The 51,282-nt window shown below is 67.9% G+C and carries 44 protein-coding genes and 4 tRNA genes (1 of these 48 cut by a window edge); 22 read left to right on the top strand and 26 right to left on the bottom strand.

Annotated elements, in window-relative coordinates; all coding sequences use genetic code 11:
- Positions 1-8 carry the final stretch of a hypothetical protein gene (locus AB0M45_RS25925; protein WP_364334352.1) on the top strand. Its footprint begins 712 nt before the window's first position, so the window shows 8 of its 720 coding nt (coding positions 713-720); its start codon lies off the left edge, out of view; the stop codon is at positions 6-8.
- A 393-nt stretch (positions 9-401) separates the two neighbouring features.
- Here AB0M45_RS25925 and AB0M45_RS25930 read toward each other — a convergent pair whose 3' ends face one another.
- From AB0M45_RS25930 to AB0M45_RS25945, 4 genes are all read right to left on the bottom strand, one after another.
- Entirely contained in the window at positions 402-914 is a 513-nt protein-coding gene (locus AB0M45_RS25930; RefSeq protein ID WP_364334355.1) for a hypothetical protein, read from the bottom strand.
- A 706-nt stretch (positions 915-1,620) separates the two neighbouring features.
- The gene (locus AB0M45_RS25935) at positions 1,621-1,764 is read right to left on the bottom strand and encodes a hypothetical protein (protein WP_364334358.1); all 144 of its coding nucleotides are present in this window, start codon (positions 1,762-1,764) and stop codon (positions 1,621-1,623) included.
- A 114-nt stretch (positions 1,765-1,878) separates the two neighbouring features.
- A complete protein-coding gene (locus tag AB0M45_RS25940) occupies positions 1,879-2,268 on the bottom strand; it encodes a hypothetical protein (protein ID WP_364334361.1) in 390 nt (129 codons plus the stop codon).
- A 6-nt stretch (positions 2,269-2,274) separates the two neighbouring features.
- Positions 2,275-2,359: transfer RNA gene (locus AB0M45_RS25945), tRNA-Leu, on the bottom strand.
- 385 nt (positions 2,360-2,744) lie between these two features.
- Between AB0M45_RS25945 and AB0M45_RS25950 the strand changes: the two genes are divergently transcribed.
- Positions 2,745-12,062, top strand: coding sequence for a fatty acid synthase subunit beta domain-containing protein (locus AB0M45_RS25950; protein ID WP_364334364.1), 9,318 nt, complete (start codon positions 2,745-2,747; stop codon positions 12,060-12,062).
- A 76-nt stretch (positions 12,063-12,138) separates the two neighbouring features.
- Entirely contained in the window at positions 12,139-12,576 is a 438-nt protein-coding gene (locus tag AB0M45_RS25955) for a holo-ACP synthase (RefSeq protein WP_043721202.1), read from the top strand.
- Between the two features lie 37 nt (positions 12,577-12,613).
- Here AB0M45_RS25955 and AB0M45_RS25960 read toward each other — a convergent pair whose 3' ends face one another.
- The gene (locus AB0M45_RS25960; RefSeq protein ID WP_364334487.1) at positions 12,614-13,234 is read right to left on the bottom strand and encodes a TetR/AcrR family transcriptional regulator; all 621 of its coding nucleotides are present in this window, start codon (positions 13,232-13,234) and stop codon (positions 12,614-12,616) included.
- Positions 13,235-13,531: 297 nt separating this feature from the next.
- Here AB0M45_RS25960 and AB0M45_RS25965 point away from each other — a divergent pair, with 297 nt between their 5' ends.
- The gene (locus AB0M45_RS25965) at positions 13,532-14,764 is read left to right on the top strand and encodes a hypothetical protein (protein WP_364334368.1); all 1,233 of its coding nucleotides are present in this window, start codon (positions 13,532-13,534) and stop codon (positions 14,762-14,764) included.
- Between the two features lie 321 nt (positions 14,765-15,085).
- Here the strand turns inward: AB0M45_RS25965 and bcp are convergent, their stop codons facing one another.
- Entirely contained in the window at positions 15,086-15,559 is a 474-nt protein-coding gene (bcp, locus tag AB0M45_RS25970; RefSeq protein ID WP_364334371.1) for a thioredoxin-dependent thiol peroxidase, read from the bottom strand.
- A 166-nt stretch (positions 15,560-15,725) separates the two neighbouring features.
- Between bcp and AB0M45_RS25975 the strand changes: the two genes are divergently transcribed.
- The gene (locus AB0M45_RS25975; RefSeq protein WP_364334374.1) at positions 15,726-15,947 is read left to right on the top strand and encodes a DUF3618 domain-containing protein; all 222 of its coding nucleotides are present in this window, start codon (positions 15,726-15,728) and stop codon (positions 15,945-15,947) included.
- A gap of 87 nt (positions 15,948-16,034) precedes the next feature.
- On the opposite strand, the gene AB0M45_RS25980 is transcribed toward AB0M45_RS25975, so the two are convergent.
- Together AB0M45_RS25980 and AB0M45_RS25985 are read right to left on the bottom strand one after the other, a co-directional pair.
- On the bottom strand, positions 16,035-16,331 hold the full coding sequence (locus AB0M45_RS25980) for an excalibur calcium-binding domain-containing protein (RefSeq protein ID WP_364334377.1): 297 nt from the start codon (positions 16,329-16,331) through the stop codon (positions 16,035-16,037).
- A gap of 133 nt (positions 16,332-16,464) precedes the next feature.
- A complete protein-coding gene (locus AB0M45_RS25985; RefSeq protein WP_364334380.1) occupies positions 16,465-17,442 on the bottom strand; it encodes a pirin family protein in 978 nt (325 codons plus the stop codon).
- Between the two features lie 70 nt (positions 17,443-17,512).
- Here AB0M45_RS25985 and AB0M45_RS25990 point away from each other — a divergent pair, with 70 nt between their 5' ends.
- Positions 17,513-17,965 carry a MarR family winged helix-turn-helix transcriptional regulator gene (locus AB0M45_RS25990; RefSeq protein ID WP_364334383.1) on the top strand — a complete coding sequence of 151 codons (453 nt, stop codon included), beginning with the start codon at positions 17,513-17,515 and terminating at the stop codon, positions 17,963-17,965.
- Between the two features lie 20 nt (positions 17,966-17,985).
- Here the strand turns inward: AB0M45_RS25990 and AB0M45_RS25995 are convergent, their stop codons facing one another.
- From AB0M45_RS25995 to AB0M45_RS26010, 4 genes are all read right to left on the bottom strand, one after another.
- Positions 17,986-18,513, bottom strand: a complete 528-nt coding sequence (locus tag AB0M45_RS25995) for a DUF1992 domain-containing protein (protein ID WP_364334386.1) — start codon at positions 18,511-18,513, stop codon at positions 17,986-17,988.
- A 94-nt stretch (positions 18,514-18,607) separates the two neighbouring features.
- A complete protein-coding gene (locus tag AB0M45_RS26000; RefSeq protein ID WP_364334389.1) occupies positions 18,608-18,922 on the bottom strand; it encodes a hypothetical protein in 315 nt (104 codons plus the stop codon).
- Positions 18,923-19,103: 181 nt separating this feature from the next.
- Positions 19,104-19,730 carry a transglycosylase SLT domain-containing protein gene (locus AB0M45_RS26005; protein ID WP_364334392.1) on the bottom strand — a complete coding sequence of 209 codons (627 nt, stop codon included), beginning with the start codon at positions 19,728-19,730 and terminating at the stop codon, positions 19,104-19,106.
- Between the two features lie 717 nt (positions 19,731-20,447).
- A tRNA-Lys gene (locus AB0M45_RS26010) sits at positions 20,448-20,520 on the bottom strand.
- A 304-nt stretch (positions 20,521-20,824) separates the two neighbouring features.
- On the opposite strand from AB0M45_RS26010, the gene AB0M45_RS26015 reads away from it, so the two are divergent.
- Positions 20,825-22,057 (top strand): Ig-like domain-containing protein, encoded by a 1,233-nt coding sequence (locus tag AB0M45_RS26015; protein ID WP_364334395.1) that lies wholly within the window; start codon positions 20,825-20,827, stop codon positions 22,055-22,057.
- Between the two features lie 340 nt (positions 22,058-22,397).
- Here the strand turns inward: AB0M45_RS26015 and AB0M45_RS26020 are convergent, their stop codons facing one another.
- Positions 22,398-23,006, bottom strand: coding sequence for a TetR/AcrR family transcriptional regulator (locus AB0M45_RS26020; protein ID WP_364334398.1), 609 nt, complete (start codon positions 23,004-23,006; stop codon positions 22,398-22,400).
- A 64-nt stretch (positions 23,007-23,070) separates the two neighbouring features.
- Here AB0M45_RS26020 and AB0M45_RS26025 point away from each other — a divergent pair, with 64 nt between their 5' ends.
- Positions 23,071-23,478 carry a PaaI family thioesterase gene (locus AB0M45_RS26025; RefSeq protein WP_364334401.1) on the top strand — a complete coding sequence of 136 codons (408 nt, stop codon included), beginning with the start codon at positions 23,071-23,073 and terminating at the stop codon, positions 23,476-23,478.
- Positions 23,479-23,838: 360 nt separating this feature from the next.
- Entirely contained in the window at positions 23,839-24,090 is a 252-nt protein-coding gene (locus AB0M45_RS26030; RefSeq protein WP_364334404.1) for a hypothetical protein, read from the top strand.
- Positions 24,091-24,182: 92 nt separating this feature from the next.
- Here AB0M45_RS26030 and AB0M45_RS26035 read toward each other — a convergent pair.
- Positions 24,183-24,255 (bottom strand) — tRNA-His (locus AB0M45_RS26035).
- 55 nt (positions 24,256-24,310) lie between these two features.
- A complete protein-coding gene (orn, locus tag AB0M45_RS26040; protein ID WP_364334407.1) occupies positions 24,311-24,967 on the bottom strand; it encodes an oligoribonuclease in 657 nt (218 codons plus the stop codon).
- A 252-nt stretch (positions 24,968-25,219) separates the two neighbouring features.
- Here orn and AB0M45_RS26045 point away from each other — a divergent pair, with 252 nt between their 5' ends.
- Positions 25,220-26,908: a helicase HerA-like domain-containing protein gene (locus tag AB0M45_RS26045; protein ID WP_364334410.1), complete on the top strand. Its 1,689-nt coding sequence runs from the start codon at positions 25,220-25,222 to the stop codon at positions 26,906-26,908.
- An 87-nt stretch (positions 26,909-26,995) separates the two neighbouring features.
- Here the strand turns inward: AB0M45_RS26045 and cmrA are convergent, their stop codons facing one another.
- The 3 genes from cmrA to AB0M45_RS26060 form a co-directional block, all read right to left on the bottom strand.
- Entirely contained in the window at positions 26,996-27,799 is an 804-nt protein-coding gene (gene cmrA / locus AB0M45_RS26050) for a mycolate reductase (protein WP_364334413.1), read from the bottom strand.
- Positions 27,800-28,204: 405 nt separating this feature from the next.
- Positions 28,205-30,235: an NADPH-dependent 2,4-dienoyl-CoA reductase gene (locus tag AB0M45_RS26055; protein ID WP_364334417.1), complete on the bottom strand. Its 2,031-nt coding sequence runs from the start codon at positions 30,233-30,235 to the stop codon at positions 28,205-28,207.
- 21 nt (positions 30,236-30,256) lie between these two features.
- On the bottom strand, positions 30,257-30,814 hold the full coding sequence (locus AB0M45_RS26060; protein WP_364334420.1) for a PadR family transcriptional regulator: 558 nt from the start codon (positions 30,812-30,814) through the stop codon (positions 30,257-30,259).
- Between the two features lie 99 nt (positions 30,815-30,913).
- Between AB0M45_RS26060 and AB0M45_RS26065 the strand changes: the two genes are divergently transcribed.
- Complete coding sequence (locus tag AB0M45_RS26065; protein ID WP_364334423.1) at positions 30,914-32,281, top strand: MFS transporter; 1,368 nt, start codon at positions 30,914-30,916, stop codon at positions 32,279-32,281.
- A 22-nt stretch (positions 32,282-32,303) separates the two neighbouring features.
- Here the strand turns inward: AB0M45_RS26065 and AB0M45_RS26070 are convergent, their stop codons facing one another.
- Positions 32,304-32,924: a TetR family transcriptional regulator gene (locus AB0M45_RS26070; protein ID WP_364334426.1), complete on the bottom strand. Its 621-nt coding sequence runs from the start codon at positions 32,922-32,924 to the stop codon at positions 32,304-32,306.
- A 170-nt stretch (positions 32,925-33,094) separates the two neighbouring features.
- Between AB0M45_RS26070 and AB0M45_RS26075 the strand changes: the two genes are divergently transcribed.
- From AB0M45_RS26075 to AB0M45_RS26085, 3 genes are read left to right on the top strand one after another with little or no spacing between them, the layout of a single operon-like run.
- Positions 33,095-34,210, top strand: a complete 1,116-nt coding sequence (locus AB0M45_RS26075; protein ID WP_364334429.1) for an FAD-binding oxidoreductase — start codon at positions 33,095-33,097, stop codon at positions 34,208-34,210.
- Between the two features lie 18 nt (positions 34,211-34,228).
- On the top strand, positions 34,229-35,377 hold the full coding sequence (locus AB0M45_RS26080) for an acyl-CoA desaturase (protein WP_364334432.1): 1,149 nt from the start codon (positions 34,229-34,231) through the stop codon (positions 35,375-35,377).
- A complete protein-coding gene (locus tag AB0M45_RS26085; RefSeq protein WP_364334435.1) occupies positions 35,377-35,685 on the top strand; it encodes a hypothetical protein in 309 nt (102 codons plus the stop codon). Before AB0M45_RS26080 ends, AB0M45_RS26085 begins: the two co-directional genes overlap by 1 nt.
- Here AB0M45_RS26085 and AB0M45_RS26090 read toward each other — a convergent pair whose 3' ends face one another.
- A complete protein-coding gene (locus AB0M45_RS26090; RefSeq protein WP_364334438.1) occupies positions 35,686-36,219 on the bottom strand; it encodes a DUF4254 domain-containing protein in 534 nt (177 codons plus the stop codon).
- Between the two features lie 391 nt (positions 36,220-36,610).
- Between AB0M45_RS26090 and AB0M45_RS26095 the strand changes: the two genes are divergently transcribed.
- The gene (locus AB0M45_RS26095; protein WP_040775583.1) at positions 36,611-36,931 is read left to right on the top strand and encodes a hypothetical protein; all 321 of its coding nucleotides are present in this window, start codon (positions 36,611-36,613) and stop codon (positions 36,929-36,931) included.
- Here AB0M45_RS26095 and AB0M45_RS26100 read toward each other — a convergent pair.
- A complete protein-coding gene (locus AB0M45_RS26100; protein ID WP_364334490.1) occupies positions 36,901-37,233 on the bottom strand; it encodes an excalibur calcium-binding domain-containing protein in 333 nt (110 codons plus the stop codon). The genes AB0M45_RS26095 and AB0M45_RS26100 overlap by 31 nt on opposite strands.
- Positions 37,234-37,556: 323 nt before the next feature.
- Between AB0M45_RS26100 and AB0M45_RS26105 the strand changes: the two genes are divergently transcribed.
- Positions 37,557-38,234: a DUF4389 domain-containing protein gene (locus AB0M45_RS26105; RefSeq protein ID WP_364334442.1), complete on the top strand. Its 678-nt coding sequence runs from the start codon at positions 37,557-37,559 to the stop codon at positions 38,232-38,234.
- A gap of 37 nt (positions 38,235-38,271) precedes the next feature.
- On the opposite strand, the gene AB0M45_RS26110 is transcribed toward AB0M45_RS26105, so the two are convergent.
- The 5 genes from AB0M45_RS26110 to AB0M45_RS26130 form a co-directional block, all read right to left on the bottom strand.
- Complete coding sequence (locus AB0M45_RS26110; RefSeq protein ID WP_364334445.1) at positions 38,272-39,261, bottom strand: ATP-binding cassette domain-containing protein; 990 nt, start codon at positions 39,259-39,261, stop codon at positions 38,272-38,274.
- A 2-nt stretch (positions 39,262-39,263) separates the two neighbouring features.
- Positions 39,264-40,091 carry an ABC-2 family transporter protein gene (locus AB0M45_RS26115; RefSeq protein ID WP_364334448.1) on the bottom strand — a complete coding sequence of 276 codons (828 nt, stop codon included), beginning with the start codon at positions 40,089-40,091 and terminating at the stop codon, positions 39,264-39,266.
- Positions 40,084-40,941: an ABC-2 family transporter protein gene (locus AB0M45_RS26120; protein ID WP_364334451.1), complete on the bottom strand. Its 858-nt coding sequence runs from the start codon at positions 40,939-40,941 to the stop codon at positions 40,084-40,086. The genes AB0M45_RS26115 and AB0M45_RS26120 overlap by 8 nt, the downstream gene beginning before the upstream one ends.
- Positions 40,942-41,191: 250 nt before the next feature.
- Positions 41,192-42,010, bottom strand: coding sequence for a class II glutamine amidotransferase (locus AB0M45_RS26125; RefSeq protein WP_364334454.1), 819 nt, complete (start codon positions 42,008-42,010; stop codon positions 41,192-41,194).
- A 316-nt stretch (positions 42,011-42,326) separates the two neighbouring features.
- Positions 42,327-42,400: transfer RNA gene (locus AB0M45_RS26130), tRNA-Arg, on the bottom strand.
- A 201-nt stretch (positions 42,401-42,601) separates the two neighbouring features.
- Between AB0M45_RS26130 and AB0M45_RS26135 the strand changes: the two genes are divergently transcribed.
- The 6 genes from AB0M45_RS26135 to AB0M45_RS26160 all read left to right on the top strand — a co-directional run.
- Positions 42,602-44,635, top strand: coding sequence for a cytochrome c oxidase assembly protein (locus AB0M45_RS26135; protein ID WP_364334457.1), 2,034 nt, complete (start codon positions 42,602-42,604; stop codon positions 44,633-44,635).
- On the top strand, positions 44,632-45,600 hold the full coding sequence (locus AB0M45_RS26140; protein ID WP_364334460.1) for a serine/threonine dehydratase: 969 nt from the start codon (positions 44,632-44,634) through the stop codon (positions 45,598-45,600). Before AB0M45_RS26135 ends, AB0M45_RS26140 begins: the two co-directional genes overlap by 4 nt.
- Positions 45,601-45,761: 161 nt before the next feature.
- Positions 45,762-46,259: a single-stranded DNA-binding protein gene (locus AB0M45_RS26145; RefSeq protein ID WP_364334463.1), complete on the top strand. Its 498-nt coding sequence runs from the start codon at positions 45,762-45,764 to the stop codon at positions 46,257-46,259.
- Between the two features lie 80 nt (positions 46,260-46,339).
- Positions 46,340-48,016 carry an energy-dependent translational throttle protein EttA gene (ettA, locus tag AB0M45_RS26150; RefSeq protein ID WP_364334466.1) on the top strand — a complete coding sequence of 559 codons (1,677 nt, stop codon included), beginning with the start codon at positions 46,340-46,342 and terminating at the stop codon, positions 48,014-48,016.
- A gap of 371 nt (positions 48,017-48,387) precedes the next feature.
- The gene (locus AB0M45_RS26155; protein WP_364334469.1) at positions 48,388-48,510 is read left to right on the top strand and encodes a hypothetical protein; all 123 of its coding nucleotides are present in this window, start codon (positions 48,388-48,390) and stop codon (positions 48,508-48,510) included.
- A gap of 189 nt (positions 48,511-48,699) precedes the next feature.
- A partial coding sequence (locus tag AB0M45_RS26160) for an NAD-glutamate dehydrogenase domain-containing protein (protein ID WP_364334472.1) occupies positions 48,700-51,282 on the top strand: 2,583 nt, incomplete at its 3' end.

The raw sequence follows: 51,282 nt of genomic DNA on the forward strand, positions 1-51,282 counted from the left end.
CCAGGTAAGACGGTCTCGATCGGCGGGTTCCGAACACGTACGCAACGGTTGTGGAGCGCCAGGACACATCATGGTTCCTGGCGCTTCACCCGGCGGATGCAGCCGGTTGTGGGAACGATGGCCGATCAGTAGCTCCCGATCCTCGGTGAACGTCGCTCACTCGTCGCCACGGCCGTGGAGCGCAAAGGGCTGTTCGGTCAGCTCGACGCCATCCGCACCATGGCGACCGAACTGGCAAGCCGCAAGCCGCCGCGGTCAGTCATGGCCGGTATGTCCCTCGAGGGGGTTTCGACGGTTCGCAGCCCGGTGAGCTATCCGCGATGTCTGCGACATCTATGGCGTTGCGGAAACCGGCAGGGGGAGTAGTCGTCTTCCGGCGACCCCGGGGCAGGAATACCAGTTCATTCGAAGGCAGGTGCGAGTCCGATGCGCTGGCGCAGATCGACCAGGTAGCGATTCCGCAGAAGTGCGGGGTGCCGGTCGTAGAGGAGATCGAAGGCCGAATCGACGATCTGATCCACCATCACGCCGAACTGTTCGCGCGACAGCGACACTTGGCCCGGGTGGCGGTTCGATGAGATCGTCACGTCGGCACCGGCGGTCTGCACGCAATAGACGAGGGGTTCCACCGTCATACAGGTTTCGACCCGGTCTTCGCTTTTCAGCGCCGCGGGCAGGTATTGCCATGCCAGGGCGAAGTCCATAACGGGGGCCCACACGGTCGAGAAGTCGTGACCGCCGATGGTCAGGTCGACATCCGCCCGGAACCGGTAGGCGAGGAAGTCGCTTTCGGGTATGTCTTCCCAGCCGATCGATGCCCCGTCTTCGGAGAGCGGTGCCGGAACCCGGCCCGACGCCCAGGACAGATCACTTCGATCCGGCTCGTACCGAATGCCGAAAGGCTGCTGTGCCATGGCCGACCACCCTCCACCCGACTGATCGATCCCAGCGTCCGGCAGCTCCGCAGGACTCTGAGGTCTCGGTGCACATCCTTGCACCAGGAAGGCCCGGGAGCCGGCTAGCACTTTCTGTAGGGGGTGGTTGTCCACAGGCGGCGGATTCCGGTGATACTGACCGCCGCGGCGGCGATGAGTACCGACCAGAAGAAGCCGTGCGCACGCGGACCGTGTGCACCGGTGTGGCCTGTGGCCTGATTATGAGGTGACTGCTCCTCGGTGATCGCGGTCGATTCGGTAACGGTCGTGTTGGCGGTGGGCACAGAGCAATTCCCTTCTGCGGGTTACGGGGTAGGCGACCACCGAGTTGGTGCACTGGTTCCAGGGTGGGCAGCCAGTGGATGGGGTTCACCGGTCAGCACCGCGACCGCGGCGGCCACTTCAGTGATGTCGGCTTTCACGTAGCTGGCGGTGACACCATTTGGCTTTGCCGTCATGGCCGGCGTAGGCGCGGGCTACCGCGTAGGAGAACGTGCGCTCGACCCAGGTCAGCGTGGTGTGCCGCACCCAGTGTGTGCTGATGCCCTGCGTGGCGACCCACGGCAGTTCCTGGCCGAGCCGCTTCCAGAGAGGTGGTCCAGGCGGCGGGAGGTGATCGGTCGGCCATTGCGGTAGCGCAGCAACTGCCCTTCGGGCGGGCTGCCGCGTTCGGCGGCGTGAAGGCTTACAGTTCGGCCACGCTCGGCTCGTCGAGCCGGCGATCGGGCCACCGGACCAACAGGCGAGCGAAGTGAGTGTTGTAGGTACGCAGCGTGCCCGGAGTGAGGGTAGCGCGCACCTGCGGGATCACCTCGGCGAACGTCGGCACCTGGATCGGCCGCGGCGAGATCTGCGGGGGAGATGCCCATCTGCGCCAGCACCACCCGCGCAGCAGCCAGAGCCTCGGCCCCGTTCTCGCCTGCCCTGCTGTCTCCAGCAGCGCTCACCGGTATTGCCCCTGCAACCCGGCCAACCGCTCGGCGAAGAACTGCGCCAGCGCGGTAGGTGGACAGATCAGCAGCGAGTCCACGCCGCGACGGCCCAACAACAGCACCCGGTCGCCGATCGAGAGGAACACCGGCCGCCGCAACCGGAACGGCACCCGGAAATATCCCGACGGAGAGACCCGCACCGCACCGGCGGTGTCCGGGCGAGCCACCAGCACTCCTGGCTCCCGGTACTCCACTGCGAGGCGAGTTGTCGCCGTCCAGCCCAGCAGGTCCAGCAACGGCTTGTCGGTGACTCGGCCGCCCTCGGCGACTCTCGACACTCCCACCCAGACGGTGTTCAAGTAGTACTCGAACACCTTTTCGGTCGGAGGGGGTGCATTCACCACCTTTGGTGCGCGAGAGGGGACTTGAACCCCTACGTCCGTGGACACCAGAACCTAAATCTGGCGCGTCTGCCAATTTCGCCACTCGCGCTTGATGGTACGACCGTCCAAACTCTACCGGGCATTTCGGCCATAGCGAAGCATTGGGTGGGCGTGGCGTACTCGCCAGTAACCTTACCTGGGATTATAACGATTTGGAAACTGTCAACATGAGGGGCGCTCATGTTTCCTACGTGTTGGTAACCCATGTACCAGGGGGTTCAAACATGAGGCGGGGTCATGTTTCTGGCCATTCTGGTACGAACGTACCCAAATACTCCTAAGTAATGGCCACGCCGGGGAACAAACGTGAGGATTTCCTCATGATTTTGTGCCATCCTCGCCCGTATCAGGCCGATCGCCCGCGATCACCCGTGTACCGAGAGGGACCGGCGTGTCGCCGAGGCATGTCGCATGGAAAAGGAAGTCGAAGCGCCTTGACGATCAACGAGAGCACCAAGACCGGGGCCGGACGGAGCACGAAGGCGGTCGAGGCCGCCGGGAAGGCCGCGCCGGGCGGGGCGCGGTCGCCGCTGTTGGATCGTCTGCTCGGTGGCGTGCCGTATGCGCTCGCCTTCGGTGGGCAGGGTGCGCAGTGGCTGAACGAACTGGAGGAGATCGGGCGCGACAGCGCGCTGGAGCCGGAGCTGACCGCACTGGTCAACGAGGCGGCCACGCTGCTCGAGCCGGTTGCCGCGCAGTTGCTGGTGGTGCGGCCGGTGGGCTTCGACCCGATCGGCTGGATGCTGGAGAACGAGCTCGCCGACACCGAGGAGGGCGAAACCTCCGCGGCCCCGTCCGAGCAGGTGCTGCGCTCGGCCGCGGTGTCCATGCCGGGTGTGCTGCTGACCCAGGTGGCGGCTGTGCGGGCACTGCGGCTGCAGGGCCTGGACGCGGCCGAGCACGCGCCGGCCGCGATCGTCGGGCACTCGCAGGGGCTGCTGGCGGCGGCCGCGGTCGAGGCGGGCGGCACGCGTGACGCGGAGCTGCTGGCGATCGCCCAGATGATCGGCGCCGCAGCGGGTTTGGTCGCACGGCGGCGCGGGTTGATGCCGGTGGGCGATCGGTCGCCGATGGTCGCGGTGTCGAACGTCGATCCCGAGCGGCTGCGCGGTGTGGTGGCCCAGGTGTGCGAAGGGCTCGACCCGGCCGCTGCCGTGGTGGTCTCGATCCGCAACGGACGCCGTCGCGCGGTGCTGTCCGGCCCGCCCGCGCAACTGGAGCGAGTGCGCCAGCGGTGTGCGCAGATCCACGACGAGCATGCGCGCGAGCGAGACGCAAAGGTGCGCGGTGGCTCGGTGTTTGCCCCGGTCTTCGAGGACGTGGCCGTCGACGTCGCGTTCCACCATCCCGCCCTGGCCGACACCGTCGACCTGGTGAGCAGCTGGGCCACCCAGTGCGGCCTGGACGCCGAGCTGGCGGGCGGGCTGGCAAGACAGATCCTGGTGGACCCGATCGATTGGGTCGACATCGTCGAAGGAGTTATTTCGGCTGGGGCGCAATGGATTCTGGACCTGGGTCCGGGCGATCTGCTGTCCCGTATCACCTCCGGCACGCTGAAGGGCGCCGACGTCGGCATGGTCGCCGCCGCCACTCGCGCCGGGCAGCGCAGCCTGCTCACCCCGGGTGCGGCGCCGGAACCGGCGCAACCGTGGTCGGCCTTCGCGCCGCGACCGGTGCGGCTGCCCAACGGGCGCATCGTCGTCGAGACCGCGTTCACCAAGCTGACCGGCCGCTCGCCGATCCTTCTCGCGGGCATGACACCCACCACCGTCGACGCGAAGATCGTCGCCGCCGCGGCCAACGCCGGCCACTGGGCGGAACTGGCCGGCGGCGGTCAGGTGACCGAGCAGATCTTCGCCGACCGGGTGGCCGAGCTGAAGAAACTGCTGCACCCGGGTCGCGCGGTGCAGTTCAACTCGCTGTTCCTGGACCCTTACCTGTGGAAGCTGCAGCTGGGCGGCAAGCGACTGGTGCAGCACTCCCGCGCGGCGGGCGCTCCGTTCGACGGCGTCATCGTGACCGCGGGCATTCCGGAGCTGGAGGAAGCCGTCGCGCTCATCCAGGAGCTCACCGAGGTCGGCATCGCGCACGTCGCGTTCAAGCCGGGCACCGTCGCGCAGATCCGCGCGGTGCTGCGCATCGCCGACGAGGTGCCGGACTACCCGGTGATCATGCACATCGAGGGCGGCAAGGCCGGCGGCCATCACTCCTGGGAGGACTTGGACGACCTGCTGCTGGCCACCTATGCCGAACTGCGCAACCGCGCCAACGTCGTGGTGTGCGTCGGCGGCGGCATCGGGACCCCCGAACGCGCGACCGAGTACCTCACCGGTGAATGGGCAGTGCAGCACGGCTACCCCGTCATGCCGCTGGACGGCGTGCTGGTCGGCACCGCCGCCATGGCGACGCTGGAGGCCACCACCGCGCCGGAAGTCAAGCAACTGCTGGTGGACACCCCCGGCACGCCGGATTGGGTCGGCGCGGGCACCGCGTCCGGTGGAATGGCCTCGGGCCGTAGCCAATTGGGCGCCGACATCCACGAGATCGACAACGCCGCCTCGCGCACCGGCCGCCTGCTCGACGAGGTCGCCGGTGACGCCGACGCGGTCGCCGCGCGCAGGGACGAGATCATCGCGGCGCTGAACGCGACAGCCAAGCCGTATTTCGGCGACTTGGCGGCCATGACCTACCAGGAGTGGCTGGAGCGCTACGTCGAGCTCGCGGTCGGCCTGGACCACCGCAAGGATTTCGACTGCGGCAGCGACCTCGGCGATGCCATCGCCGAAGCCACCCGCTCGGTCTGGCTGGACATCACCTGGCGCGACCGGTTCGCGGAGATGATGCGCCGCACCGAATCCCGCCTGCACCCGGCCGACCGCGGCGAGATCCCCACGCTGTACGGAAGCGACGAGGATTTCGAAGACCCGGTTGCCGCGCTGTGCATGCTGAAAGACCGGTACCCCGCCGCGGCCCAGACCCTGCTGCACCCGGCTGACGTGCCGTTCTTCGTGTCCTTGTGCAAGACCCCGGGCAAACCGGTCAACTTTGTCCCCATCGTCGACGCCGACGTGCGCCGCTGGTGGCGTTCGGATTCGCTGTGGCAGGCGCATGACCCGCGCTACTCGGCCGATCAGGTGTGTGTCATCCCGGGCACCGTCTCGGTCGCGGGCATCACCCGGGTCGACGAGCCGGTCGGCGAGCTGCTCGACCGCTTCGAGCAGGACACCGCGTACTCGCTGGTGCGTGCGGGTGTGGCGCCCACCCCGGTGGACGCGCGCCGCACCGCGGGCATCACCACCGGCCCGATCGACGCCGTCCTGGCCGCGCCGGACGTCCAGTGGGCCGGGCGCACCACCATCAGCCCGGTGCACCGGCTCGGCGAGCTGTCCGAATGGGTCGTCGACGGGAAGGGCGCGGTGCATCCGACCAGCGGCGCGACGCTCGTCGAGACCACCGGACCCGAGCCGGAGCACTCGTACCTGGAACTGAGCGTTCCGTTGCTGGCGGACAACGCGGTGCGCATCCGGATCACGGTGCCCACCACCGTCTACAACGGCGGCGCACCGGTCGTCACCGAGGCCGACGCGGACGAGGCCATGTCCGCGCTGCTGGCCGTCGCGGCCGGGCAGGCGCTGCCGGAGGTCAAGGGCAAGGTCGCGCACGTGAACCTGGCCTGGACGCCGGATCTCATCGCCGACCACGCCGGAGTGACCGGCTCCGGCCTGCCCGCCACCCTGAGCACGCTCGGCCGAACCGTGCCCGACGTGCTGGTCGGCGCCTGCTGGCCCGCCGTGTTCGCGGTACTGGGCGCCGCACGCACGGCGAAGGACGAGAGCGTCATCGAGGGCATGCTCGACCTGGTCCACCTGGACCACCAGATCCATCTCGCCGGCGAGATGCCTGCGGAGACCAGCGTGCTGGCGGTACGGGCGGAGGCCGGGGAGACACTCGACACCGACCTCGGCCGCGTCGTCGAGGTCACCGTGCGGATCACCGCCATGCTGGACAAGCCCGAGACCGGGATGTCCATGCCGGTGCTGGCCACGCTCACCGAACGATTCGCGATCCGCGGACGCAACGGCATCGGCGAACTCGCCGATCCGCCGCGCGCGGCGGGCACGCTGTCCGACGCGGCCACCGACACCCCGCGCAGGCGTCGTCGCGACGTCACCATCGTGGCGCCGCGCACCATGCACGCCTTCGCCTCCGTTTCCGGCGACCACAACCCGATCCACACCAGCGACGCCGCCGCGAAGCTGGCCGGGCTCGGCAGCCCGATCGTGCACGGCATGTGGCTGTCGGCCGCCGCGCAGCACGCCGTGTCGGCGATTGATCCGGCCGCTGCGGTCCCCCCGCGGACGCTGACCGCGTGGACCACCCGATTCCTCGGTATGGTCCGCCCCGGCGCGGAGATCGATGTGCGCGTGGAGCGCGTCGCGGTCGACGCGGGCAGCGAGATCGTCGAGGTCTCCTGCCGGACCGGCGGCGAGCTGGTGATGACCGCGACCGGTCGCACCGCCGCGCCGAAGACCGTCTACGCCTTCCCGGGCCAGGGCATCCAGCGCAAGGGGATGGGGCTGGACGCCCGCGCCCGGTCCAAGGCCGCAAAAGAGATCTGGGAGCGCGCCGACAAGCACACCCGTGCCGCGCTCGGCTTCTCGATCCTGGCCGTGGTCCGGGACAACCCGACCTACCTGAAAGCGCGCGGCGTCGAGCACCGGCACCCCGACGGCGTGCTGCACCTGACCCAGTTCACTCAGGTCGCCATGGCGACCCTCGGTGTCGCCCAGGTGGCGGAGCTGCGCGAAGCCGGTGCGTTCGTGGAGGGCGCGATCTTCGCGGGCCACTCGGTCGGCGAGTACAACGCACTCGCGGCCGTCGCGGGCGTGCTGCCGCTGGAGGCGGTGCTCGAGGTCGTGTTCCAGCGCGGCTCGGCGATGCACGAGCTGGTGCCGCGGGACGCGCAGGGCCGCAGCGACTACCGGATGGCCGCGATCCGGCCCTCCCAGATCGGGCTGGCCGACGAGGACGTGGTCGACTTCGTCAACGGCGTCGGCGAGCGGGTCGGCGAGTTCCTCGAAGTGGTCAACCTGAACCTGCGCGGCTCGCAGTACGCCATCGCGGGCACGGTGGCCGGGCTGGACGCGCTGGAGAAGGAGATCGACCGGCGCCGTGCGGAATTCGGCGGCAAGCGGGCGTTCATCCTGGTACCCGGCATCGATGTGCCGTTCCACTCCACCGTGCTGCGCAAGGGCGTTCCGGAGTTCCGGCAGAAGCTCGAGCAGCTGCTGCCCGCGGATCTGCACCCGGAGATCCTGCTCGGCCGCTACATCCCGAACCTGGTGCCGAAGCCGTTCTCGCTGGAGCGTGCGTTCATCCAAGAGATCGCCGATCTGGTGCCGTCGGAGCCGCTGGCCGCGGTGCTGGCCGACTTCGACAGCTGGGCAGCCCGCCCGGCCGACCTGTGCCGCGTCGTGCTGGTCGAGCTGCTGGCCTGGCAGTTCGCCAGCCCGGTGCGCTGGATCGAGACCCAGGACCTGCTGTTCACCGAGGCCGCGCAGGGCGGCCTCGGCGTGGAGCGGTTCGTGGAGATCGGCCTCGGCGCGACACCGACGGTGGCCAACCTGGCGAGTCAGACGTTGAAGCTGCCCGCGTTCGGCAGTGCCAAGGTCGAGGTGCTCAACATCGAGCGCGAAGCCGCGATCGTGTACGCCACCGATACCGAACCCGCGCCGGTCGACGAGCCGGTCGACGAGCCCACGGCCGCCGCGGCCCCGGCACCCGCCGTCGCCGCGGCTCCGGTCGCCGCGCCCGCCCCGAGTTCGGCGGGCCCGCGTCCGGACGACATCGCGTTCACCGCCGCCGACGCCACCCGCGTGCTGATCGCGCTGTGGACGAAGCTGCGGCTGGACCAGATCGGTCCGGTGGACACCATCGAGGGCCTGTGCGACGGCGTGTCCTCCCGGCGTAACCAGCTGCTCGTCGACCTCGGTTCCGAGCTCTCGCTCGGCGCGATCGACGGCGCGGCCGACGCCGACATGGGCGCGCTCTCCGCGACCGTGGAGCGGCTGGCCCGCACCTACCGCCCCTTCGGGTCCGTCCTTATCGATGCGATCGGTGACCATCTGCGCAAGGTGCTCGGCCCGTCCGGCAAGCGTCCGGCCGCCATCGCCGAGCGGGTGAAGAAGGTCTGGGAACTCGGCGAGGGCTGGGCCAGCCACGTGACCGCCGAAGTGTCGCTCGGCACCAGAGAGGGCACCAGCGTGCGTGGCGGCGATCTCGGCGGGCTGGTCTCCGGACCGCTGAGCGACGCCGCTTCGGTCGACGCGGCCATCGACGCCGCCGTGCAGGCCGTCGCGGCCCGCCGCGGTGTCGCGGTGTCGCTGCCCGCCGCCGGCGGAGGTGGCGGCGGGACCGTCGACGCGGCCGCGCTCGGCGAGTTCACCGAGCAGATCACCGGCCGCGACGGCGTGCTGGCCACGGCCGCCCGCGTGGTGCTCGAGCAGCTCGGACTGTCCGAGCGCGTCTCCGCGCCGGAGGCTGCGGACGACTCGCTCGTCGACCTGGTCTCGGCCGAGTTGGGTTCGGACTGGCCGCGTTTGGTCGCGCCGGTGTTCGACGCGCGCAAGGCGGTGCTGCTGGACGACCGGTGGGCCACGGCGCGGGAGGATCTGGCCAGGCTCTGGCTTGCCGACGACGCCGGAAGCGCGAACGGGCCGGTCACCGGTTTCCTCGGGGCGGGCGAAGCCGTTGCCATGCAGGCGGACTGGTGGCGCAGCCGCGCGATGCACGAGGCTCGTTCGGTGCTCGCCGGGCTGTACGAGCGCATCGCCGAAGCGGCGCGCAGCGTCGAAGAACCCGGGCCCTGGTCCTCGGACATCGCCGTGATCACCGGCGCGAGCAAGGGATCCATCGCCGCGGCCGTGACGGGCAGGCTGCTCGGCGGTGGCGCCACGGTGGTGGTCACCACGTCCACGCTGAACGACGAGCGTCTCGGCTTCTACCGGAAGCTGTACCGGGACAACGCCCGGCACGGTGCGGCGCTGTGGGTCGTGCCCGCGAATATGGCGTCCTACCAGGACATCGACGCGCTGATCGACTGGGTCGGCACCGAGCAGGTGGACAACGCCGGCGGCGCGAAGGTCAAGGTCAAAGACGCAATGACGCCGACCCTGCTGCTGCCGTTCGCGGCGCCGCGGGTGGCCGGTGACCTCGCCGACGCTGGTGCACGCGCGGAACTGGAGATGCGGGTGCTGCTGTGGTCGGTCGAGCGGCTGATCGGCGGGCTGTCCAAGCTGGGCGCCGACCACGACGTGGACGCGAAACTGCATGTGGTGCTGCCCGGTTCGCCCAACCGCGGCATGTTCGGCGGTGACGGCGCCTACGGTGAGTCGAAGGCGGCACTGGACGCGGTGGTCGCCAAGTGGCGCGCCGAGAAGTCTTGGTCGGCCCGGGTCACGCTGGTGCACGCGCTGATCGGCTGGGTGCGTGGCACCGGCCTGATGGGTCACAACGACCCGATGGTCGCCGCGGTCGAGAAGGCGGGCGTGCAGACCTGGTCCACCACCGAGATGGCCGACGAGCTGCTCAAGTGGTGCACCTCTCGGGCGAGGCAGGTGACCGCGGCCGGTCCGCAGCAGATCGACCTGACCGGCGGATTGGCCAGGGCCAAGCTGGACCTGCCCGCGCTGGCCAAGCAGGCCGCCGAGCTTGCGGAGCCCGAGGCCGCCGCCGACGCGGAGAAGACCATCGCGGCACTGCCCGCGCCGCCGACCATGTCCTCGGCGCTGCCGGTGCCCGAGTGGGGTGAGGTGACCGCGGACCCGGCCGACATGGTGGTCATCGTGGGCGCGGGCGAACTCGGCCCCTACGGCTCGGCGCGCACCCGCTTCGAGATGGAGGTCTCCGACGAACTGTCCGCGGCGGGCGTGCTGGAACTGGCCTGGACCACCGGCATGGTCACCTGGGAGAACGACCCCAAGCCCGGCTGGTACGATACCGCCTCCGGCGACTACGTGCCGGAGCACGAGCTGACCGAGCGCTACCACGACGCGGTGGTAGCCCGCTGCGGTGTGCGCCGCTACGAAGACGACGGCGCGATGACCGACGGCTCGGCTCCGCTGATGACCTCGGTCTTCCTCGACCAGGACCTGTCGTTCACGGTGGGCGGCGAGGCCGAGGCCCGCGCCTTCCACGCCGCCGACCCGGAGCACACGGTGATCACACCGGTCCCCGATTCCGGCGACTGGACGGTGACGCGCAAGGCGGGCACGGAGATCCGCGTGCCGCGCCGGGCCAAGCTGTCGCGCACCGTCGGTGGCCAGATCCCGACCGGCTGGGACCCGACCATCTGGGGCATCTCGGCCGATATGGCCGCCTCGGTGGACCGGGTGGCGCTGTGGAACGTCGCGTGCACGGTGGACGCGTTCGTCAGCTCCGGTTTCAGTCCCGCCGAGCTGATGAGCTGGGTGCATCCCTCGCTGGTGGCCAACACGCAGGGCACCGGCATGGGCGGCATGTCCTCGATGCGCTCGCTCTACATCGACAACCTGCTGGGTGAGCCGCGGCCGAACGACATCCTGCAGGAGGCGCTGCCGAACGTCGCGCTGGCGCACGTGGTGCAGTCCTACGTCGGCAGCTACGGCGCGATGGTGCACCCGGTGGCGGCCTGCGCCACCGCCGCGGTGTCGGTCGAGGAGGGCGTGGACAAGATCCGGCTCGGCAAGGCGGAGCTGGTGGTCGCGGGCGGCTACGACGACCTCGGCATCGAGGGCATCGTCGGCTTCGGTGACATGTCGGCCACCGCGGACTCGGCGGCCATGAGCGCCAAGGGCATCAGCGACCGGTACTTCTCCCGCGCCAACGACCGCCGCCGCGGCGGGTTCGTGGAATCGCAGGGCGGCGGCACCGTGCTGCTGGCCCGCGGGGATATCGCCCTCGAGCTCGGTTTGCCGGTGCTCGGCGTGGTGGCCTATGCCCAGTCGTTCGCCGACGGTGTGCACACCTCGATTCCGGCGCCGGGCCTTGGCGCCCTGGGCGCGGGCCGAGGGGGCCGGGAGTCGCGATTCGTCGCGGACCTGCGCAAACTCGGTGTGCGGCCCGACGACATCGCGGTGATCTCCAAGCACGACACCTCGACCGCGGCCAATGACCCGAACGAGTCCGAGCTGCACGAACGCCTGGCCGCCGCGATCGGGCGGTCGGACGGCGCTCCGCTGTTCGTCGTCTCGCAGAAGAGCCTGACCGGCCATGCCAAGGGCGGTGCGGCCGCGTTCCAGCTGATCGGTCTGTGCCAGGTGCTGGAAAGCGGTGTGGTACCGCCGAATCGGAGCCTGGACTGCGTCGACGACAAGATGCGTGAGTATCCGCACCTGGTGTGGGTGCGCGAGCCGTTGCGCTTCGGCGACCGGCTGCCGCTCAAGGCTGGTCTGGTGACCTCGCTCGGCTTCGGGCACGTGTCGGGCCTGCTCGCGGTGGTGCACCCGCAGGCGTTCATCCAGGCCATCGAGCCGGGCAAGCGCGAGGAGTACCAGCGCAGGGCGCAGGAGCGGCAGCTGTCCGGCCGGCAGCGGTTCGTCGAGGCCATGTGTGGCGGCGCGCCGCTGTACGAGCGGCCCGCGGATCGCCGCCTCGGCGGGGAGGGCACGCCCGCCAAGCGGATTCGGCAACTGGAGGCGGAGGTGCTGCTCTCGCCGGACGCGCGTTTGGCCGAGGACGGGGCATACCGGGCGAAGGGGCTCGGATGCGCGTAACCGAAAGCGCGGCGGGGCAACCCGCCGCGCCGGGTTCCCGCACGGCGTCCTCGACTACGTCGTAGGCTGCGCGGCTATGACGATCCTCGGTATCGGCTTGGACTTGGTGACCATCTCCGAGTTCGCCGAACAGCTCGAACGCGCCGGAACCACCATGCTCCGGGAGAGTTTCACCGCGGGCGAGCGGCGCTACTGCCAGAGCAAAGGAACCGACCCTGCGCGCAGTTACGCGGCGCGGTGGGCAGCCAAGGAGGCGGTGCTCAAAGCTTGGGCGTCGTCGCGGTTCGCCCGCCGCCCGCAGATCGGGGACAACCCGTATCCGCTGATCGAGGTGGTCAACGACGCGTGGGGCAGGCCGAGCATCAAGCTGCACGGCCTGGCCGCCGAATTCCTGCCCCGGGTAAGGGTGCACCTGTCGTTGACGCACGACGGCGACACCGCGGCGGCGATGGTCGTGCTGGAAGACCCGGGCGAGCTGGCCGATCTCATCGAAGGCCGCGACAGCGCCGGCTGAGTCGTACGGTGGTCCCGGTCCGCACCGGGACCACCCCTTACTTCGTGCCGCCGGTGCGCGATTCCTTCTCCGCGACGAGAAGATAGGCGACCATCAGCCGCTTGAGTTCGGCGACCGCCTCCGCGCTGCTCTGTTCATCCTGGACCGAGAAGTTCAGCATCGAATACACCACGTGCACCAGCACTTCGGCCATCATGGTGCGCCGCGGCCGCGGAGTGCGCGGGGTGAGCGGACGCAGCATTTGCGACACGACCTCGGCGAACTGCTTCTCGTGGATCGCGCCGGTGGCCCGAGTGGACGGCGTGGACTGCATGGCAAGCCACACTTCTCGCCGGGACGGGTCGGTCATCCACAGGTTGGCCAGATGGTCGACGAACTGGTTCATGTGCCGCAGCCAGTCCAGTGACGGGATCTCGCCGTGGAAGTCGGCCAGCTCTTGGGAAACGGCCACCAAGTCTTGCCGATTCAGCTCGCAGACGATGACGTACTTGTTGGCGAAGAACTGATACAGCGTGCCGATCGGCACCTCGGCCCTGGCCGCCACCTCTTCACAGGTGAACGACTCGAACCCGACCTCGACGAGTAGTTCTCTTGATGCCTGGAGTAAGGCGTCGAACTTGCGTTTGCTGCGTTCCTGCGTCGGCCGGCGTCGCGGCATGAGCTCCTGTGGGTCGTCCTGCAGCTCCAACGCAGGGTCCAGACGGTGCTTCGACCTGGCCTCCGCGCGTACTTCCACGCATCCAGGCTAACGGTACGGGCACCTCGGCGACACGCACGTCCGCTGTTCGAGTTCAGTCCGGTTGATTTTCCACACCCATCCGCGCGGTGATGTGGCGCCGAACACACACCGGGCGCGCGTGGCTGGCGACCTGTGCCCCGAGCAGGGGAATCCATGCGGCTCATGGCTTTCGGCAAGCTAGTGAGCTCGGTCAATGCCTAGAGGGAGGCGTGATCAGTGGTGGCTGAATCTGTGGTGACTCTCGGCGTATCCACCGAACGAGGTGCCGTGCACGCGGTGGCGCTCGCCGACGGCGACAAGCTCGTGGACCGCGTGCTGCTGCGCCGGGTGGGACGGACCGATGGCGACGGCAACGCGGACGTGGCGGCGGCCGTCGAGGCGGTGTTGAACGCTCTGGCCGCGGCGCTCGGCTCGGATCGGGAGATCGGGGGCGTGGCGGTCACCTACCGGGACGCCGCGGAGCGGCGTGCCATCGTGACCCGGCTGGCGACCGGTCCATGGCACAGCGCTTCCATGGTCTCGGCGAAGTCGGCCCACCTGAGCATGGCGGGCATGATGACCTGGCTCGATAGCTTCGACAATCTGCTGATCTTCGAGGTCGTCCCCGGATACCAGGCGTTCACCCTGGTCGATCGCGGGCGCCGCCGGGTGCTCGCCGCGGTGGGGCGGGCGGGCCGGACGACGCCGCAGTCGCTCGGCGGTGCTGTGGCGGCGGCCTGGGATCAGCTGGAGGCGGCGGCGACCAGGCCCGACGCGGTGGCATTGATCGGCTCGGCCGCCGCGGAACCGGCGGTGTCGGCCGCTGTCGAGGACTTCGGTGCGCCGGTGATCCCGTGCACCATGGCCGCTTTCGCATGCGCGGCGGGTGCCGCGTTGAGCGCGCGAATGGAATCCGACAGCTACACCGAGCCGGTCGAGGAACCGCACCGGACGCGTGGCGGGGTGGCGTTGTTCGCGGCGGCCGGTGTGCTGGCGAGCGGGATGGTCGTCGGCGGCGGTTACGTGCTCAATGGTTTCTCGCGCCCGATGCCGACCGTGGTCGCGGACGCTCAGCGCGACGGAGCCGGTGCTGGTGAGGCCGCGGGACCGGATCGGACGCGCGGTACCGAGGCGGATGGAGCTTCCTCCGGTCCGTACGGCTCGACCACCGGTGCCGCGCCCGGATCGCAGCTCTCGGGCGAGTGGGGCGCTGCTGCGGAAAACGACCCGTTGCCGCTGTCGGTCGCCGAATCCGTCGGCCACGTGGAGCCGGACGCCGAGGAGCCGCTGATGCCGGGCACCGGCGTCCCGTCCCATAGCAAGGTGGGCGCGCCCAACGAGGCGCTGCTGTTCCCCGGTGAGGCTCCGCCGCCCGCCGCGTTCACCCCGGAGGCGGCGGACTGGTGGGACGAGCATCTCCGCTTGATGGCGCAATGGGCCGCGCAGCAGGTGATGCCCGGCTCTATCTGATTTGCTCTGGCTCTGTCTGATTTCCAGCGCCTGCGGCGCGGGGTGTTCGCGGCTGTGTTGTCTGGCCGCGCCTCCGGCGCGGCGTGTTCGCGGCCCCCTTATGGCTCGCGTCCGAGCGGGCGAGACTCGCGACTGCGTCGCATGCGCTTCGCCCACTCGGACGCGAGCCGGGCCGCGAACGGTGCTCGTAAGACTCGCACCCGACGGGCTGGGAAAGCGGAGCGAACAGATTTGTGGTCAGCCGCACATGCGGCTCGGCAGTAACCCGGTCTCGGCCCGGCCCCCCTTGTGGCACCGGGCTTTTCGCTGCGTCGTGGCGAGCTAGACCGACAGGTCGCGCCGTAGCTTGGCGACGTGGCCGGTGGCGCGGACGTTGTACTGCGCCGCGGCGATCTTGCCCTGCTCGTCCACCAGGAAAGTGGACCGGATGACGCCGACGACCGTCTTGCCGTACATGGTCTTCTCGCCGTATGCGCCCCATGCGGTGAGCACGGCGCGCTCGGGATCCGACAGCAGCGGGAAGGTCAGCCCTTCGGCGTCGCGAAACTTGGCCAGCTTGGCCGGTTTGTCCGGCGAGATGCCCACGACGTCGATGCCCGCGCCATTCAGTTCCGCCAGGTTGTCGCGGAAATCGCAGGCTTGCTTGGTGCAGCCCGGCGTGCTGGCGGCGGGGTAGAAGTACACGATCACCTTGCGGCCGCGGTAGTCGGCGAGCGAGACGTCTTTGCCGTCGGCGTCTGGCAGCGTGAAGTCGGGGGCGGTGTCGCCGGGGGAGAGTCGTTGGTTGGTGGTCACCTCCAGCACGGTAACCGAACGCTCGGACAGGACATCCTCGCGCGGCCCGATCGCGGGGTGTGGGGGCGGATAGACTCGTCCGCGTGCCCTGGGCGCTCCATGAACGGCCGAGCATGCGGCGTGGTTCGTGCCCCAGGCGCGGCAATCGACAACAGGAGGGTGGAACGTGGCAAGGGATACCGAGCGGATCGAGCGGGAGATCGAGGCCGCCCGCACTCGGCTGGCGAGCACGCTCGACGAACTCGCGGTACGCGCGGATCCGCACCGGATCGCGGACGACACCAAGCAGATCGTGGTCGCGAAGCTGAACGAGCCGAAGGTGAAGTACAGCCTGATCGGCGCCGCCGCCCTGTTCGTCGGGGTGGTGCTGCTGAAGATCTTCCGCTAGCGCGCCGCGCGAGATCTTCCGCTGAGCTGAAAACGACGACACCCGGTGTGGCGATGCCCACCGGGTGTCGTCGTTGTCGCGGTCGGTTCAGACCGTCGGGCAGGCGAAGCCGTCGCCGTCGGGATCCAGGTGTGGGCCGAAGCCCGGTTCGCCGCGGAACAGCGGGGCCCGTCCGGCGGCGCGGGCATCGTCGCAGTTGGCGAAGGCGCCACCAGCCGAGCCGCTCTGCGACATATTGGCCGAGCCGGTCGCGGCGGAGCCGGTGTCGACGGCCGAGGAGCCGGTTCCGGAGGAACCGGTCGGAGGGGCGGCTAGGGCGGCCGGTGCCGCGAGAAAGGTCATTCCCGCGACGGCCGCGCTGACGGTGAGCCGGCGAACGTTCATGTATTCCTCTGTTGTCTGCTGCGGTGGATGGGGCGTCCGACCGGACGCCGCATCCACTGTTGTGACGGCTCGCTCTCTTGTCAACCGCAGGGGGACGGAACTAGGGCATTAGGGGTCGCGAAGACGGCGGACGTCAGGCCGTCGGCGCGGCGCCGCCGGAGTGCTCGGCCGGGATGTTTCCCATCCGCCCGGCCTGGTAGTCCTCGATCGCCTCGATGATCTCCGCGCGGGTGTTCATCACGAACGGCCCGTACTGCACCACGGGTTCCCTGATCGGCTGGCCACCCAGCAGCAGAACCTCCAGCGTGCCCGTCCGATTGTCCTGGCGCGCATCGGATGTCACGGTGATCGCGTCCCCGCCGCCGAAGACCGCCAGTTGTCCTTCGCTCAGCGGCCTGCGCTCGGCGCCGACCGTGCCACTGCCGGACAGCACGTACGCCATCGCCGTGAACTCCTGCGGCCATGGCGTTTCCAGCCGGCCGCCGGGTGAGATCGAGGCGTGCGCGTAGGCGATCGGCGTGTATGTCGAACCGGGACCGGTGAATCCGCCGACCGCACCGGCGATGAGCCGGACCAGCGCGCCGCCGTCGTGCGAGCTCACCAGGGTCAATTCGCCCGCACGCAGATCCTGGTAGCGCGGGGTCGCGAACTTCAGTGTGCGCGGCAGGTTCACCCAGAGCTGGATGCCGTGGAACCAGCCGCCGGAGGCGACCATCTCCTCCGGCGGGACCTCGTCGTGCAGGATGCCGGAGCCCGCGGTCATCCACTGGGTGTCGCCCTCGCCGATGACGCCCCCTCCGCCGTGCGAATCGTGGTGCACCATGGTGCCGTCGAGCATGTAGGTCACCGTCTCGAAGCCGCGGTGCGGATGCCAGGGCGCGCCCTTGGCCTCGTGCGGTTCGTAGGCGACCGGGCCCATCTGGTCGAGCAGGATGAACGGGTCGGCCGCGCGTAGATCCATGCTCGGGAAGGGCCTGCGCACTTCGAATCCCGCGCCCTCGCGCTGTTTGTGGGCGGTGACCACGCTGCGGACCGGCCGCTCGCGCAGCGTGACGTCGGGTCGGGGGAGGCGCGGCAGGACCATGATGTCGGGAACGGTGACGGCGGGCATGGGGACCTCCTCGGGAGTTGGTGTCCATGTCAACCAACCGTGACTACACTTCATTCCCATGGTCCGGTGGTTGAGTGACGACGAGCAGGAGACCTGGCAGGCCTATGTGCGGCTGCGCCAGCGTTTGGACGGGGCGATTTCGGCCGGGCTGGCCGAGGATGGCCTGTCCCTGGCGGACTACGAGTTGATGGTGGCGCTGTCCGCGGCGCCGGGCGGCTGTCTGCGCGCCAAGGAACTGGCTACCGAGGTGTGCTGGGAGAAGAGCCGGTTGTCCAAGCATCTGGCCAGGATGGACGCCCGCGGGCTGGTCGAGCGGCGGCCCGCCGAGGAGGACGCCCGCGGCATCATCGTGCAGCTCACGCCGGAAGGGCGTACCGCGCTGGAGCGGGCCGCGCCGAACCACGTGGATCTGGTCCGCCGCGTGTTCGTCGAGCCCATGACGGCGGCGGAGGCGCGGGCGCTGCGCACACTCGCGGAGAAAGTCGTCGCCGAAGTGAAGCAAGCGACCGAACTGGACGCCTGATCGCGTCGGAGGGGACCGCGCTACTCGGCGCGGGTTCCGCCAAGCCATCGGCGCCACCAGCGGCGTCGGGGCGGGTGGGTGATGGCCTCGTCGCCGCGCGCCTGCGACGCCCCCCGCGACGATGCCGCGCGACGCTTGCGCGCCGCATCGCGCTCGGTTCGCCATTGCGCGACCACTTCATCCGCGTTCACCGGCGCGATTGGCACGAACGGCCCCTGCGGCAGGCGCAGCCACTCCACGATGCGTTTGTTCAGCTCGCTCACCGCCGCCCGTACCTGCCGCTCGGCGGCGAACTCGCGCACCGTCTCGGGCAGGCGCTCGATATCGCGCCGCAGCAGCAGCGAGGGCGGCAGCAGGGCGTTGCCGTCGACTCCCTGGCGCAGGAGGTACCCGCGCAACCACCAGTCCTCGTCGTGGACCGCACCCGCGCCGGGAATCGGCTTGCCCGTGCCGGGAAGGTTGTCGAATTCGCCGCGCTCGGCCGCCTCGTGGATCTGCTTTTCGATCCACGATTCGAAGGTCAGCTTCGACGGCTTGCGCTCGGTCATCGCGACGGCGGTGGCGACGGATGCATGAAGCCCAGTCTACGGAATCTTGTAGTAGACGTGGAAAGTCTTGGGGCGGAATGCTTTTGGGTGACGCTCAGGACCACGGGGTGATCGGCGGCTTGACCCAGAGCAGTTTCTCGTCGGCGTGCTCGCGCCGTGCCGCGGGATGCTCCGGATGGCGGGCCGCCCAGTCGTCCTTTTCGTCCAGCAGCTTCGCGACCGTCACCCAGGTCTCGTCGGTGCTCGGCGGATTGGTCTCGGCGGCCCTGGCCAGCTTTCGTCGCACGGCTGCGGACATCACGAGCACCTCGGCGCCGGAGATGCCGCGCTGCCAGAGGTAGGTCGCCAGCCGTCGCGCTTTCTCGGCGCGGCTCTTGGCCGCCGCCTCGCTGTGTGCGTAATCGGTCATGGCGTGTCCATGGGTCGGAGGTACGCATCGACCTTAATGGGCGCTGACGGACGTGGTCCGTCCTCGCCCACGCGCGGCCGGAGTGCAGGCGCAGGTACGCCCAGCCGACCGAGCGGGACCCGCCGGAACGCGCCGCGGCCTCCCCATCGGCGGATGGGGAGGCCGCGGCGCGGTGGCGGACTCAGTACGCGCTGTTGACGTTGTCCATCGAGCCGTAGCGGTGCGCCGCGTAGTTGCAGGCGGCGACGATGTTGGCGACCGGATCCCAGATGTCCCAGGAGGTGCCCTCGACGTGGTAGGCCCGGAAGGTCGGATCGATCACCTGCAGCAGGCCCTTGGACGGGATGCCCGCGGCGGCGTTGGAATCCCACAGGTTGATGGCCTGCGGGTTGCCGGAGGACTCGCGAATGATGTTGCGGTGGATCCCGTGGTAGCTGCCCGGGATGTTGTTCGCCGCCATGATGTCGAGTGCCTGGCGGATCCAGCCGTCCAGGTTGTTGGCGTACACCGGCGCGGGCGGAGGGGGCATCGGCGCCGGGGCCGGCTCCGGGGCAGGGGCGGGAGCAGGCAGGGGCGCGGGGATCGCCTCAGCGACCGGTGCGGCGGCGGGCGCGGGTGCGGCGGGCGCGGGAGCGGGGGCGGCCTGCTGCTCGGCGGCCACCATGGCGATGCGAGACGGGACGCTGTTGTCGGCCACGGACGCCGCGGAGGAGGCTGCCACGGCCACGACACCCGCGGCGGCGACGGCGACGGTGATGGTTTCGCGAAGCGAGGGGCGACGGAGGGCGGAAAGGCGTCTGTCAGGCATTGCGAATCGGTTCCTTTATCGGGGACTTTCTCGATCCGGCCGCGTTCGGGCAGCACGGATCCTGCGGCGGACGCTCATGGACGTTCGCCGAAACGGCCATCTGCTGTTGTGTGCTTTGGTTGTGGGGGAGCTATGTCCCCGGAACGCGACGCGCTTCGTGCGTGCGGCGCCGGTTCGCCCTCGATGGGGCCTGGAGCGCGGTGTGGCGCGGGACTCCGCATCCTGGATGCGAAGAGACGGGCGGAAGTATGGGTATCGCGGGTCCGTTGCCGGATCCGCTCCGCCGATCGCGTTGGCTGACAGCTGCCATCCGTGCGATCGTTACCGAATCGGTGTCTACAACTCCTCGGGCTGACCAAACTTCAGGTCGCTTTGTGACCTGATTGCAGAATGGTCACGCTTGGTTAACGGAGGGTGAACGAACTATGAATGAACGGGGGCGACGATCTTGGAAAGCTCACGACAAGGCCAAGGAATCGTCATCTGAGCTGGGAGTTCGCTGATAAACCTGATGTGGTCTACTTCACAGAAGTTTTCGGCCGTTCAACTGGATTTCAGTGGTCTCGTAGGGGTGGAGGTGTCTGAATTGAGACCTCTGGTGTTTCTGTGAAATAGCGCAGGTCACGCGAAGGTCACGGAGATTTCCGGCGCCGGGGACAAGAAAAGACCGTGCCCTTGCCGTCCGACGACTGGCAAGGGCACGGTCTTTCTGTGCTGTGCGCCATCAGGGACTCGAACCCCGAACCCGCTGATTAAGAGTCAGCTGCTCTGCCAATTGAGCTAATGGCGCGCGCAGCGTTTCCCCGCTGCGGGACAAACCTTAACAGGCCGAGGTGCCAGAAGTGAAATCGTGCTCTGACCGGCGCTGATGTGTGGTCTGCCGTGCTGGTAACGCCCGGGTGCGCGGAGTTGATCTATCGGTTGTAACGCTGCAGTGACGGGCGCGGTGTTCACATTGGCCCAGGCGTGACGTGCTGGCAGAATGTCCGATTGTGGTCCCGACCGCCGCGACACGGCGAGGTGAGCGGCGTGGTGGTTGGTATCCGAAGCCATCGGTGCGTTCCGGGAGCACCGAGACTTGAAACGGGGTTGAAATGAGCGTTGGTAAGGGTCGGCGCAGACCGGCCACGCGGTGGTCGATACGCACGATCGCCGCACCTGTGATCGTCGTTGCCGTCGCCGCACTGGCGTTGACTGGGTGCTCGTCATCCGACGCCTCGCGCGCCGCGCAGGTGGCCATCGATCGCAACCCCATCACGGAGTTGATCAAGCCCAAGCTGCTCTCTCCGGTCAAGGACGGCGAGGTGGGGGTCTCGCCGGGTATGCCGATGACGTTCAAGGTCGAGGACGGCAAGCTCACCAACGTGAACTTGGTCAGCCCGCAGGGCAAATCCGTGACCGGCAAGCTGGCCGCCGATGGACGGTCCTGGGAGACCACCGAGGTACTCGGCTACGGCAAGACCTACCGGTTGAAGGCTGACGCGATCGGGCTCGGCGGCGCGAATTCCACGACGCTCAGCTTTACCACCAGCTCGCCGGACAACCAGACCAAGCCCTATCTGGTCCCGGGCGAAGGGGAGGTGGTCGGCATCGGTCAGCCGGTGGCCGTTCAGTTCGACGAGAACATCCCCGACCGCAAGGCCGCGCAGGCCGCGATCAAGATCACAACCGAGCCGCCGGTGGAGGGCGCGTTCTACTGGGTGAACAACCGCGAGGTGCGCTGGCGCCCGGAGCATTTCTGGGCGCCGGGGACGAAGGTCACCATCGACGTGAACGTCTATGGGCGTGATCTCGGTGACGGCCTCTACGGCCAGGACAACATCCACTCGTTCTTCACCATCGGTGACGCGGTGATCTTCACCGCCGACGACAACACCAAGCAGGTGACCGTCGAGCAGAACGGGCAGGTGATCCGGACCATGCCCACCTCGATGGGCAAGGCCGGCACGCCCACCGACAACGGCATCTACATCGTGGCCGACCGGCACGAGAAGATCATCATGGACTCCTCGACCTACGGCGTGGCGGTCAATTCGCCGGATGGCTACAAGACGCCGGTGGACTACGCGACGCGACTGTCCTACAGCGGCATCTTCTTCCACTCGGCGCCGTGGTCGGTCGGACAGCAGGGATACTCCAACGTCAGCCACGGCTGTCTGAACCTCAGCCCGGCGAACGCGCAATGGGTGTACCAGAACGCCAAGCGCGGTGACATCACGATCGTGAAGAACACCGTGGGCGGCACGCTGTCGGGCGTAGACGGCTTGGGCGACTGGAACATCCCGTGGCCGGCCTGGAAGGCCGGCAACGCGGACGACAACCGCTGAGCCACAGCACGAGAACGCCGAACGGGCCACCGGATCCGGTGGCCCGTTCGGCGTTCCACGGCGCCCTGCGGCACCTGCTCCCGGCTATGGTTGGTTGCCCGCCGTAGTGGCACGCTGACCACCGACCCCAACCTCGTGCCCGTGCGGGGCTTCACCTGTACCGGCGAGGCCGGTGACTGTAACGCGGCCGGTGTCGCGGAGTGGAATATCGCCATTATCTCGAGGACCGGACTCATCCGGCGTAGCGATAGCGCCGATGCTGAAAGGTCTAGGCGATCTCGTCGATGGTGTATCGGCGTTTGCCGCGCTCGTCGAGTGGGTCGTACATTTCGGTGCTCGATCAAACGGTGGCTCTGTCCGCTTCGGCTGGCAAGCTGTTCAGCAGGGTGCGCACCATGGTTGGTACCTGGACGTCGAGTTCTGTGGGTATCGGCCGGTCGGCAGTGAGATATCGCCGCACCGCGGCGTAGGGCAGGTCGACAACGGTGAGAACGATCGTTGCCGTGGACAATCCGGTTTCGGTGCGTAACGAGTGGACGAGTTCGCGGATGGCTGCATCCCACCGGGCTGCTTCGCGGGCGCGCTCCTCACGTGCGGTGGCGGGCCAGCTCTGGGGAGCAAAGTGGTGGACACCCGCGAGCAGGACCTGCGCATCGAGCGGGCTGCTCCGGCACCACCGCACGATGTGGCCTGTGATCGCGGCGGCGGCCTCGACCGGATCGTCCTCGTCGAACAGGTCGTAGGCGTCCCGATGCAGCTGCCCGACGGCCCTGTTCCACAGGGCAGCCAGCAGTGAGGGCCGGTCGGCGAAGCGATGGTAGACCGACCCGCTCGGTGCACCGGATTCCCGGATCACACCGGACATCGTGACGCCAGCGGGACCCTGCGTAGCCAGCAGCCGCGCAGCAGCGTCGAGGATCGCCGCGGTGTCGTGTACGAATCTCACCACGCTGTAGAGATTACTCTCCAGACACCTTGTAGAGTGAAGTCTCTACAAGAGTGAGAGGCCGACCATGACCATTACCACCGAAGACGTCTACCGACTTGCTCCGTTCGTCCGCACCCTCGGAGTGGAGTTCACCGAACTCACAGCCGCCGCAGTCACTGCCCGCCTGACCCACACCGTCGAGCTGTCGACCACAGGGGGTGGCCTGCACGGCGGTGCCCTGATGGGGTTGGCCGATGCGGTTGCCGCGGTCTGCGCGGTGCTCAATTCCGCCCCGGGGGCGCTGCCCGCGACGGCCGATTCGACGACGCATTTCCTGCGTCCGGTCCGCGGAGCGGCGCATGCGGTCGCCGAGCCGATGCGGATCAGCCGCAATGCAGTGGTGGTGGGTGTACAAATCACCGACGAATCCGGCGAGCTGTGCGTCCACGTGATCCAAACAGTGCAGACACGCGTTCCGCACGCCGCTGCCTGAGGCCGAAAGATCGGCGACCCGAGCCACGGCTCAGGAGCAGGGCATGGATCGCGGCGGACCCGTGATTCCGACGGTCACCCGCCGCCACCGATCGTGCTCCCGGCGGGGCGTGTCGAAGATGGAAACGGGGACGACCTGCGGTTTGCGGGTGGACGTTGGTGATCGAAGCCGACTGTTATAGGCGGGTGGTGCCGTCGGTTTTCTGGGCCGCTTGCCATCGTGCCATCTCGAGGAGGACATTGGCCTGTTGCTGGGCGAGAACCTCGTCCTCGGCTTCGTCGAGGGGTGAGATGTCGTTGTCCGCGTACCGGCGATACTCACACCGGTCTCCTCTTCGATACCGGTCAGGTGGTCGATGTAGTGGCGGGACCACTCGCCCACGGTCCACGTGACGGCATCCACTGTGGTGGCGTGTTCGGCGGCCAAGACCTGCAGCGCCTTGTCCGGCCCGACCTGGTCCAGCAGGCGCCGCCAGCGCACCGCCCCGGTGGGATCATCGAAACTCTGGGACGACTGGACGCCGTGGCGGCGGAACAGGATCTGGGTGTGGGTGCTGCCGTCGCGGCGGGAGCGGTGCCGATACTGGACATCTGTAACCCTTCCGGGTCGTAGATGGCGCTAGTGCCGACATCCCCTCACATGCACGGTTCGTTGACCGCTGGTCAGGAGCTCGAATTTCGAGCCCCTGACCAGCAGGTTCTCCGGGTGAGCGACGGGACTCGAACCCGCGACAGCCAGGATCACAACCTGGTGCTCTACCAACTGAACTACGCTCACCATCGCCGGTGAACAACCGGCGGGCTAGATATTAGCGTGTCACCCCGCCGACTCCCTAATCGGTTTCCGGCGAGCCGTTGACCTGGGCCGATTCAGCGACCTCTTCGACGACCTCCTCGGCCACCTCGGCGGCGACCGCGGCGATCTCGGTGGTGGATGGCCCGGGCGGGGCGACGAACGCGGTGCGCCGGTAGTACTCCAGCTCGCGGATGGACTCCTTGATGTCGGCCAGCGCGCGGTGGCTCAGGCCTTTTTCCGGCTGGCCGAAGTAGATGCGCGGGTACCAGCGGCGGCACAGTTCCTTGATCGAGCTCACGTCGACCATCCGGTAGTGCAGGTGGGCGTCCAGCAGCGGCATGTCCCTGGCGATGAAACCGCGGTCGGTGGCGATCGAGTTACCGGCCAGCGGCACGGTGCGGGGGGTGGGGATGTACTCGCGGATGTAGTCGAGGATCCGCTGTTCGGCCTCCTCGAGGGTGACAGTGGAGCGGCGCACCTCCTCGGTCAGGCCGGAGCGCGCGTGCATCTCGGCGACCACCGCTGGCATCGCGGCCAGAGCGTCGTCGTCGGCGTGGATGACGATGTCCACGCCCTCGCCGAGGATGTTGAGATCGCTGTCGGTCACGAGCGCGGCCACCTCGATCAGCTTGTCGCTGTCCAGGCGCAGGCCGGTCATCTCGCAATCCATCCACACCATGTATTTGTCGGACACTCGTGCAACATTAGCCGGATCGAATCGCCCGGCCCCTCGGTACGGCACGTTCGCCGACTCCTCGCGTGCCGCGGACGACGGCCGTCGTCCGCGTGCGCGCCCGAATCGGCGCGGCTGTCGGAAGCCGCCGATGAGCGTGGCGAACCCGACCGGCGGGGATACAGTTCTTCCCAGATCGGCACAGGGCCTTTTCGGTGCGACAGCAAATACTGCGTAAAGCAGTCCGAGTCGAACCAGGACGGAGGACGTGCGATGACAACCCCGCAGGAGAAGGCAGCCGCGGCGCGTAAGGCCGCCGACGAAGCGGCGCGGGTCGCGGCGGAGGCGGCGGCCACGGCCGAGGCAGCGGAACGCGAACTGGCCGAGCAGCAGGCGTCCGGCGCCGACGCCGCTGCGACCGCGAAACGAGCCGAGTCGACGGGCGTGAGCGCCGCACAGGAGATCGCCGCGGGATACGCGTTCGCGGGCGCGGCGCTCGAGCTGGGCACCGTTGTGGTGGACGGAAGGGTGGATCCCGGCGCACACGTCCGGATTCCGATGCGGACGCTGAACCGGCACGGCCTGGTCGCCGGGGCCACCGGAACCGGCAAGACGAAGACGCTGCAGGGCATCGCCGAGCAGCTGTCGCGCGCGGGGATTCCGGTCGTGCTCGCCGATATCAAGGGTGATCTGTCGGGCTTGGCCGAGGCGGGAGGGGCGAACGAGAAGCTCGCCGCGCGCGCCGCGGAGACCGGGGCCGAGGACTGGGCGCCACAAACGTTTCCGACGGAATTCGTCTCCGTGGGCACCGGCGGGATCGGCGTTCCGATCCGCGCGACCATCACCTCTTTCGGCCCGGTATTGCTGAGCAAAGTGCTCGGTCTCAACCAGACCCAGGAATCCACCCTCGGCCTGATCTTCCACTGGGCCGACCGCAACGGTCTGGCGCTGCTGGATCTGAAGGACCTGCGCGCCGTGGTCACGCATCTCACCAGCCCCGACGGCAAGGCGGACCTGGAGGGCATCGGCGGCGTGCCCGCGTCCACCGCCGGGGTGATCCTGCGCGCTTTGACGAACCTGGAAGCCGACGGCGGCGACACGTTCTTCGGCGAACCGGAACTCGACCCGGCCGACCTGGTGCGACTCGTGGACGGGCAGGGTGTGATCACGCTGTTCGAGCTGGGCGCTCAGGCGGCGCGGCCGGTCATGTTCTCCACCTTCTTGATGTGGGTGCTCGCCGATCTCTTCCAGACGCTGCCCGAGGTCGGCGACGTGGACAAGCCCGCGCTGGTCTTCATCTTCGACGAGGCGCATCTGCTTTTCTCCGACGCCTCGAAAGCGTTTCTGGATCAGGTGGAGCAGACGGTCAAGCTGATCCGGTCCAAGGGCGTCGGTGTGTTCTTCTGCACCCAACTGCCCACCGACATACCGAATCCGGTGCTCTCCCAGCTCGGTGCGCGAATCCAGCACGCGCTGCGCGCGTTCACCCCGGACGATCAGAAGGCGCTGTCGAAGACGGTGCGCACCTATCCCAGAACCGACGTCTACGACCTGGCGGAGGTACTCACCTCGCTCGGCACGGGCGAGGCCATCGTGACGGTGCTCTCCGAGCAGGGCGCGCCGACGCCGGTCGCCTGGACCAGGATCCAGCCGCCGCGGTCACTGATGGACACCATCGGCCCGGACGTGATCAAATCGCGGGCTTTGTCCAGCCCGCTGGCCGCGAAGTATGGACAGACCTTCGACCGCGAGTCGGCCTACGAATTGCTCGCCGCGAAAGTGGCCGCGGCGTCGCGGGAGCCGGAGCCCGCTCCCGTCCCGGGCCGCGCCGCGACGCGCGAGGAGGAGTCGGCTGCCGAGCGGATCATGAAGAACCCCGCGGTGCGGAGCTTCCTGCGCTCGGCCGCCAGCGCGGCGGGCCGCGAGATCACCCGCACCCTCTTCGGCACCCGGCGCCGCTGAGCACGATTCCACGGTGCCCAGCAGTCGGTCCACCCACGAGTCGCTGGTCCTTTTCGACGTTGTTGAAGCTGTGGTGCCGCGGGTCGCTCAGCCGCCGAGTTTCTTGTAGAACGCGCCCGCGATGGGTGCGGTGAGCGCGCGGGGCCCGTATTGTCCCGCCACGCTCATTCCCTTGCTGATCAAGCCGGGAACAACGCGCATCTTGTTACGGGCAAGTGCGTCGATGGAAACCTTGGCGGTCTGATCCGAGGAGACCCACATGAAGTCGGGCACCATCCGGTCCACGATGGAGGCATCCGCGGGGTCAGGAGTGTCGGTGCGGACCGGGCCGGGGGCCAGCAGGGTGACGTGCACGCCGGAGCCCTTCAGTTCGCCGCGCAGCGACTCGGCGAAAGTGTTCGCGAACGCCTTGCTCGCGGCGTAGGTGGCATTGTTCGGGATCGGCATATTGCCTGCGGCCGAGCCGCTGATCAGGATCCCCCCGCCGCCACGGGCGATCATGCCGGGCAGTACGGCCAGCGTCAGATCGTGCACGGCGACGGCGTTGAGTTCCATCTGTGCGCGTTCGTGGTCGGGGTCGAGGTCCGCGACGGCGCCGAAGGTCGCGATGCCCGCGTTGTTGCACAGGATGGCGATATCGCGCGCGGCCAGCTCCTGCGCCAGCACGCCGCGCTGGGCGCGGTCGGCCAAGTCGACGGGGCGCACCTCGGCGGTGATGCCGTGGGCCAGGGTCAGCCGCTGCGCCAGCTCGGTGAGCAGCTCCTCGCGGCGGGCGACCAGGATCAGCGAGTAGCCGCGCGCGGCGAGCTCGGCGGCGAGCGCGGTGCCGATGCCGGAGGAGGCGCCGGTGACGACCGCGCGGTTCTCGGAAGTGGGGGAGGGCAGGCTCACCGGTGCAGCATAATGGGCGCTGCCGGACGTCGTCCTATACCCGCGCACGGCCGGAGCGGAAGGCGGAGGTACGCCTGGGCGAAGCGCGGCACCACCCGCCCCTACCGTGGCGGCCGCGCTGATAGGGCGGGGCCCGAATGCGCTGTGGTGCAGTTCTTGCGCCATGGCGGTCACCGCCGTCGCCGGGGGCCGAGATGTGGTGTGGCCTGTCGCCTGTTTTCCGGTGGCAGCAGTGCTGCCGCAGCGGCCGGTGCGGTGCGGCGAGTTGCGCACTCACAGAGGCAGCACATATCGCCGCGCGGTGCGGGCAATGCGTCCCGCGGTGGCAGGTGCACTACTTTGCGGGCTGGTCACGCACCCAACCGCAACGGCGGCCGGGCGTCGATGCCCGGCCGCCGGGGTCGTTCACAGCCGGGCGGCGAGGCGGGTGCCCTGGTCGATGGCCCGTTTGGCGTCGAGTTCTGCGGCCAGCTCGGCGCCGCCGATGAGGTGCAGGCTGACACCGGCGGCGCGCAGCGGGGCCGCCAAGTCCCGGACGGACTCCTGGCCCGCGCAGATCACCACGTTGTCGACCGGGATCAGCTGCGGCCGTTGACGTTTCTCGCCGAAGCTGATGTGCAGGCCACTGTCGTCGATGCGTTCGTAGTTCACGCCACCGATCTGGTCGACGCCCTTGGCCTTCAGCGCGGCGCGGTGCACCCAACCCGTGGTCTTGCCGAGATCCTTGCCGAACGGTGTGGTCTTGCGTTGCAGCAGAACGACTTCGCGTGCCGCGGGAGCTGGCCTCGGGGTGGTGAGCTGTCCGGGAACCTGCTCGTCGTCGGACGTGACGCCCCACTCTTCCTTCCACTCGTCCAGCTTGAGCGTGGGATGACCGTCGACGATGAGGAATTCGCTGACGTCGTACCCGATTCCGCCCGCGCCGATCACGGCGACGCGCTTGCCGACCGGCTTCTCTTCGCGGACCAGCTCGGCGTACGACAACACCATCGGATGATCGATGCCGGGAATGTCGGGGATGCGCGGCTGCACGCCGGTGGCGAGCACCACCTCGTCGTAGCGGCCCGCGATGAGTTCGTCGGCGCCCACCCGCTTGTTCAGGTGCACGGTGACACCGGTGCGCTCGAGCATCCGGTTGTAGTAGCGAATCGACTCGCCGAACTCCTCTTTGCCGGGGATGCGGCGGGCGATGTCGAACTGGCCGCCGATCTTGTCGTCGGCCTCGAACAGCTCGACGCGGTGGCCGCGTTCGGCGAGGTTCACCGCCGCGGCCAGCCCGGCCGGGCCGGCGCCGACCACCGCGATGCGCTTGGTGCGGCGGGTCGGCAGCAGCTTCAGCTCGGTCTCGTGCCCGGCACGCGGGTTGAGCAGGCAGGACACCGTCTTGTGCTGGAACGCGTGGTCCAGGCAGGCCTGGTTGCAGGCGATGCAGGTGTTGATCTCGTCGACGCGATCCTGCGCGGCCTTGTTCACCCATTCCGGGTCGGCGAGGAACGGGCGGGCCAGCGAAATCAGCTGGGCGTCACCGCGGGTCAGGATCTCCTCGGCCACCTCGGGCATGTTGATCCGGTTGGACGCGCAGACCGGAATGTTCACCTGGGCGGTGATCTTCGCGGTGAACTCGACGAAGGCCGCGCGGGGCACGGAGGTCACGATGGTCGGCACCCGCGCTTCGTGCCAGCCGATATCGGTGTTGAGGATGTTCACGCCGGCGGCTTCGAGTTCCTTTGCCAGCGCGACGATCTCGTCGAAAGTCTGACCCTTCTCCACCAGCTCGGCCATGGACAGCCGGAACACGATGATGAAGTCCGGGCCGACCGCGGCGCGAGTGCGGCGGACGATCTCCACCGCGATCCGGCGCCGGTTCTCCGCGCAGCCGCCCCATTCGTCGGTGCGCTTGTTGGTGCGCGGCGCGAGGAACTGGTTGATGAAATAGCCTTCACCGCCCATGATCTCGCAGCCGTCGTACCCGGCGAACTGGGCCAGCTTCGCGCAGCGCGCGTAGTCGTCGATGGTCCGCTCGATGCCCTTGGCCGAGAGCTTGCGCGGCCGGAACGGGTTGATCGGGGCCTTGATCGACGACGCCGAGACGCTGCCGGGCATATAGGAGTAGCGACCGGCGTGCAGGATCTGGATGGCGATCTTGCCGCCCTGCTCGTGCACCGCCTTGGTGATCGTCCGGTGCCGGTATGCCTCGGTCTTGTTGGTCAGTTTCGCGCCGAACGGCAGCAGCCAGCCCGCGCGGTTGGGCGCGTAGCCGCCGGTGATGATCAGGCCCGCGCCGCCGCGTGCGCGTTCGGCGAAGTAGGAGGCCAGTTTGTTGGTGTCCCAGGCGCGGTCCTCCAGACCGGTGTGCATCGAGCCCATCACCACGCGGTTGCGCAAGGTGGTGAAGCCGAGATCCAGCGGCTCGAACAGGTGGGGGAAGGAGCTCATCGGTGAGGTCGCCTTTCTCCGTCAATCCGCGTGCGGGGCTGCGGCGCGCGGATGCAGTGCTTGCAGAACTTCGTCGCACCATTCGACGAATCCCGACTCCACGCGGATGCCCGCGCGCAGGACGAGGTACTGGTGCAGGGTGGTCCCTGTGAGCTGGTCCGGGGCCGGGAAGTCACGTTTCTCGATGTGCCGGTACAGCTCGAGCCGCTGGGCGTGCTGGTCGCGGTGGCGGGCCACCTCGGCGCGCAACGCCGTGATGTCGCCGTAGGCGGCGGCGCGGATCTTTACCGCGAGTTCGTTGCGCGGGGTGCCGGAGTCGCTCGGTTCGGCGATCCAGCGGGCAAGTTCGGTGCGGCCCGCCTCGCTCACCGAGTACACCTTCTTGTCCGGCCTGCCCTCCTGAACCACGGATTCGCCGTCGACCCAGCCGGACTCCTCCATCCGCTTGAGGACGCGATAGATCTGCTGGTGGGTCGCGTTCCAGAAGTAGCCGATGGACTTGTCGAATCGGCGCGCCAACTCGTAACCCGAGCCGGCGCGCTCGCTCAGCGATACCAGCAACGCATGCTCGAGTGCCATGCGGTGAGGGTAGCCGTGACAATCGGTACTATGCAACTGGGTGCATAGCTGTGGCGAGACAGCCCACGCCGACCGGCCGCGCCCATTAAGCTGCGCGGCATGACCGAGGCGAACGCGCGGGCGACGGTTGGGCAGGCCGCCGGGCGCGGGCAGGTGGTGGCGTGGGGGCTGTGGGACTGGGGGTCTTCCGCGTTCAACGCCGTCATCCTCACCTTCGTCTTCTCGGTGTATCTCACCGACAAGGTCGGCGACGACCTGCCCGGCGCGGTCTCCGCCAGCGCCTGGCTGGGCTGGGCGCTGGGTATCGCGGGCCTGATCGTGGCATTGACCGCGCCGATCAGCGGACAGCGCTTCGACGCGTCGGCGAAACGCAAACACTCCCTCGGCGTGCTGACCGCGCTCATTATCGCCGCGATGGCGCTGATGTTCTTCGTGCACGACGACTATCACGACTTGTGGCTCGGCTTGGTGCTGCTGGCGTTCGCGTCGGCGTGTTTCGAGTTGTCGAACATCCCGTACAACGCGATGCTGCGGCAGGTGTCCACGCCGCAGACCGTCGGCCGGGTCTCCGGATTCGGCTGGGCGATGGGTTATTTCGGCGGCATCTTCCTGCTGTTGATCTGCTACACCGGTTTCATCGCCGGCGAGGGCGACAATCGCGGGCTGCTGGGCGTGCCCACCGACGACGGGCTCAACATCCGCCTCATCGCGGTGCTGGCCGCCGTGTGGTTCGCCGCCTTCGCGCTGCCGGTCATGTTCGCGGTGCCCGAATTGCCCCGGACGGACGCCGACCCCGGCGCGGCGAGCGCAGGCTTCTTCGCCTCGTACCGGGTGCTCTGGCGCGATTTGCGCGAGCTGTGGCGCACCGACCGGCGCACGGTCGGCTTTCTGCTGGCCAGCGCCGTGTTCCGCGACGGTCTGGCCGGAGTGTTCACCTTCGGGGCGGTGCTGGCCGTGCGGGTCTACGGCATCGACGACTCGGACGTGCTGCTGTTCGGGATCGCCGCCAATGTGGTTGCCGCGCTCGGTGCGATCGTCGCGGGCCGCTTCGACGACCGCTCCGGTCCGAAGATCGTCATCGTGGTATCGCTGGCCGCGATGCTGGTGTGCGGGCTCGCGCTGCTGGTGGTGTCCGGCCCGCTGATGTTCTGGATCTTCGGGTTGCTGCTCACGGTTTTCGTCGGTCCCGCGCAGGCGGCGGCGCGCTCGTTCCTGGCGCGGCTGGCCCCGCCGGGCCGCGAGGGTCAGCTCTTCGGCTTGTACACGACCACGGGCCGCGCGGTGTCCTTCCTGGCGCCAACGCTTTTCGGTGTGTTCGTCTGGCTGTTCGACGCCGATCGCGCGGGCATCGCCGGGCTGCTGATCGTGCTCGCGGCCGGACTCGCGGTGCTGCTGCCGGTGCGGTCGCCGGACCCGGCGGAAGTCCGGACCGGTTCGGGCCCGGAGGATTCCGGATCGGCCCGATGAGATTCGACCGTGTGTGGCCGGATCACCTCCGCTTCGGTGGCCGCCACGCGTCCATGCCCAGTGCGATCAGGCGCATTTGCTGCACGGTGCGGTCGACGATCGTCTGCTCCGCGCGCGGAGCGGCCGCCACGTAGGCGGCGATCCCGTCGGTCACCGTCGTTACCATCAGGTCGGCGGCGATCTCCAGGTCCCGCGGCGTCCAGGCGTCCAGGGCCCTGATCCGGGACAGATCGGCGACAAGTTCCCGCACGATCAACTGGATCTCGCGGGCGATCGCCGTGCGCAGCGCCGCCGATCCGCCGTGCCGCTCCCTGGTGAGGAAGCCGAACAACTCCCGCTTCGGGCCCACCTGCGTGAACACGAACCGCACCGTGTCCGACAGGCTCGCGTCCGTGTTGCGGCGCACTTCGCGCAGCGCCAGGCGCAACGCGGTGACGCCGTCGTCCACCAGTGTCGCGCCCAGGTCCTCCAGCGACGCGAAGTGCCGGTAGAACGCGGTCGGCACGATGCCGGCCGATCGGGCGATCTCTCGCAGGCTGAGCGCGGCGAAACCGCGGTCGGCGGCCAGCGCCAAGGTGCCGTCCAGCAGTGCCTGCCTGGTCCGCTCCTTGCGTTCGCCTCGGGTAGCTGCCTGCTCATTCATCCCGGTGAGCATACATCCGTTCACCATTCGGTCTATCCATAACTGTTGTTGGGGTCACATGTTTCGCCGGTTGACACCGGACCATGGTCATCGGTCACACTAGTTGAGTGTACAGACGTGCACTGAAATATGGATCGCACGTCGTCAGCCCGACTGGAGGCGGAGAACGAATGGTGGATCTCGTCAACCTGGTGCAGACCCTGACCTCGCCGCACCCGCTCGATCGGTATCTGGAACTGGTCCGGCCCACCCTTACCCTGCGGGACATGCGGGCGGAGATCACTCGCGTGCGCCACTCGGCGCCTGGCTCGGTGACGCTCACCCTGCGTCCGACCAGGCGGTGGAAAGGTCATCGCGCCGGACAGTACGTCCAGCTCGGCGTGGTGATCGATGGCGTGCGGCACACCCGGTGCTATTCGCCGGTCAACCCGGAAGGCGGCCGGGATCGCCACATCGAGCTCACGGTGAAGGCGCATCCCGGCGGAGTGGTGTCGCAGTACCTCTACCACAAGGCCGTCCCGGGCATGGTGGTCGATCTGACGCCCGCCGACGGCGTGTTCCGGTTGCCCGAGCCGCGTCCGGAGCGTGTGCTGCTGATCAGTGGTGGCAGCGGCATCACGCCGGTGCTGTCCATGCTGCGCACGCTGGCCGACGAGGAGCATCCGGGCGAGGTCGTCTTCCTGCACTACGCGAAGTCGGCCGCGGTGCTGCCGCACCGGGCCGAGCTCGACGTGATCGCGCGGCGGCACAAGAACTTCCGCATCGAACTGCGGCATCCGCGGCGACCGGACAAACCACGCGTCGACTCGGATGCGCCGTGGGTGGACCTCGCGCAGCCGAAGGGCAGCGGGTACTTCCACTACGACGAGCTGGAGCGCGTCGCGCCCTGGTTCGCCGACGCGCAGACCTATGTGTGCGGTCCGCAATCGCTGATGGACGCGGTACGCACGATCTACCGAGCCGAACAGTTGGACGACCGGCTGCACACCGAGGAGTTCACGCTGTCGGTCGTGCCCGCCGACGCCGCGCAAGCCCACGGCACGGTGCGCTTCTCGGCGAGCGGGGTGCGCGGCGAGAACAACGGTGCGACTCTGCTGGAGCAGGCCGAATCCGCGGGCCTGAGCCCGGAGTACGGCTGCCGCATGGGGATCTGCTTCTCCTGCACCGCGGTGCGCCGCTCCGGCTGCACGCGCAATCTGCGCACCGGCGAGACCGACAGCGATCCCGACCAGCCGATCCAGTTGTGCATCAGCGCGCCGGTCGGCGACGTCGACATCGATATCTGAGACCGAAGGGGAGCAATCGTGACCATCCTTACCGAAACCCAAGACGGGCCACTGGTGCTGAGCCCGGAGCAGATCGAGGAGCTCGGCCGGGAACTCGACGAGCTGCGCGCCGCGATCGTCGCCGATCTCGGCGAGCGTGACCGGGAGTACCTGTACTCGATCATCAAGGCGCAGCGGGGCTTCGAGATCGCCGGGCGCGGCCTGATGTATCTCGGCTTCCTTCCGCCGTTCTGGCTGGCCGCGGTGGCGGCGCTGAGCGTGTCGAAGATCTTGGACAATATGGAGATCGGGCACAACGTGATGCACGGCCAGTACGACTGGATGCGCGAACCGGGCCTGAATTCCCGTGTGTTCGAGTGGGACACGGTCTGCCCGGCCGACCAGTGGAAGCACTCGCACAACTACCTGCACCACACCTACACCAATATCCACAACAAGGACCGCGACATCGGCTACTCCGTCCTGCGGATGGACGAGGCCCAGGAATGGAATGTGCTGCGGCTCGGCCAGCCGCTGTACGCGTTCGTGTTGATGATGCTGTTCGAGTGGGGGGTGATGGGCCACGATCTCGAGGTCGAGAAGATCCTGCGCGGCGACCGGAAGTGGCCGGAGGTCAAGCAGTTGATCCTCGGCCAGTGGCGCAAGGCGGGCAAGCAGGTGCTCAAGGACTACCTGGTGTTCCCGGCGCTGACCGGGCCACTGTTCTTCCACACGCTGGCCGGCAACGCCGCCGCCAATCTGGTGCGCAACGTGTGGGCCTTCGCCATCATCTTCTGCGGCCACTTCCCGACCGGAGTACAGACGTTCACCGAGGAGGAGACCGCGGAGGAGACGCGCGGTGAGTGGTATATCCGCCAGATGCTCGGCTCGGCCGACATCACCGGAAGCAAGCTGTTCCATATCATGTCCGGCAATTTGTCGCACCAGATCGAACACCACCTGTTTCCCGACCTGCCCGCGAGCCGCTATCCGGAGATGGCGCCGACGGTGCGCGCATTGTGTGAAAAATACGGCCTGCCGTACAACGCCGGCCCGCTCGGTAAGCAGATCGTCTCGGTTTGGAAGAAGATTATCAAACTCGCGCTGCCGCCGCGCTGGGTGAAGAGTGAACCGTCTCCCGGTGTTATCGTGATGCGTCAGCGAAAGCCGAGCGAAGCGGGCGTGTAATGATCGGGAAATTCGAAAGCAACAAGGATCTCATTCAGGAATTGACGTCCTCTGGAGCCCGGCACGTCGGCAATATCGCCAACATCATCACCGGCACTGTCGCGGAGGTCACGCGGGAGATCGGTGAGTGGATCACCGACGCGATCGAGATGAACGAGGCGGCCGCCGCGGCTCGCCGGGATGCGGCGGGGCAGCACGATCTGCAAGACGATGCCGATGACGTCCAGGTCACGAAGCCGCCGGTGGCCGAGACGGAGGGGTTCGTGGACGCCGAGGTGGTCGACGCCGAGGTCGACGAGACGCGCTGATCACCACACCGGCAGCCGGCGCCGGTGTTCGATGACGTCGGTGATCAGATCCTGGTAGCCGTCGATCAGCTCCGCGAGCCTGGTCCACTGCAGGTGAGCTTCCCCGTCCACCTGCAGTGGATGTGGCCGCATCGTGATTTCCTCGCCCAAAGAACATTGGGCGGCAATCCATTTCTCCGCGATGCGATCGATCACCGCGCCGAGCGTCTCCGTGTGCAGCGAAGCGCCCGACCGGTGCTGAATGTTCGCGGCAACCCACGCGTCTATGCGCCCGATCCACTCGGCGCGGTGCTCGTCGATGTCCTCTACCAGCTGACTGCATGCCGCGACCTGCGTGCTGGAGGCTCCGGGGGCGTGCGCCCGCTCGAGCGCCTGGTGCCGCCGCTGGTGGCATTCGGCGAGTTCCAGCGCGGCGTGCAGCACACTGTGCCGGTGCCGGTCGGCGTCGTCGGGTTCACGAAATGCGCGAAGCAGTGCGGCGGCCGGCGGTAGCTCTTCGGCTCTGAAACTGCGCTGAGCGTATTCGGTTGGCATGGTGTACCCCTGCGACACGATCGGAATCCTGGTTACGCCAGGGCCGAGGAGGTTTCGGGAGGGGCGCCCCTCGGCTCCGGCGCAGTCCCGCACCCGGATTGCCATCCCACAGTCCATCGGCACGGCAGAGAAACCGGGAAATCCGCGACGATGCGAGAGAGACGGTCCGAGAAAATCGGGACACATTCAGGAAAGCGCGGTCGTCGAAGCCGCGCAATAGGGTGCTGGGCGAATTCGAAAGCTGCGGGGAAATCGTTATGTTCCGTTACGGATCGGTCACCCGCTACCTGCGAGCGGTCATGCGCTCGCGTGAATAGCCGAGCGCATTAGTGGCAACCCGATGGAGCGCTGCGGCTGCGCGTCGCGGTTCTATCGGCTAGCCTCGACGTTCGTGCCCGCCTACGTGTCATCGCCCGAGTTGACATTCGGGTTCATGTTCGCGCTGGAAGACCCCGAGCGAATCGCGGAGGTCGTGCGCACGCTGATCGTCCGCAAAACCGTCTCGGTCTTCCGCCTCGCCCGGCTGTCCGACGACGACGGTCCGCCGGAGCGCTACGTGGTCAACTGGGCGGTGATTCCGCAGATCTCCATCACCACCGCCGCACCGGATCAGGATGAGCTCCGCGCCACCCGCACCATGCTGGTCAACGCTTTTCTCAGCGAGGACGGCGAGGTCAGCCTCTATTCGGCGCAGTCGAACGGACCGGCCTGACCGATCACCCGCGCAGGCCGCGTTCGGACGGCCGACCCGATCGGATAAGCCGGCCGCACGATGATCAGCCAGGGACGGCGGCCGGCCGCACCGCGCAGGCTGTGCCATCCAGCTGATCCAGCCGGATCGAGTAGCCGGGGGTCGCTTCGCCGCACCGGCGCCTTCCCCGCGGCCCACGCCTCGGCGCAATCCCGGAACCGCTGCTGCGGCGCGGTCGAAGTGGCCGCGGGCCGTGATGAGGTCGAATGCCGCCGCTTCTTGCTCTTGCATCCGCGCATGCTCAACACCAGCACAGCGATCATCAGTACACCGACGAGCACCACGACAGGACGGAAGCTTCGCCTAGCCGAATTGCCCCCATGTCAACGAGATTGGTCGAAACGTCCGCCAGTGTTCATGTCGCCGTGGCGTAGTGCGATGCACGGGGCTGCCGACGACGTTGCCTGTGCGGGCAGCGTGGCGCGGAGGCGTCCGGCACGGCCGACCCGCGCCACGCCGTGCTGCACCGATTCGTTGGCGTGTCGGTATCGGATGGTGCCGTTTCTGAATGGCCCGATACGCCACAATCAGGACATACCGCACTGTTTGTGGCCTGAATCACAAACATCCGGAAGGAGTGTCGATCATGGAACCTGAGAAATCCGTCGTGCCGGCCGACCCGATTCGCGTTCGCGGAGATCTGGATCCGGGGCTGTCGCGATGGATGTGGCTGGTCAAGTGGCTATTGGCCATCCCGCACTACATCGTGCTGTTCTTCCTGCACATCGCCTACCTGGTCCTCACGATCGTCGCCTTCTTCGCGATCCTGATCACCGGCAAGTACCCGCGGGCGCTGTTCGACTTCAATGTCGGCGTCATGCGCTGGGCCTGGCGGGTCACCTTCTACGCGTTGTCCGTACTCGGGACCGACCGGTACCCACCCTTCAGCCTGCAGCCCAGCGCGGAGTATCCGGCGGATCTGGAGATCGACTACCCCGACACCCTGCACCGTGGCCTGGTCTTGGTGAAATGGTGGCTGCTGGCCATTCCGCACTACCTGATCGTCGGCGCGATGGTGAGCGGCGGCGTCTCGCTCGGGATGAGCGATGGCGACGACTGGGGCGGTCCCTCGCTCCCGCTGATGAGCATTCTGCTGCTCGTCGCGTTGATCGCGCTGCTGGTCACGACGCGCTACCCGCAGGGCGTCTACGACTTCGTGATGGGCATCAACCGTTGGATCATCCGCGTTCAGGCCTACGCGAGTCTGATGCGCGACGAGTATCCGCCCTTCCGGCTCGACCAGGGGGCACGCGAAGCCGACTGAATCCGGATGCCGATCATCCATATCGGATCCGCCCGCCTCAGCGGGTGGATCCGTATATCCGGCGGACCACGTCCTCGATCTCCGGCTCTTCGATCGACAGATCCCGCACTTCGGCCCGATCGGACACGGCGGCCAGCAATTGTGCGGCGGTGATCCGCTCCGGAGCGAAGGCCAGCCGCTGTCGCATGCCGTTGGCTTCGCTGCTGAGCAGTTGGGCCGAGGGCAGGTCGTCGAAGTCCGGCGCGGGCTCGGCCAAGTCGACCACCAGGACGCGGCGGGCGCCGACCGTGGCCGCCAAACCGGTCAGTGAACCGTCGTACACCAGACGTCCGTGGTCGACGACGAGCACACGGCCACACAGTCTTTCGATGTCGCCCATGTCGTGGGTGGTGAGCAGCAGAGTGGTGCCGCGCTCGGCGCGCTCGGCGCGGAGGAACTCGCGCAGCCGTTGTTTGGACAGCACGTCGAGACCGATCGTCGGCTCGTCCAGGATCACCAGCTCGGGCGAATGCAACAGTGCCGCCGCCACTTCCGCGCGCATGCGCTGGCCGAGCGATAGTTGGCGCACCGGTGTGTCGAGGGTGTCGGCCATCTCCAGTTGCTCGATCAGCTCGTGTGCGCGCTTGCGCGCGGCATCCGGCTCCAGCCGGTGGATCGCGGCGAGAATCGAAAACGATTCGCGCAGCGGCAGATCCCACCACAGTTGGGAGCGTTGCCCGAACACCACGCCGATCCGCCCGGCCAGTTCGCGCCGCTGCCGGACCGGGTCCAGCCCGCAGGTGCGCACGTTGCCGGAGGTGGGCACCAGGATGCCGGTGAGCATTTTGATGGTGGTGGATTTGCCCGCGCCGTTGGCGCCGATGTAGCCGACGGCCGCGCCCCGCTCGATCCGGACGGTCATCCCGTCGACCGCGGTGAGTGTTTCGCGGCGCCTGCGCCAGCGTCGGCCGTCCTTGCGGTACAGGGTGAATTGCCTGGTCAGATCCTTCATGTCGATGATCGCTTCCGCGCGCCCCGACTGCGCCATGCTTATCCGCCGCCTCCCTGGTAGTGCCGTGTGCCCGACCGCCACAGACCCAGCGCCAGCAGCCACACCCACAGCGCCGCGACCGGAGTCAGCCAGGCCAACCAGGAGGGCAGCAGGGGCGGACCGGGCAGTCGCAGGAGCGCGAGGGTGGGTATGTAGGCCGTGAAGGAGACCGGTATGGCGAATCCGAACAACAGCTTCATCGGCGTGGGGAACACCGACGCCGGTTGCGTTGCGGCGAACGAGCCGCCGTAGGTGAAGCTGTTGGTGAGTTCGGAACCATCGATCAGGTAGAACTGCAGCCCGGCGGCGCAGACGAACACCCCTCCGAACAAGGCGATACCGCCGAGCAGTGTCAGGGTCAGCAGCGTGGCGGTGCCGGCTCCCCAGTCGATATCGTTGCGCGCCAGCCCGACTCCGAGCGCGACGATCGATACCGAGGCGCGGGCGAACCTGCGCAGCGAGATGTCGCTGGTGATCAATTGCAGCAGCAGCGGTTGCGGGCGGATGTGATAGGCGTCGAGCTGCCCCATCCTGATCAGGACGGGCAGCGTGTCGAGGTGGCCGAACAACACTTGGGACAACGTGAAGCTCGTATGGCTCAATCCGAACAGCAGTAGCGCGGCGTCCAGGTCCAGCCCGCCGAGTACCCGCGCGCTACGGAAGATCAGCCACACTTCGGCGAGCTCTATCAGCCCGAACATGAACGCGCTGAACACATCACTGGCGAACGACAACCGGTAGCTGCGCTGGGCACGGATCCTGGAGCGCAACACCGCCACATAGGGCGTCGACCACGTGCCGGAGCGGGGCGGGGCGACCTCAACCACCCTGTACCTCCAGCCTGCGGCGCCCGGCGGCCAGCAGCACCCGCCCGGCGATCCCGATGGCCAGCACCCAGAACGCTTGGACGATGACGACCGAGAATGCCTCCGCTCCGGTGATCCGCCCCGAGAGCACGTCGACCGGCGTCTGCAGGATCGACGGAAAGGGAGTGGCCGCCGCGATCGCGGCCAGCCACGACGGGAACATGTGCACCGGCACGAACAGTCCGGCGAGGAATGTCCCGGAGCCGTAGTACAGCGCGCGGACTCCGCGGGTGTCCACGACCCAGAATCCGATCAGCACCACGAGGAACCGGCACAGGAACGAAACCACCACGGCCAGCAGCACACTCACCATGCCGAGCAGGTAGGGGCCGGGCGTCACGGGCATCGCCAGGCCGAAGGTGAGCGTGCCGACCACAACGCTCGGCAGCCCGCGCGGCAGGAAGGTGCAGGCCGCCCGCCCGAGATCATCGGCGAGATAACCGTATTGGATGTCGACCGGGCGAAAGAAGTCGATCGCGATGTCGCCGGTCTTCACCCGATCGTCCAGCTCGCCCAGCGGGGCTGCCATGAACTGCACCGCACCGAGCAGCCCCTGGGAGATCCATACGTACGCGCCGATGCTGCCCTGGTCGTAGCCGCCGAAATCACCGGCGGCGTCCACCGCGGCGACCAGCACGGCCGCACGTACGAACCCGAATACGCAGTTGGTGAACAACCCGGCGAACATGGCCAGTTTGTACTGCCACTGTCTGCGGAATCCCGCGCCCACCAGTGCTGCGTAGAGGGCGACGGCGCTGCGAAATCGTTCTCCGACGGCACGCTGTCCGTCCCCCTCCGGTATGCCGCGCACAAAGAGTTCACCCTACCGCCCAATGTGTAGGCGGGGAAGTGTTGGCCACTGCTTCGGACAACACTATCTCTGCGCCGCCCCGAGCCGAAACCGGATAGGACACAGGGTATTGCGGCGATGGTGCTCGTACCATGCCGGGCGGTGTAGAGCGGTCTGCTACCCAAGCATGGGAACGCCCTGTGGCGGGAGGCTCGGCGAGCCGGATGATTCGAGTGCTGCGGGATGCGGACGGCGGCGCGTCAGCGGCGTGTCATGGAGCGATCGGCTGGAAGGGGACGATTTCGTCGTGTCCCGGATAGATCACACCGGCCGACGATTCCGGGACTTCGTTCCATGCCCCGGGGAGGTCGCGTAGCGGCTCGGAGACCACGAATCGGGTTTCTTCGCCCAGCTGATACAGCACCGGGACATCGGGATGCAGCGCGCGCAGGGTGGTGATGTCGGTGGAGTAGAACAACGACCGCGTCTGCCGTTCGCTGGAGTAGCGGAAGAACCACATGGAGCTGCCGTCGGTGGTCGCGACGGTCATCTGGACCGGGGCCGCGACCTCATGGGTGCGGCTGACATCCTCGACGAAACCGACCGCATGGGCGACGGCGCCGAGCGGGTCGTCGAGCAGTCCGAAGGTCAGCGCGAGGAAGAACAGCAGCTCCGAGTCGGTAGAACCCTCGATGTCGGGGAAAAGGGACGGCTCGACCGCGGTGATCAGGTCGCGTTTGGTCGCGTGGAAACCGTTCAGCTCCCCGTTGTGCATCCACAACCAATTTCCGTGCCGGAACGGGTGGCAGTTGCTGCGCTGCACCGCGGCACCGGTCGACGCGCGCACGTGCGCGAAGAACAGCGGCGTTCGCACCTGTCCCGCGACTTCCCGCAGGTTCCGGTCGTTCCATGCGGGTTCGATGTTCTTGAACACCGCCGGTCGCCTGCCCAGGCCGTACCAGCCGATCCCGAAGCCGTCGCCGTTCGTGGTCGTCGCGCCCAGCCGGGAGTGCAAGCTCTGGTCGATCAGCGAATGGTTCGGCCGGAACAGAAGATCCTCGGCCAGGATCGGCTCACCTGAATAAGCCATCCACCTGCACATCTATCGCTTGAAGCAGAACACCCGGCGGTGCGGGGGCCGGTTGCTCGATGGGGTCGATTCGACTGCGGCGTGTACTCCGCGACGTACACGACGATCGTCGTCTCGTACTGACAGCACCCGTCGCGCGTGCGGCGGCGTGCTGCCCGCAACTGGCTCGCGAAGATGTCGGCGAAGCCGGGCCGGATCTGCGCCACACTGATCCGGTGAGCGGTCCGCCTGGCGAAGATTTCTCGGTGTTTGAGTTTCGCGGCTAGTGGGTATTAGCACTGGGGACCGGCATATTTGCAGGTCACCAGTGCTGCTGCGCCCCCGGCAGGAATCGAACCTGCGACCTAGGGATTAGAAGGCCCTTGCTCTATCCAACTGAGCTACGGAGGCAGTGGGTTCCACCATGGCCGACATTGGCCGTGCTGTCCAGCGGGGCAATTATAGCGACCGTCCAGGTCGCAAGTTTCTTAGCAGTAGCAACGTTTCAGCCACCCCGAGACCGTAGTCGACGCACTGTAGTGATCCGCGGCCCAGAATATCCGCCCAAACCCGACCGGGCTACGGAATACTAGCCGAACTACGCTCAGTCGTATGTCGTCCGAGTCTGTCCCGTCCGCCGCTCCTGATGCCGAGGCTTCCCGGTCCGGGGCGACGTTCGCGGCGGTCACGGCGTTGTCGGGTGCCATCGCGGCCGTGGTCGCGGCGCTGGTGGTGGGGCTGTCCGCGGCGCAGGCACTGAGTTTGCTCGGCATTCCCGACCCGGGCGCGTCGACCACCTACGGCCTGCCCGCGGTGCGTGCGCTGGCCGATCTGTCCGCGGCGCTGACGGCCGGCTCTTTGCTGTTCGCGGCGTTCCTGGTGCCGCCACAGCCGAATGGCCTGCTGGACGTCGGCGGGTACCGCGCGGTGCGCTCGGCATCGAATTTCGCGTTGGTCTGGGCGTGTTGCGCGGCGCTACTCGTCCCGCTGACCGTCTCCGACACCACGGGCCAGCCGGTGGCCGAGATCCTCCGGCCGGAGAGCCTGTGGCGGGCGATCGCGCAGATCGAATTGGCCGGTGCCTGGCGCACCACCGTGATCTTCGCGCTGATCGTCGCGGTCGGGTGCAGATTGGCGTTGCGCTGGGGCTGGACGCCGGCGTTGTTCGGCGCCTCGATCATCACGATGATGCCGTTGGCGTTGACCGGGCATTCGTCCTCGGGTGGATCGCACGATGTCGCCACAAACAGCCTGATCCTGCACCTGGTTTCGTCCGCGGTCTGGGTCGGCGGACTGTTCGCGGTGCTGGCGCACGCCCTGCGTGGCGGGGCGTACACCGACGTGGCCGCGCGGCGATTCTCGCTGACCGCCACCGTCGCCTTCGCCGTGATCGCGGTCAGCGGCGTGCTCAACTCCTGGGTGCGGGTACCGCTGGACGAGCTGTTCACCAGCACTTACGGCAGGCTCGTGCTGGCCAAAGCCGCCGCGCTGGTGCTGCTGGGTGTGCTCGGCTATCTCCAGCGCCGCGCCGCGCTGCCCGCTCTGGTAGCGGATGCCGGTGATCGTGCCGCGCTGGTCCGGTACGCGAGCGTCGAGGTGTTGATCTTCGCCGCGACCGTCGGTCTCGCGGTCGGGCTCGGGCGCACGCCGCCGCCACCACCGGACTCGGTCCCCACGCCCGCCGAAGTGGAACTCGGCTACACCCTGGCCGGTCCCCCGACCATCGCGCGGCTGCTGTTCGACTGGCGGTTCGACCTGATCTTCGGAACGCTGTCGATCATGCTCGCGGTGCTGTATCTGCTCGGTGTGCGGCGGCTGCGTGCGCGCGGCGACGCGTGGCCGGTCGGGCGCACGCTCGCGTGGCTGTCCGGCTGCGTGGTGCTGCTGATCGCGACCTCCTCCGGGGTCGGCCGGTATTCGCCCGCGATGTTCAGCGTGCACATGGGTGCGCACATGGCGTTATCGATGCTGGCGCCGATCCTGTTCGCGCTGGGTGGCGCGGTGACGCTGGCGCTTCGGGCGCTGAAGCCCGCGGGCCGCGGCGGTGTGCCGGGTCCGCGGGAATGGCTCCTGGCCGCGGTGCACAACCCGGTGTCGCGTTTCCTGACCCACCCGGTCGTGGCCTCGGCGATCTTCGTCGCGGGCTTCTACGCGCTGTACCTGGGCGGCATTTTCGACACGTACGCCGACTCGCATGCGGCGCACCTGTTGATGAACGTGCACTTCTTGCTCAGCGGTTATCTGTTCTACTGGGTGGTGATCGGCATCGATCCCAAACCTCGGCAGGTGCAGCCGCTGACCAAGCTCGCCATGGTGTTCGGCTCGCTGCCGTTCCACGCGTTCTTCGGGATCGCGCTGATGAGCATGGCCACGGTGCTGGGTGGCTGGTTCTACCGCGGCCTCGGCCTCGGCTGGAACGCCGATCTGCTCGGCGACCAACGCACCGGCGGGAGCCTGGCCTGGGCAAGCGGCGAGGTTCCCCTGGTGGTGGTGATGCTGGCGTTGCTGATCCAATGGTCTCGCAGCGACCAGCGGCTCGCCCAACGTACCGATCGAGCCGCCGAACGCGACAACGACGCCGCCCTCGCCGCACACAACGCCATGTTCGCCGAACTGGCCAAGCGAGATGGAGAAGTGCGTAAGTGAGTGAACGCGCCACCACGGTCTCCCCACACAGACCGGTCGGGCGGGTGGAACGGTCGGATGTGCGAAGCGCGCGCAGGCGGATGGCCGGGCAGATCCGCAAGACCCCGGTCTTCCACACGTCCGTCGCGAGCCCGTCGGGTCCGGTGCCGGTGACGCTGAAGCTCGAGCACCTCCAGCACGCCGGGACGTTCAAGGTGCGCGGCAGCCTGAACGCGCTGCTGGAGTCGGGGGAGGGTATCGAGCAGGTCGTCATCGCGTCCGGCGGCAACGCGGGCATCGCGGCCGCGCTGGCCGCCGCACGGCTGGGCAAGTCCTGCACCGTGGTCGTCCCGGAGACCGCGCCGCACACCAAGGTCGCCGCGATGTGGTCGCACGGCGCCGAAGTGCTCTGGTGCGGAACCAGCTACGCCGAGGCGCGGCGGCACGCGACCGAACTCGCGGCCGATCGCGGCGCGTTGTTGCTGCACGCCTACGACCTGCCCGCCGTGGTCGCCGGGGTCGGCGTGATCGGGCTGGAGCTAGAGGAGCAGGTGCGCGGACGACCGCCGGTGCTGGCTGCGGTGGGTGGCGGCGGATTGGTCGCCGGGATCGCGGCCGCGCTCGGGCGCCGTCAGCAGGTGATCGGGATCGAGCCCGAGGGTGCCGCCATCCTTCGTGCGGCGCTGGAGGCGGATCGTCCGGTGGATGTGGTGGGGTCCGGTATCACCGTGGATTCGCTCGGCCCGACCAGGATCGGTGACATCGCGCTCGATGTCGCCCGCCGCAACCGGGTGCGGTCGTTGCTGGTCAGCGAGGACGCGATCGGCGCGGCGCGAGAGTATCTGTGGCGCGAGTTCCGCATCTTGGTCGAGTTGACGGGGGCCGCGGCGCTGGCCGCCATTCACAGCGGCGTGTACGTCCCCGCTGCGGATGAGCGACCGATCGTCGTCCTGTGTGGTGCGAACACCGACGTGGCGGTGTTCTGACCCGACACGTGCGAAAGAGTCGATTTTCACAAGTCGGCTAGTTGTGCACATTCGCGGATCGGGTCTCCCGGCAGGTGTGGATTCCGAGCACGCTGGAAGTGCCCTCCAGAAGGGGGAGGAGACCCGGACCAGCCCGGATCCGAATGCGAAGGGGTTTGACTATGTACGAGGCGAACGCGACCGTCATCGGAACGATCGCTACTCATCCGATCAAGCGGGATCTGTCCAATGGCGAACAGGTGGTGACGTTCCGGCTGGCGAGTAATTCCCGCAGGCTCGATCACACCTCGGGGCAGTGGGTGGACAACGGCACGCTGTATCTCACCGTCAGCTGCTGGCGCAGGTTGGTGGCGGGTGTCGACGCGTCCCTGCGCCGGGGTGACCCGATCATCGCCTACGGTCAGTTGCGCTCGCACGAGTACCGCAGCAAGGACGGCGTCGAACGCCGGGATCTGGAGATGCGCGCCACCGCGGTCGGTCCGGACCTGTCCCGCTGTGCCGCGCACGTGACGCGATGGTCCGATCCGGCACCGCGGAATACTTCGGCGGGTTCGAGCGCTGAAAGTCGGGAGCCGGCCGGCGACGCGCCGGGGGAGGACGTCGCGGCCGTAGGCTTCACCCCTCCGCGTGGCAGTGCGCCCGAGCCCGTCGGTACCTGATCGCATGACCGGTTTCGTCCCGGCGGCAGTGGTAGCTCTGCTTCGTCCCCTCGTCTCCCGCACCGATAGGCTGCACACTTATGGCTGAGTTCATTTATCAGATGAAGAAGGTTCGCAAGGCGCACGGCGACAAAGTCGTGCTCGACGATGTCACCCTGAACTTCCTTCCCGGCGCCAAGATCGGCGTCGTCGGCCCGAACGGCGCGGGTAAATCCAGCGTGCTGAAGATCATGGCCGGACTGGACCAGCCGAACAACGGTGACGCGTTCCTCGCCGCCGGTGCCACGGTCGGCATCCTCCAGCAGGAGCCCCCGCTCAACGAGGAGAAGACCGTCCGCGGCAACGTCGAGGAGGGCCTCGGCGAGATCAAGGTCAAGCTCGACCGCTTCAACGAGATCGCCGAGCTGATGGCCACCGACTACTCCGACGAACTCATGGACGAGATGGGCAAGCTCCAAGAGGAGCTGGACCACGCCGACGCCTGGGACATCGACTCGCAGCTCGAGCAGGCGATGGACGCGCTGCGCTGCCCGCCGCCGGACGAGCCGGTCACCACTCTCTCCGGTGGTGAGCGCCGCCGGGTCGCACTGTGCAAGCTGCTGCTGAGCAAGCCCGACCTGCTGCTGCTCGACGAGCCGACCAACCACCTGGACGCCGAGAGCGTGAACTGGCTCGAGCAGCACCTCGCGCAGTACCAGGGCGCCGTGCTCGCGGTCACCCACGACCGGTACTTCCTGGACAACGTCGCGCAGTGGATCCTCGAACTCGACCGCGGCCGTGCCTACCCCTATGAGGGCAACTACTCCACCTACTTGGAGAAGAAGGCCGAGCGCCTCGAGGTGCAGGGCAAGAAGGACCAGAAGCTGCAGAAGCGGCTGAAGGAAGAACTCGCCTGGGTGCGTTCGGGCGCCAAGGCCAGGCAGGCGAAGAACAAGGCCCGCCTCGGCCGGTACGAGGAGATGGCGGCCGAGGCCGAGAAGATGCGGAAGTTGGACTTCGAAGAGATCCAGATCCCACACGGCCCGCGTCTGGGCAATGTGGTGGTCGAGGTCGAGCACCTGGACAAGGGCTTCGGCGATCGCCAGCTGATCAAGGATCTGTCGTTCACCCTGCCCCGTAACGGCATCGTCGGTGTCATCGGGCCGAACGGTGTCGGTAAGACCACGCTGTTCAAGACCATCGTCGGGCTCGAGCAGCCCGACAGCGGCGAGGTGAAGGTCGGCGATACGGTCAAGCTGAGCTACGTCGACCAGAACCGTGCCGGCATCGACCCGAAGAAGACGGTGTGGCAGGTGGTCTCCGATGGCCTGGACTACATCGAGGTGGGCCAGCAGGAAATGCCGTCGCGCGCCTACGTGAGTGCCTTCGGTTTCAAGGGGCCGGACCAGCAGAAGCCGGCGGGCGTGCTCTCCGGCGGTGAGCGCAACCGCCTCAACCTGGCGCTGACCCTCAAGCTGGGCGGCAACCTGATCCTGCTCGACGAGCCGACCAACGATCTCGACGTGGAGACCCTCGGCTCGCTGGAGAACGCGTTGGAGAAGTTCCCCGGCTGCGCCGTGGTCATCTCGCACGACCGCTGGTTCCTCGACCGCACCTGCACCCACATCCTCGCGTGGGAGGGCGACGCGGACAACGACGCCAAATGGTTCTGGTTCGAGGGCAACTTCGAGGCGTACGAGGCGAACAAGGTGGAACGTCTCGGCCCCGAAGCGGCCCGCCCGCACCGAGTTACGCACCGGAAGCTGACCCGAGGCTAGGTCGGCTACAACGGGGTGGGTGCAGCCGATCCGCACCCACCCCGCTCAACGGGCCGCTCGTCTCTGCTGACGGCCTGCACATTGCACAGGTAGTGGCAACTCGGTCGCGCTGGTCCTCGCCTGCGCGCTGGCATCCTGGATTCAGGCGGCGGGTGTCGCCACCACCGTCCGCGCCGCACCGGATGGGGTCGGGAGCGGACGAAGCTCGTCCGGCACGGAGCTTGTGGCATCAGACATGTTCTCCGCGCCATGATTCGGCTGAGTCAACCTCTGGCCGGTAAGTGGCAGCGGTGCGCGGCGCCCTGAACCTTGGTCGACAACCCGGAACAGGAGTGACACCTACCCACGCGTAGCTCGCTAGGGTGGGAGTTGTGAATGCGCAGGCGCAGTTCGAGCAATCGGTGGTCGAGACCACCGACGCGGTGGCCGAGCTGACCCGAGGTGCCGGTGCGGCGCCACTGCCGCCGCGGATACGACCTGTAGCGCTCACCTGACGTTCGCGGGTCCGATCTGGTACTGCGCCGAGGTCAACCGCTGGACCTCGGCACCTGAGCGGCGAACACCGCGGTCGTGGTGAATACCTGGATATCGGAAGGGAATTCACCCACGCGTCTTCGGCGCACAGTTACTCTCGGACCGGCGTCACTTTGTTACGGAACCGATATCCGAGGGAGTTGGCGAAAATGACCGTCTCGTCCGAATTGTCCAGCGCGGCGTGGGCCGCGGGTTTGCCGCAGTCACTGCGCGGCGAGCTCGCGACGCTCGAGGAAGCGTATTTCCGCCACGTCGACGCGGGCGATGTGGACTGTGCGATCACCGGCATCAATCAGATTTTCCGCCGGCATATGGAGCTGGCGGTGACTCGCCTCCCCGGTCGCGCGTTGGTGCGGGTGTACCACCCTGATGACGGGTCCGGTATCGGCGCCGCCGTGCAGATCGTCACCGACGACATGCCGCTGCTGGTCGAGTCGATCAGCTCGTCGTTGAGCCGGATCGGTGTCAGCGTCAGCGAGATCATCCACCCGATCTTCGAAGTCGAGCGGGACGCGGAGGGGCGGCTGACGCATGCCGCACCGCACGAGGTGGACGGCACCGGCGCGGCCGGGCTCCGTGAATCCTGGATGCACGTGCAACTGCATCCGTCGACCGGCCCGGCGCTGCTGGCCAGGGTCGAGGCCGCCGTGCCGGACGTGGTCGACGACGTGCGCCAGGTGATCGGCGACACCGAGTCCATCCGGGACGTGCAGGGCAAGCTGGCCGACGACCTGGAACTGGCCGCGCAGTCCGGGTCGGCACCGTTCGCCGCGACCGATCTGGTCGACACGGCCAATCTGCTGCGCTGGCTGGCGCAGGGCAACTTCACCGTCCTCGGCTATGCCCGCTACCGCCTGAGCGCCGACCAGGAGCAGGAGACGTCCACCGTGCTGCCCGGCACCTGCCTCGGCGTGCTGCGGCCGGACGTCGGCACCGACTTCCACGTTCCGGTCAACGGCGGCGACCGTCCGCTGCTCACGCTGACCCAGGGATTGGTGCCCGCCACCGTGCACCGCTCGGTGTACCCGTACTTCGTCGGTGTCATCGACTTCGACGCGACCGGGACGATCGTCGGCGAGCACCTGTTCATCGGCGTCTTCACCGTCACCGCGGTGCACGAGAACGTCTTGGATATCCCGGTGATCGAGCGCCGGGTGCGTTCGGCGATCGAGGCCAGCGGATTCGATCTGGATTCGTTCTCCGGTCAAGCGATGCTCGAGGTCATCCAGTCCTTCCCGCGCACCGAACTGTTCTCCTCCGACGCCGAGACGCTGCGTCGCACCGCGACCGCGGTGCTGAGCGTGGGCCTGCGCCGCCAGGTGCGCCTGTTCCTGCGCGCGGATGCCTACGGCCGCTATGTCGCCTGCCTGGTCTACCTGCCGCGCGACCGGTACACCACCAGGGTTCGGCTCGAGATGCAGGACATCCTGGTCCGCGAATTGGGCGGCGTGTCCATCGACTACTCCGCGCGGGTGGGCGAAAGTGATTTGGCGCGTGTGTATTTCACGGTGCGGATGCCGGAGGCCGAGTCCGGCGCTCCGCGGCAGGCGGCACCCGCCGCCGACACCTCCGAGGCCAACCGGTTGCGCCTGCAGAACCTGCTCGCCGAGGCGAGCCGCACCTGGGACGACCACCTGAACGACGAGGTGAGTACGTCGGCGGTGCTCGATCCCGCCGTGGTGCAGCGGTACGCGGAAGCCTTCCCCGAGGGTTACAAGCAGGATTTCGCCGCTGCCCGCGCGCTCGCCGACATCGTGCGCATGGAGCGGCTGCGTGACGGCGGCATCGACCAATACCTGTATCGCAAACCGGATTCGGAGCCGGGTTCGTGGCGCTTCACCCTCTACATCGGCGGGCGGGGCATCTCACTGAGCCAGGTGCTCCCCGTGTTGCAGAGTCTCGGCGTCGAGGTGGTGGACGAGCGGCCGTACCAGGTCGAGCTGGAGACCGCGGCCGACGGCCGAGCCGGCGGCGAGCGGTGGATCTACGACTTCGGTCTGCTGGCCCGCCCGGAATTGCTGCGCAGTTCGCTGGACCGGGATCTAGACGCGGAGCTGCTCGAATCCTCCAAGCGCGCCGACGTGCTGGAGGCGGAGGTGCGGGGTCTGCGCGAACGGTTCGTGGAAGCGTTCGAGGCGATGTGGTACGGCCGTGCGGAGGCGGACGGTCTCAACGAGCTCGTGCTGCGCGCCCGGCTGCCGTGGCGGGCCGTCTCGATCCTGCGGACCTATGCGAAGTACTTGCAGCAGGCAGGTTTTCCGTACAGTCAGGCGAACATCTGCCGCGTGCTGCTCACCTATCCGGATATCGCGCGGTTGTTCGTCGACCTGTTCGCGGCGCGTTTCGATCCCGATACCGTCTCCGCCGAGCACGCCGCCGAGCTGGAGACCCAGGTGCGCGGACGGATCGATGAGGTCGTCAGCCTGGACGCGGACCGCATCCTGCGCGCGATGCTCGGCTTGGTCAAAGCGACGCTGCGGACCAACTACTACGTGACGGACGCGCAAGGCAGGTCGCGCGATTACGTCTCGGTGAAGGTCGAACCGCAGGAGATCGCCGAATTGCCCCGGCCGCGTCCGCAGTTCGAGATCTTCGTGTATTCGCCGCGGGTCGAGGGCGTGCATCTGCGCTTCGGGCCGGTTGCGCGTGGTGGTTTGCGGTGGTCGGATCGGTTGGAGGATTTCCGTACCGAGATCTTGGGTTTGGTGAAGGCGCAGGCGGTGAAGAATGCG

The organism is Nocardia sp. NPDC051787 (assembly GCF_040681325.1).
Classification (GTDB): domain Bacteria; phylum Actinomycetota; class Actinomycetes; order Mycobacteriales; family Mycobacteriaceae; genus Nocardia.

Bases quoted from the DNA above. Each gene is read 5' to 3' on its own strand.
- AB0M45_RS26045 (WP_364334410.1), top strand. From the start codon at position 25,220: ATGACAACCCCGCAGGAGAAGGCAGCCGCGGCGCGTAAGGCCGCCGAC.
- AB0M45_RS26100 (WP_364334490.1), bottom strand. From the start codon at position 37,233: ATGATCGCTGTGCTGGTGTTGAGCATGCGCGGATGCAAGAGCAAGAAG.
- AB0M45_RS26055 (WP_364334417.1), bottom strand. From the start codon at position 30,235: ATGAGCTCCTTCCCCCACCTGTTCGAGCCGCTGGATCTCGGCTTCACC.
- AB0M45_RS26070 (WP_364334426.1), bottom strand. From the start codon at position 32,924: ATGAATGAGCAGGCAGCTACCCGAGGCGAACGCAAGGAGCGGACCAGG.
- ettA (WP_364334466.1), top strand. From the start codon at position 46,340: ATGGCTGAGTTCATTTATCAGATGAAGAAGGTTCGCAAGGCGCACGGC.
- AB0M45_RS26090 (WP_364334438.1), bottom strand. From the start codon at position 36,219: ATGCCAACCGAATACGCTCAGCGCAGTTTCAGAGCCGAAGAGCTACCG.
- AB0M45_RS26105 (WP_364334442.1), top strand. From the start codon at position 37,557: ATGGAACCTGAGAAATCCGTCGTGCCGGCCGACCCGATTCGCGTTCGC.
- AB0M45_RS25985 (WP_364334380.1), bottom strand. From the start codon at position 17,442: ATGCCCGCCGTCACCGTTCCCGACATCATGGTCCTGCCGCGCCTCCCC.
- AB0M45_RS26025 (WP_364334401.1), top strand. From the start codon at position 23,071: ATGACCATTACCACCGAAGACGTCTACCGACTTGCTCCGTTCGTCCGC.
- AB0M45_RS26145 (WP_364334463.1), top strand. From the start codon at position 45,762: ATGTACGAGGCGAACGCGACCGTCATCGGAACGATCGCTACTCATCCG.
- AB0M45_RS25980 (WP_364334377.1), bottom strand. From the start codon at position 16,331: ATGAACGTTCGCCGGCTCACCGTCAGCGCGGCCGTCGCGGGAATGACC.
- AB0M45_RS26065 (WP_364334423.1), top strand. From the start codon at position 30,914: ATGACCGAGGCGAACGCGCGGGCGACGGTTGGGCAGGCCGCCGGGCGC.
- AB0M45_RS26135 (WP_364334457.1), top strand. From the start codon at position 42,602: ATGTCGTCCGAGTCTGTCCCGTCCGCCGCTCCTGATGCCGAGGCTTCC.
- AB0M45_RS25930 (WP_364334355.1), bottom strand. From the start codon at position 914: ATGGCACAGCAGCCTTTCGGCATTCGGTACGAGCCGGATCGAAGTGAT.
- AB0M45_RS26075 (WP_364334429.1), top strand. From the start codon at position 33,095: ATGGTGGATCTCGTCAACCTGGTGCAGACCCTGACCTCGCCGCACCCG.
- AB0M45_RS25995 (WP_364334386.1), bottom strand. From the start codon at position 18,513: ATGACCGAGCGCAAGCCGTCGAAGCTGACCTTCGAATCGTGGATCGAA.
- AB0M45_RS26110 (WP_364334445.1), bottom strand. From the start codon at position 39,261: ATGGCGCAGTCGGGGCGCGCGGAAGCGATCATCGACATGAAGGATCTG.
- AB0M45_RS25955 (WP_043721202.1), top strand. From the start codon at position 12,139: ATGACGATCCTCGGTATCGGCTTGGACTTGGTGACCATCTCCGAGTTC.
- AB0M45_RS26060 (WP_364334420.1), bottom strand. From the start codon at position 30,814: ATGGCACTCGAGCATGCGTTGCTGGTATCGCTGAGCGAGCGCGCCGGC.
- AB0M45_RS25960 (WP_364334487.1), bottom strand. From the start codon at position 13,234: ATGCCGCGACGCCGGCCGACGCAGGAACGCAGCAAACGCAAGTTCGAC.
- AB0M45_RS26085 (WP_364334435.1), top strand. From the start codon at position 35,377: ATGATCGGGAAATTCGAAAGCAACAAGGATCTCATTCAGGAATTGACG.
- AB0M45_RS26125 (WP_364334454.1), bottom strand. From the start codon at position 42,010: ATGGCTTATTCAGGTGAGCCGATCCTGGCCGAGGATCTTCTGTTCCGG.
- AB0M45_RS26015 (WP_364334395.1), top strand. From the start codon at position 20,825: ATGAGCGTTGGTAAGGGTCGGCGCAGACCGGCCACGCGGTGGTCGATA.
- AB0M45_RS26005 (WP_364334392.1), bottom strand. From the start codon at position 19,730: ATGCCTGACAGACGCCTTTCCGCCCTCCGTCGCCCCTCGCTTCGCGAA.
- AB0M45_RS26000 (WP_364334389.1), bottom strand. From the start codon at position 18,922: ATGACCGATTACGCACACAGCGAGGCGGCGGCCAAGAGCCGCGCCGAG.